Annotated in this window: 46 protein-coding genes and 3 pseudogenes; 26 read left to right on the top strand and 23 right to left on the bottom strand. The window is 67.8% G+C overall.

Features of this window, described 5'->3' with window-relative positions; translation table 11 throughout:
• Positions 1-213: 213 nt before the first annotated feature.
• Complete coding sequence (locus tag ACIBVN_RS55290; RefSeq protein WP_397150053.1) at positions 214-627, bottom strand: hypothetical protein; 414 nt, start codon at positions 625-627, stop codon at positions 214-216.
• Positions 624-1,826, bottom strand: a complete 1,203-nt coding sequence (locus ACIBVN_RS55285; protein WP_397150051.1) for a recombinase family protein — start codon at positions 1,824-1,826, stop codon at positions 624-626. The genes ACIBVN_RS55290 and ACIBVN_RS55285 overlap by 4 nt, the downstream gene beginning before the upstream one ends.
• Positions 1,827-2,175: 349 nt before the next feature.
• Here ACIBVN_RS55285 and ACIBVN_RS55280 point away from each other — a divergent pair.
• The 3 genes and pseudogenes from ACIBVN_RS55280 to ACIBVN_RS55270 all read left to right on the top strand — a co-directional run bounded on the left by ACIBVN_RS55280 (position 2,176) and on the right by ACIBVN_RS55270 (position 4,861).
• Positions 2,176-3,008: pseudogene (locus ACIBVN_RS55280) on the top strand (IS5 family transposase).
• Positions 3,005-3,451 carry a hypothetical protein gene (locus tag ACIBVN_RS55275; RefSeq protein WP_397150049.1) on the top strand — a complete coding sequence of 149 codons (447 nt, stop codon included), beginning with the start codon at positions 3,005-3,007 and terminating at the stop codon, positions 3,449-3,451. The pseudogene ACIBVN_RS55280 and the gene ACIBVN_RS55275 overlap by 4 nt, the downstream one beginning before the upstream one ends.
• A gap of 1,107 nt (positions 3,452-4,558) precedes the next feature.
• Positions 4,559-4,861 carry a hypothetical protein gene (locus tag ACIBVN_RS55270; protein WP_397150048.1) on the top strand — a complete coding sequence of 101 codons (303 nt, stop codon included), beginning with the start codon at positions 4,559-4,561 and terminating at the stop codon, positions 4,859-4,861.
• A 1,168-nt stretch (positions 4,862-6,029) separates the two neighbouring features.
• Here the strand turns inward: ACIBVN_RS55270 and ACIBVN_RS55265 are convergent.
• A complete protein-coding gene (locus ACIBVN_RS55265; RefSeq protein ID WP_397150046.1) occupies positions 6,030-6,863 on the bottom strand; it encodes a hypothetical protein in 834 nt (277 codons plus the stop codon).
• A 471-nt stretch (positions 6,864-7,334) separates the two neighbouring features.
• On the opposite strand from ACIBVN_RS55265, the gene ACIBVN_RS55260 reads away from it, so the two are divergent.
• Together ACIBVN_RS55260 and ACIBVN_RS55255 are read left to right on the top strand one after the other, a co-directional pair.
• Positions 7,335-7,595, top strand: coding sequence for a hypothetical protein (locus tag ACIBVN_RS55260; RefSeq protein WP_397150044.1), 261 nt, complete (start codon positions 7,335-7,337; stop codon positions 7,593-7,595).
• A gap of 118 nt (positions 7,596-7,713) precedes the next feature.
• A complete protein-coding gene (locus tag ACIBVN_RS55255) occupies positions 7,714-8,016 on the top strand; it encodes a hypothetical protein (RefSeq protein WP_397150043.1) in 303 nt (100 codons plus the stop codon).
• An 84-nt stretch (positions 8,017-8,100) separates the two neighbouring features.
• Here the strand turns inward: ACIBVN_RS55255 and ACIBVN_RS55250 are convergent, their stop codons facing one another.
• The gene (locus ACIBVN_RS55250; protein WP_397150041.1) at positions 8,101-8,250 is read right to left on the bottom strand and encodes a hypothetical protein; all 150 of its coding nucleotides are present in this window, start codon (positions 8,248-8,250) and stop codon (positions 8,101-8,103) included.
• A gap of 659 nt (positions 8,251-8,909) precedes the next feature.
• On the opposite strand from ACIBVN_RS55250, the gene ACIBVN_RS55245 reads away from it, so the two are divergent.
• From ACIBVN_RS55245 to ACIBVN_RS55190, 12 genes and pseudogenes are all read left to right on the top strand, one after another.
• Positions 8,910-9,221, top strand: a complete 312-nt coding sequence (locus ACIBVN_RS55245) for a transposase (RefSeq protein WP_397150039.1) — start codon at positions 8,910-8,912, stop codon at positions 9,219-9,221.
• Positions 9,218-9,910, top strand: coding sequence for an IS3 family transposase (locus ACIBVN_RS55240; protein WP_397150037.1), 693 nt, complete (start codon positions 9,218-9,220; stop codon positions 9,908-9,910). The genes ACIBVN_RS55245 and ACIBVN_RS55240 overlap by 4 nt, the downstream gene beginning before the upstream one ends.
• Positions 9,911-9,993: 83 nt before the next feature.
• Positions 9,994-11,079, top strand: coding sequence for a tyrosine-type recombinase/integrase (locus tag ACIBVN_RS55235; protein ID WP_397150035.1), 1,086 nt, complete (start codon positions 9,994-9,996; stop codon positions 11,077-11,079).
• Positions 11,045-12,949 carry a tyrosine-type recombinase/integrase gene (locus ACIBVN_RS55230; protein ID WP_397150033.1) on the top strand — a complete coding sequence of 635 codons (1,905 nt, stop codon included), beginning with the start codon at positions 11,045-11,047 and terminating at the stop codon, positions 12,947-12,949. The genes ACIBVN_RS55235 and ACIBVN_RS55230 overlap by 35 nt, the downstream gene beginning before the upstream one ends.
• Positions 12,946-13,245, top strand: coding sequence for a hypothetical protein (locus ACIBVN_RS55225; protein ID WP_397150032.1), 300 nt, complete (start codon positions 12,946-12,948; stop codon positions 13,243-13,245). Before ACIBVN_RS55230 ends, ACIBVN_RS55225 begins: the two co-directional genes overlap by 4 nt.
• A gap of 47 nt (positions 13,246-13,292) precedes the next feature.
• Positions 13,293-13,409, top strand: a pseudogene (locus ACIBVN_RS55220) (integrase core domain-containing protein); the annotation flags it as partial.
• Positions 13,410-13,522: 113 nt separating this feature from the next.
• Entirely contained in the window at positions 13,523-15,202 is a 1,680-nt protein-coding gene (locus tag ACIBVN_RS55215) for an IS1182 family transposase (RefSeq protein ID WP_397150030.1), read from the top strand.
• A 157-nt stretch (positions 15,203-15,359) separates the two neighbouring features.
• Entirely contained in the window at positions 15,360-17,015 is a 1,656-nt protein-coding gene (locus tag ACIBVN_RS55210; protein WP_397150028.1) for a hypothetical protein, read from the top strand.
• 117 nt (positions 17,016-17,132) lie between these two features.
• Positions 17,133-17,399: a hypothetical protein gene (locus ACIBVN_RS55205; protein ID WP_397150026.1), complete on the top strand. Its 267-nt coding sequence runs from the start codon at positions 17,133-17,135 to the stop codon at positions 17,397-17,399.
• A 440-nt stretch (positions 17,400-17,839) separates the two neighbouring features.
• On the top strand, positions 17,840-18,556 hold the full coding sequence (locus tag ACIBVN_RS55200; RefSeq protein WP_397150024.1) for a hypothetical protein: 717 nt from the start codon (positions 17,840-17,842) through the stop codon (positions 18,554-18,556).
• A gap of 329 nt (positions 18,557-18,885) precedes the next feature.
• Complete coding sequence (locus ACIBVN_RS55195; RefSeq protein WP_397150023.1) at positions 18,886-19,728, top strand: 3'-5' exonuclease; 843 nt, start codon at positions 18,886-18,888, stop codon at positions 19,726-19,728.
• Positions 19,729-19,824: 96 nt separating this feature from the next.
• Positions 19,825-19,995 (top strand): hypothetical protein, encoded by a 171-nt coding sequence (locus tag ACIBVN_RS55190; RefSeq protein ID WP_397150021.1) that lies wholly within the window; start codon positions 19,825-19,827, stop codon positions 19,993-19,995.
• 40 nt (positions 19,996-20,035) lie between these two features.
• On the opposite strand, the gene chrA is transcribed toward ACIBVN_RS55190, so the two are convergent.
• From chrA to ACIBVN_RS55160, 6 genes are all read right to left on the bottom strand, one after another.
• A complete protein-coding gene (gene chrA / locus ACIBVN_RS55185) occupies positions 20,036-21,391 on the bottom strand; it encodes a chromate efflux transporter (protein ID WP_397150019.1) in 1,356 nt (451 codons plus the stop codon).
• On the bottom strand, positions 21,369-22,598 hold the full coding sequence (locus ACIBVN_RS55180) for an MFS transporter (protein ID WP_397150017.1): 1,230 nt from the start codon (positions 22,596-22,598) through the stop codon (positions 21,369-21,371). Before ACIBVN_RS55180 ends, chrA begins: the two co-directional genes overlap by 23 nt.
• The gene (locus tag ACIBVN_RS55175) at positions 22,595-23,026 is read right to left on the bottom strand and encodes a chromate resistance protein ChrB domain-containing protein (protein WP_397150015.1); all 432 of its coding nucleotides are present in this window, start codon (positions 23,024-23,026) and stop codon (positions 22,595-22,597) included. The genes ACIBVN_RS55180 and ACIBVN_RS55175 overlap by 4 nt, the downstream gene beginning before the upstream one ends.
• Complete coding sequence (locus ACIBVN_RS55170; RefSeq protein ID WP_397150013.1) at positions 23,023-23,505, bottom strand: Chromate resistance protein ChrB; 483 nt, start codon at positions 23,503-23,505, stop codon at positions 23,023-23,025. Before ACIBVN_RS55170 ends, ACIBVN_RS55175 begins: the two co-directional genes overlap by 4 nt.
• A gap of 82 nt (positions 23,506-23,587) precedes the next feature.
• A complete protein-coding gene (locus tag ACIBVN_RS55165; protein WP_397150011.1) occupies positions 23,588-24,262 on the bottom strand; it encodes a family 16 glycoside hydrolase in 675 nt (224 codons plus the stop codon).
• Entirely contained in the window at positions 24,259-25,254 is a 996-nt protein-coding gene (locus ACIBVN_RS55160) for a DUF1259 domain-containing protein (RefSeq protein WP_397150009.1), read from the bottom strand. The genes ACIBVN_RS55165 and ACIBVN_RS55160 overlap by 4 nt, the downstream gene beginning before the upstream one ends.
• Positions 25,255-25,366: 112 nt before the next feature.
• Here ACIBVN_RS55160 and ACIBVN_RS55155 point away from each other — a divergent pair, with 112 nt between their 5' ends.
• Together ACIBVN_RS55155 and ACIBVN_RS55150 are read left to right on the top strand one after the other, a co-directional pair.
• On the top strand, positions 25,367-26,092 hold the full coding sequence (locus ACIBVN_RS55155; RefSeq protein ID WP_397150007.1) for a response regulator transcription factor: 726 nt from the start codon (positions 25,367-25,369) through the stop codon (positions 26,090-26,092).
• Positions 26,089-27,132 carry a sensor histidine kinase gene (locus ACIBVN_RS55150; RefSeq protein ID WP_397150005.1) on the top strand — a complete coding sequence of 348 codons (1,044 nt, stop codon included), beginning with the start codon at positions 26,089-26,091 and terminating at the stop codon, positions 27,130-27,132. The genes ACIBVN_RS55155 and ACIBVN_RS55150 overlap by 4 nt, the downstream gene beginning before the upstream one ends.
• Here the strand turns inward: ACIBVN_RS55150 and ACIBVN_RS55145 are convergent.
• Positions 27,045-27,593 (bottom strand): helix-turn-helix transcriptional regulator, encoded by a 549-nt coding sequence (locus ACIBVN_RS55145; protein WP_397150055.1) that lies wholly within the window; start codon positions 27,591-27,593, stop codon positions 27,045-27,047. The two genes, ACIBVN_RS55150 and ACIBVN_RS55145, sit on opposite strands and share 88 nt — an antisense overlap.
• Here ACIBVN_RS55145 and ACIBVN_RS55140 point away from each other — a divergent pair.
• Positions 27,520-27,876: a hypothetical protein gene (locus ACIBVN_RS55140; protein WP_397150057.1), complete on the top strand. Its 357-nt coding sequence runs from the start codon at positions 27,520-27,522 to the stop codon at positions 27,874-27,876. The genes ACIBVN_RS55145 and ACIBVN_RS55140 overlap by 74 nt on opposite strands.
• Here the strand turns inward: ACIBVN_RS55140 and ACIBVN_RS55135 are convergent.
• The 3 genes from ACIBVN_RS55135 to ACIBVN_RS55125 all read right to left on the bottom strand — a co-directional run bounded on the left by ACIBVN_RS55135 (position 27,873) and on the right by ACIBVN_RS55125 (position 29,470).
• Positions 27,873-28,253, bottom strand: coding sequence for a nuclear transport factor 2 family protein (locus tag ACIBVN_RS55135; RefSeq protein ID WP_397150003.1), 381 nt, complete (start codon positions 28,251-28,253; stop codon positions 27,873-27,875). The two genes, ACIBVN_RS55140 and ACIBVN_RS55135, sit on opposite strands and share 4 nt — an antisense overlap.
• Positions 28,254-28,497: 244 nt before the next feature.
• Positions 28,498-29,076 (bottom strand): hemerythrin domain-containing protein, encoded by a 579-nt coding sequence (locus tag ACIBVN_RS55130; RefSeq protein WP_397150001.1) that lies wholly within the window; start codon positions 29,074-29,076, stop codon positions 28,498-28,500.
• Positions 29,077-29,089: 13 nt separating this feature from the next.
• On the bottom strand, positions 29,090-29,470 hold the full coding sequence (locus tag ACIBVN_RS55125) for an isoamylase early set domain-containing protein (protein WP_397149999.1): 381 nt from the start codon (positions 29,468-29,470) through the stop codon (positions 29,090-29,092).
• Between the two features lie 272 nt (positions 29,471-29,742).
• Here ACIBVN_RS55125 and ACIBVN_RS55120 point away from each other — a divergent pair, with 272 nt between their 5' ends.
• Positions 29,743-30,078 (top strand): STAS domain-containing protein, encoded by a 336-nt coding sequence (locus ACIBVN_RS55120; RefSeq protein WP_397149997.1) that lies wholly within the window; start codon positions 29,743-29,745, stop codon positions 30,076-30,078.
• 46 nt (positions 30,079-30,124) lie between these two features.
• Here the strand turns inward: ACIBVN_RS55120 and ACIBVN_RS55115 are convergent, their stop codons facing one another.
• Together ACIBVN_RS55115 and ACIBVN_RS55110 are read right to left on the bottom strand one after the other, a co-directional pair.
• On the bottom strand, positions 30,125-30,607 hold the full coding sequence (locus ACIBVN_RS55115) for a DUF2231 domain-containing protein (RefSeq protein WP_397149995.1): 483 nt from the start codon (positions 30,605-30,607) through the stop codon (positions 30,125-30,127).
• A gap of 317 nt (positions 30,608-30,924) precedes the next feature.
• On the bottom strand, positions 30,925-31,440 hold the full coding sequence (locus ACIBVN_RS55110) for a DUF4142 domain-containing protein (RefSeq protein ID WP_397149993.1): 516 nt from the start codon (positions 31,438-31,440) through the stop codon (positions 30,925-30,927).
• Positions 31,441-32,315: 875 nt separating this feature from the next.
• Between ACIBVN_RS55110 and ACIBVN_RS55105 the strand changes: the two genes are divergently transcribed.
• Together ACIBVN_RS55105 and ACIBVN_RS55100 are read left to right on the top strand one after the other, a co-directional pair.
• Positions 32,316-32,903 carry a hemerythrin domain-containing protein gene (locus ACIBVN_RS55105; RefSeq protein ID WP_397149991.1) on the top strand — a complete coding sequence of 196 codons (588 nt, stop codon included), beginning with the start codon at positions 32,316-32,318 and terminating at the stop codon, positions 32,901-32,903.
• A 160-nt stretch (positions 32,904-33,063) separates the two neighbouring features.
• Positions 33,064-33,207 (top strand): hypothetical protein, encoded by a 144-nt coding sequence (locus ACIBVN_RS55100; protein WP_397149989.1) that lies wholly within the window; start codon positions 33,064-33,066, stop codon positions 33,205-33,207.
• A gap of 452 nt (positions 33,208-33,659) precedes the next feature.
• Here ACIBVN_RS55100 and ACIBVN_RS55095 read toward each other — a convergent pair whose 3' ends face one another.
• Positions 33,660-34,100 carry a DUF6196 family protein gene (locus tag ACIBVN_RS55095; RefSeq protein ID WP_397149987.1) on the bottom strand — a complete coding sequence of 147 codons (441 nt, stop codon included), beginning with the start codon at positions 34,098-34,100 and terminating at the stop codon, positions 33,660-33,662.
• Positions 34,101-34,325: 225 nt separating this feature from the next.
• On the opposite strand from ACIBVN_RS55095, the gene ACIBVN_RS55090 reads away from it, so the two are divergent.
• A complete protein-coding gene (locus tag ACIBVN_RS55090; protein ID WP_397149985.1) occupies positions 34,326-35,456 on the top strand; it encodes an IS5 family transposase in 1,131 nt (376 codons plus the stop codon).
• Positions 35,457-35,800: 344 nt separating this feature from the next.
• Here the strand turns inward: ACIBVN_RS55090 and ACIBVN_RS55085 are convergent, their stop codons facing one another.
• From ACIBVN_RS55085 to ACIBVN_RS55075, 3 genes are all read right to left on the bottom strand, one after another.
• Positions 35,801-36,169 carry a hypothetical protein gene (locus ACIBVN_RS55085; RefSeq protein ID WP_397149983.1) on the bottom strand — a complete coding sequence of 123 codons (369 nt, stop codon included), beginning with the start codon at positions 36,167-36,169 and terminating at the stop codon, positions 35,801-35,803.
• Between the two features lie 737 nt (positions 36,170-36,906).
• On the bottom strand, positions 36,907-37,071 hold the full coding sequence (locus ACIBVN_RS55080) for a hypothetical protein (RefSeq protein ID WP_397149982.1): 165 nt from the start codon (positions 37,069-37,071) through the stop codon (positions 36,907-36,909).
• Positions 37,072-37,150: 79 nt separating this feature from the next.
• Complete coding sequence (locus ACIBVN_RS55075; protein ID WP_397149980.1) at positions 37,151-37,342, bottom strand: hypothetical protein; 192 nt, start codon at positions 37,340-37,342, stop codon at positions 37,151-37,153.
• Between the two features lie 165 nt (positions 37,343-37,507).
• Here ACIBVN_RS55075 and ACIBVN_RS55070 point away from each other — a divergent pair, with 165 nt between their 5' ends.
• The gene (locus ACIBVN_RS55070) at positions 37,508-38,620 is read left to right on the top strand and encodes a tyrosine-type recombinase/integrase (RefSeq protein WP_397149978.1); all 1,113 of its coding nucleotides are present in this window, start codon (positions 37,508-37,510) and stop codon (positions 38,618-38,620) included.
• A 267-nt stretch (positions 38,621-38,887) separates the two neighbouring features.
• On the opposite strand, the gene ACIBVN_RS55065 is transcribed toward ACIBVN_RS55070, so the two are convergent.
• The 3 genes from ACIBVN_RS55065 to ACIBVN_RS55055 all read right to left on the bottom strand — a co-directional run bounded on the left by ACIBVN_RS55065 (position 38,888) and on the right by ACIBVN_RS55055 (position 42,805).
• Positions 38,888-40,996 (bottom strand): hypothetical protein, encoded by a 2,109-nt coding sequence (locus ACIBVN_RS55065; protein ID WP_397149976.1) that lies wholly within the window; start codon positions 40,994-40,996, stop codon positions 38,888-38,890.
• A gap of 255 nt (positions 40,997-41,251) precedes the next feature.
• A complete protein-coding gene (locus ACIBVN_RS55060; protein ID WP_397149974.1) occupies positions 41,252-42,208 on the bottom strand; it encodes a CU044_5270 family protein in 957 nt (318 codons plus the stop codon).
• Positions 42,209-42,211: 3 nt separating this feature from the next.
• Positions 42,212-42,805, bottom strand: a complete 594-nt coding sequence (locus ACIBVN_RS55055; protein WP_397149972.1) for an RNA polymerase sigma factor — start codon at positions 42,803-42,805, stop codon at positions 42,212-42,214.
• Positions 42,806-43,317: 512 nt separating this feature from the next.
• Between ACIBVN_RS55055 and ACIBVN_RS55050 the strand changes: the two are divergent.
• A pseudogene (locus ACIBVN_RS55050) lies at positions 43,318-43,830 on the top strand (transposase); the annotation flags it as partial.
• Between the last annotated feature and the right edge of the window lie 93 nt (positions 43,831-43,923).

The following is a 43,923-nucleotide window of genomic DNA, read 5'->3' as shown; positions in this document are numbered from 1 at the left end:
TCATCGAACTCGATATCGCCTACCCAGGACGGATCAGATAAAGAGGGTTCTCCATCACCCGGAAAGGATCTTTACACACTTGAAGTGACAAGCTCGACAAGAACTCCGGGCTGGTCTGACCCGGCTGGTGCCGATCGCGTTAGACCCGACTGTCCGCTGGACGGTCAGGCAGCGTGGAGCCAGGAATCCCCTCGGCTTGAGACAGGGGAGCAGTCAATGTCGAGGCCATGATGAAGGGAGTGCGTCGCCATCATGGTGATCCAGTACGGCTTGCGCCTCGGCGATGCGGACGTGGCAGGCTTGCGCGATGTCGGTCCACGACGTTTTGTCGTCGCGCAGGGCCTGTACCGCCTCGCGCAAGGCCGTGTGATAGAGCAAGCGCGCCTCGGCGAGCGCGTCGAGTTCAGGCGAGTGGGGGTGTATCTGCAGGGGCGGTGGCGTTGCGGTGCCGAAACGTAGCGCCAGCGCCTGTTGCGCGCCGGTGTGCAGGTGAGCCAGCGTGCGGCCGTGGACGACGATGCCATGCTGGTCGGCCGGGGTGATCCACTGCCGGTGCAGGCGGATGGCCGGCAGGACGATGGTGCCTTCGTCTGGGGTGGGTTCGGCCGTGGGTTCGGTGTCGGTCACGTGTCTGCCTCCAAAAGTGCGATGACCTGGTCGGCTACCGCCGCTGGCAGGTCGCCGCGTGGCAGGACAAATTGGCGGCCGCCGGCCTCGTACAGAACGTGGGTGTCGCTCTGCCGTACCGTCGCCACCTGGAGCCCGCGTTGGGCGGCGGCCTCATGCACGCGATCCCAGCCCGGTGCTTGCCGCTCTCGCATCTGCGCGGTCACCAACTGGGTCTCGTACCACTCCTGCAGGGTCACGATCGCCGGATGGGCCTGCTCACGCGACCACACCCAGTCGGCGATGGGATTAGCACGGCCACGGTTCGTGCGTGCCGCCCGCCGGTTGAACACCTGATAGCCGCTGTACTTGGGCTGGGCGAGCATTCTGCGGACGCGTCGCGCGGCCCACAGTAGCTGTCCGTCGGCCAGCGGATGCCGGTCAAGGTCGCCGGCCAGTACACGGGCGATTTCGCCGTCTCCCATGCGCTGGTCTCGGCGGAGCCGGAACACTTCCACGACGGTGTCGGCGCGGCGGCGGTCGGGGTGTAGCGTGAGCCGCATTTTGGGGCGCCCGCCGCCGAACCGGTTTGCGGTCGCAGGAGCATCAGGGTCGACGACGGCGATGTAGCCGTAGCAGGGTTGTCCGTGCCGGTAGCCGTTGGCGGCGTGCTGGCGCTGACCACGCATGGATTGCTCCACGAGCTCGTGCCGGTAGATCTCGGTGCGGACCTGGGAGGTACGGCGCAGCTCCAGCCGCCCGCTGGTCATGCCGCCGCGGGGTTCGTTGGCGCATTCCAACGAGACACCGCGGGACAACAGGTGATACTCGACCTGGAGGCTGGCCAGCATGTCCCGGGCGACGCGGCCGATGCGTTCACACGCCACCCGGTTGATGTCGCCGCGCTCGACGCACTCCAGCAGCTCGCGCAGCCCGCCGTCGCGCGGCACGGGCACGCCAAGCCGTGCGTAATCCTCAGCGGAGGCCTGGCTGCGCTCGTCCAGGCCGAGCATGCCCGACTCCACATCCCAGAAGTAGGCGGTGAACTCCTCGCCGGGGGCCAGGAGCGCGGAAGCCTCGGCGACCTGGCCCGCGATCGAGGAGCGGGGATCCTGGTTGTCCTTGGTGGAGCAACGGCCGACGAACGCCGTCCTGGGCGGCCGGGTGGTGGCGGTCTGGTAGCCGGGCAGGCTGCTGAGATCGATCGGGGGGTCGAACATGGGCCCGTCCTTGCGCGGTAGAGGAGACACCGAAGAGAGCCCATTCGAGGAAAGGGCTCCACCCCCACATGCGTGGGGAGCATCCCCGCTAGCGCGGGGCCGACGGACGGCCGACACAGCCATCACCGTCCGCGATTTCCGTGGACCACCCCCGAGCCTGCGGGGCGTGTGGCCATGATCGGAAGGAGTCCTACCGTGGCATGCACCACCCGCACATGGCAAGCCCCGTCGGGGCTGGCGAGTTTTAAGAGTGCGGTCTGTGAGTTCATGTCGGTGATGTCGCAGTGTGATCGGATGGATTTGTAGCGTTACTACCGGCCAGCGGGCTCGGATGTGCTGGGATGGCCGCGTGACCGAGCGCAAGCCCTACCCCAGTGACTTAACCGACGCCCAGTGGGCCTTGATTGAACCGGTGCTCACCGCATGGAAAGCCGCGCACCCGTCAGTCAGCGGCCACGACGGCAACTACGAACTGCGCGAGATCGTGAACGCCATCCGCTATCAGGGACGAACCGGCGTCCAATGGGACTATCTCCCGCACGACCTGCCTCCCAAGAGCGCGACGTATTACTACTTCGGCAAGTGGCGCGACGACGGCACCGACAAGACGATCCACGACCTGCTGCGCTGGCATCTGCGGGAGAAGAAAAACGATTAGCCGACCCGAGCCTGGTCGTGCTGGACACCCAGAGCGTCCATGTCGCGGCCGGGGTCCCCGCCTCTACCACCGGAAAAGACGCCGCGAAGCGAGTACCGGGGAGAAAGCGCGGTCTGGCGGTGGACGTGCTGGGCCTGGTCATCGCCGTCGTCATGATGGCCGCCTCGGTCCACGAGAATGTCGCCGGGATCGCCCTGCTGGACCAGGTCGCCGCCACCACCGAGGGCACCGTGACCAAGGCGCTGGCCGACCAGGGGTTCAAGCACGCCGTCGTCGCGCATGGCGCCGGTCTTGGGATCGACGTGGAGATCGTCCAACGCAACCCCGCCGACAAGGGGTTCGTCCCCCAGCCCAAGAGATGGGTCGTCGAGCAAACGTACGGAATCTTGATGTTCCACCGGCGTCTGATCCGCGACCACGAGCACCTTCCGGCCAGTTCCGAATCACGGGTGTATTGGGCAATGACGGATGTGATGTCCCGCCGCCTGACCCGTGGTACGGCATCCGCGTGGCGGTGGACATGACCGGGCCCGACGTGCGCCAGTCCGACCCCGGCAGCTGGCTCCTGGACCGGATCGACGCCCGCGAGCGCTCCCTGACCTGCCAGGTCGAGCAGACCCAGGCGGAGATCGACACTCTGACCGCGCGCCTGGGCGAACTCAGCGAGGCGATCGAACACCTGCGGATCAGCCGCAAGACCCTCATCTCCCTCGCCGAGGAGGATCTCGCCCCGGTCCAACCGGTCGCGCCGCCGCCGGCTGTCCCCGATCACCCGGCCTACCAGCAGATTCTCGCCGTTTTCGGCGAGACCGGCGGCTCCCTGCGCGCCCGAGACCTGGCCATGGCCATGGACCTGCCGCTGACGCAGAACGACATCCAGAATGTCCGCGCCAAGCTCAAACGCCTGGCCAGCCGCGGCATCCTCGTCGAGACCGAGCCGGGATTGTTCACCCAGCCGCGCCCATAGCCGGACCGGTGAACCTCCGACCAGCCGACCTATCCCAACCCCAACGACGAAAGGGACATCAGCTCGCGGAACGCACTCTAAGTGAAGAGTGGACTGGCTGTTGACCCAGATACGGATCGCCTGAGACAGGTAGTTGCTGCTCAGGTGGCGGTTGCTGCTGGTGCCGGTGATCGGAGGATCAGGTTTCGGGGCTGGCCGCGGGAACCGTCATGTGGACCCGGTGCCGCTGCCAGGCCCTGATCACTTGGGCGGCGAGGTGACACGTACCGAAGGCGCAGGTGCCAGCGTAAGCCAGACTATTGGAAGGGCGCCATGCGAGCGAAGGATCGGAAGCATGAACCGCCTCGGTGTAAAGGGTTCAATGCCATAGCGAATCGGCACAAGCGCCGCTTGTGGCCAGTGTGCCTCGTAAGATGCTCCGCAACGGAAAATTCAGCCGCATGTATCAGCAAGTCGGATCGTCGCCCTCTGGACTATAGGACATGTCGGGTGCGGAGCAGTCGTGGATGTCACTCAAGTCCCAGCCCGAGAATAAAAGCTGGCGCATTATGTCATCTATGCGACGGCTTTCTTGCCATCTGCGCCAAAGTCGTAGCAGGTCAAGCATGCGGGCGGTCTGATTTATGCTGGGCCGCCTTCATTGGGGCCGCCTTTGTTGACTTTCTTCTGTAACCACGCGCTTTTGACAGTACTGACCGGCAGAAGCGTCGACAAGCTCATCGGAACGCTTCTCGTTATCCGGATATCCCAACTCGGCCGACCCCTGATTTGTGCAGGCAATCCGCCGCTGGATGTGGAATTTCTACTACATCACTTTCTCCCGAGATGTTTCTGCCGGGCGCCGATATAGACTACTGGATATAACGGGATTGAGGATTATCAGGAAGGCTGACCTGCAGGGAGCAAAAGCGGCAGGCGAAAAGACTCCTCGACGCTGAATTGCATGAATCCCGCGCGCATGAAAGAAAGGCGGAGCTGGAAAGCGGCCCGAAGTCTCTGAGCCGGTCGACCGACGAGAAAACCGCAGAGGAAGATCAGTAGCCGAACTGGCGCGCCATGAGCGCGGATGAGTGCGGCGCGGTCCGAGCGTGCCCCATGGGGGAGGAGATGACTGAACAGTACGACGAGATCCATGGGCTCAGTAGCCCTGGAGAATTCAGCAGCTTCCAAGAATGGCTGAACTCCATGATCAGCAACGGCGGCCTACGAGAGGTCCCTGTCCAGTCGCGCTACGGCGACATGGAGAACTTCGAAGAAAGATGGTTCCTCGACTCCCTTGGCGTAGTCTGGCGGCTCGTCTCACCGCAGCCGCCGTTCATGGGCGTCTTCCTCCCGGTCCCCTTGCCACAGCATAAGATGGGCTGGTGGGCAAAACCCGCCCCTGAAGGCGGGCCCCAGTTTCACCCGTGAAACCAGGTGTCCGCATTTCTGGACCGGCATGTCCGTTTACCTGCACTTCTCGGTGGCCGTTCACGCGGCTGCGCACGGCATCGGCGTGCTCGTTGGTGCGCACGATGGTGCCGCAGCCGAGAACACAGTGATCCAGCCTCGGATTGTCCTGGCCTCCGGCGCGTCAGCATAGCTACGCACGAAGACCTCCCTGCGTTCGAGAGCGCCTTCGGGGTGTGCCGGTCCTGCTGGGCCGAGGCAATCGCGTGCAGTGGTGCCATCTCGGCCAGGCAGCGTCGCGACCGAGGTATTGGGGGTTCCGCCCAAGGTTAGGCGTGATCTACCCGAGAGGAGGATTCTTCCTCTGAAAGATATTCGCGTTGCGTGTGGTCGGCGCGTGTGTGTGGGACCGTCTGCACATGGCAGAAAACGATGATGAGGACGACAGCTCCTCAGCTAGGGAATCGTCCGATGCTCTCCCTGTCGCAGCGCTGGGAGAAATTGGGCGGACGGTCCGGGACGCCCTAGGAAGCCGCACCCGGACCTTCCGCTTGTGCGCGATCCTCGCGACCGTTGGTGCGAGTATCACTCCACCGTTGATTATCGCACTGGCGATAGTCCAGACGATCATCAACGCGCGGTAGCAGCAGCTTTCCAGGAGGAGCAAGGTTGTTCCACTGACCGGTGGAAAGAGTTTGATCCTCCTGGGGGCTTTCTTTATCAAGGGAGGGTTCCCCTCGGCCGGGGTGTACATTTCTCTACCAAGAAATTCGAACATGGCATCGCATTCTGGGGTTTTCCGTTTTGTCGGCGTCTGGGTGCTGGACGAGTCGCTGCATCTTCCCTGAACCGGGAAGTTGATCAGGAGTTGGCTGGTGAGCCCTGTTCAGGCAGGGAGTTCTGGCCGCCAAATCGACATGCTGCTCCCAAGAGACCCGGCACCACGGTTGAAAATGGCCCTCGATTGCTGTGTCGTGGGGGACGTGTAGAAGCAACCTTCCCGCGGCCGCGTCGATGATGGCGAGCTCACCGCTGGTGGTCAAGTCGTACAGGAGACGGCGCCTCCGGTCGAGGCCTGGGACTCAAGCGCGGCACGCCCTGACCGCTTCGTCGGCCAGTGCAGCCGAGTGTGCGATCCCTCACAAGGATGATGAGATACCGCGACCGGGGCGCCGCGCCCACCGTCTGTCTACACGCTGGATGGGCGTGGCCGTTCATAGGTGAGCTGCCACAGTCTGGCGTCCTTCACCAGCGGGTCGGCGTCGACCAGCTTCCCCGGCCCGATCAGGTGTGCGGATTCGTCGAGCAGCGCGCCCAGCAGCGGCCACACCAGCCAGGCGATCCGCCGGTGCTGGGCGAGGAAGCGGTCATCGTCCGGGCCGGCGAGGTGGGGCGGGATGGAGGCGCGGATGTCCTGCTCGGACCAGGCCACGGTGGGCTGGTCGGCATGCACGATCACCGGGACGAGCTGATCCCACCCGCGCCCGAGGTCGACCAGGAACCGCAGCTCCGTGCGATCCGTCGCGGTGTCGTGCTCCAAGTGGATGTAAGTGCCGTACACCCAGTTGGGTGCGCCCTCGTCGTTGGGGACGGGCGTCACCAGGTAGTAGCACGCGCCGCCCAGCATTTCCAGGAGCCGCGGGCGGGAGATGGGCAGGTGAACGTCCTCCGGTCGGGCGGACGGGGGAGCGGGCACGGCGGCGTCGGCGACGTCGGCCGAGGGGGTGACGATGTGGCGGCCGACGAGCTCCCATTGGGCTACGGCCGCTACGCGGGCGATGTCGCCTGCGACGCTCGGGCCGCGGCCGTGGCGTTGCACGAGCGCGGCAGCGGCGCCCATCGGCAGCCAGCACCATTCGGGCCAGGTCGGCATGGAGGGGCGGCCGCGGTCACCGGCCATGATCTTGAGAGTGCGCAGGGCGGTGGGGTAGCGGCATTGCAGTTCGCCGACGTGCCCGGCGATGCGGGCGGCGGCCTGCGTGGTCAGTGTGTCGCGGGGATCGGACATGGCGGTCTGAGGCATCGAACAGTGTTCCTTGAACATGACGGAGGTGCCGCACGTCAAAAGGGCGTGCAGCGTCCTATGTGTTTCCATCCTCAGCCCCGAGGGACTGCCGCTTCTTGCCCGCCGTGGCGGGTCGGCAGACAGAGTCTGCCGACGATTCAACTTTGCGAGACGACCATAGCCGAGGGCGCCGACAGAACGAGGAGATCCCAGTGCTCTTGTCGGGAGGGCCGGGTCGACGCAGGCACTGGGGGCGCCTGTCGGGCGTCGACGTGCTGCCCGTGTGGCAGACCTCCGATAGCGGTGTCCTGTCCATCAGAGGCGATCGGCTTGTGCACGTATTCAGCGAAGGCGCCGGGGCCTCCCCCGGGCCGGCCGAAGCCGCGGAGTGCGCGTGCCCATTCGCCGCAGCCGGCGGTGTGCTGCCATCTCACCAACCGATACCAGACACGATGGCGCGCGATACCGCCGCGCGAGTATGGTGAAGGCATGGCCATGACCATTCGCTTCACCGATGAAGAAACCGAGCAGCTTCGCCAGCAGGCCGCTGAAGAAGGCGTGGCCATGGCAGAGGTTGTGCGCCGGGCCGTCACCGAACGCATCAAACGACAGTCTGTGCTCAACAGGCTCCGGGAAGCCTGGGGCACCCCCCCAGATGAACACATAGAACGCGCTGCAGCCTCACTGAACATCGACCCGGACCGCGCCGCCGAACTCCTCGGCGTCACCCGGCACCGAGCCGCCTCCTAACAGGTCGTCGCCCGTGCCCGCCCCCCACACGTTCGGAGCGTCCGGACGCATCCTTGACACGTCCGCACTCGCGCAAGCCGCCACCGGCAAAAGCATCTACGCTCGCACCCTCATCGAGTTGGCGCTCGCTTCCGGGACCAACACGCTCCTCATCCCCGTCACCGCCTACATACCGGCCCTCGCCGACATCCCGCAGGATCTGCGCTGGACGCTGATGATTCTTACCACCAGCCCCGGAGTGCACCTGGACTTGATTGACGACCGCGAAAAAGCACACGAGATCGCCGACCTCGGCGCCCCCGACCCAGCTCTTGCGCACGTCGCTTGGTGCGGCCTTCAGTACGGCTGGCCGCTCGTCACCGACCGCGGACCTGATCTCCTGCGGGTCTCCCCTGATCTGCACATCGAGTCGCTGCCCTGAACCAGGCTCGCGTAGTGCGGCGGCTTTGACGTTATGGTGCCTATTGTCCGAATCCATGCCGGCGGGGCCGCAGCGCTGTTGTTCCTACGCGCCGCGCACGGCCGGCCCGCCGCCGTCGCCGTGCAGGACCTGCTCTGCACCGATCACGACTCGGTGGTCGGCGCTGATCAATTCGAGGCGCAGCGAGCCGCCGGCGCCCCTGCAGCGCGGGGTGCGGTTCTGCATGGCGTTCACTGCCCTCCTGACGACGGCTGTGGGCATCACCTGGTACGGGCCTGCCAAGGAAGAGCTGAAAATTGAGGTGGTCCTTCCGGGCGGCGTCCGTTGCGGCGAAGTGGTCCGGATACAGGCGGGAAGACTGACCTTCGAAGACCGACAGGGGTGAGACGACCGTGAGCCTCCAGCAAGCCGACGGGATCAAGCCCGTGGATTCCTGCACAAGAGCCCTCGAGAAGAACTCGTAACACGCATCAAGATATGCACGCCACGTCCCTTCGTGTCGCGTGTTGAACTGCGCGGCTCGGAGGGCTTCGTCGTCCAGTTCGTAAGTCTGCAAAGGGTTTGAGCCTTGAGGAGGCCCGTAACATCGAACCTCGTCGATGGAACTTTCAGGGACGGCCTCGCCCCTCGAGGTGGGGGCCGCCAAGCTGCTGCAGCGATCGAAGCCGAGTTGCAGACTGGGTCGGAAGCGGCTCCCGCACTGCTGAACGGCATGGTCGTCGTGACGGCTTCCTGAGATGGGCGACAATCGAGGCCAGGCGCGACCGCACATCCGGCACTCCATCAGGAAGGCGTTGCCTCGTGTCCCTCCCCTCGCCGTACGGCATTACCTCTGGGCTTGATCCGGTTTGACGGACATCCGAGATCAGGGGCTTGTCCCCGGAAGGATGTCCATGATGGAGAGCATGGGGAAGAAGAAGCCGCGTCCTCGCCGCTCGTTCACGCCGGAGTTCAAAGCCGAGATCGTCGAGCTGTGCCAGCGCGGTGACCGCTCGGTCGGGCAGGTAGCCAAGGACTTCGACCTGACCGAGACCGCGGTGCGCCAATGGATCCGCCAGGCCGAGGTCGACGCCGGTCAACGGGACGGGCTGACCAGCAGCGAACGCCAGGAACTGGAGGCGTTGCGGCGGGAGAACCGGCGGCTGCGTGAGGACGTCGACGTCCTCAAGCGAGCGACGGCTTTCTTCGCCAAGGAGACCCGGTGAACGTGCACCCGTTCATCGAGGCGGAAAAGCAGGACGGCCACAGCGTCAAACGGGCCTGTGAGCTGCTGAGAGTCTCCCGTGCCGCCTTCTACGCCCGCCGCAGTGGCGTGCCCGGGCCCCGCGCGATGCGCGACCGGGAGCTGGCCAACCGCATCACCGAGGTGCACGCGCGCTCACGAGGCAGCTACGGCGCGCCGCGCGTGCATGCGCAGCTGCAGCGAGACGGGCAGCAGTGTGGCCGGCGGCGGGTGGCCCGGCTCATGCGCGCGCTCGGCCTGACCGGCCGGCACCGGCGCCGCCGGCAGCAGACCACCATCCCCGACCCGAACGCCGAGGCCCGACCGGACCTGATCGGCCGTGACTTCACGCCCGATGCAGCCGCCGTCGATACCCGCTGGTGCGGCGACATCACGTATATTCCGACCGAGGAGGGCTGGCTGTATCTGGCCACCGTCATCGACATCGCCTCACGCCGGGTGGTCGGCTGGGCGACGGCCGACCACCTGCGCACCGACCTGGTCGCCAAGGCCCTGCGCCAGGCCTGTGCACGCCGCCGCCCCACCGGGCCGGTGATCTTTCACTCGGACAGGGGCTGTCAGTACACCAGCGCCGCCTACGCCGCCCTGGCTGAACGGCTCGGGGTGCGGCTGTCGGTCGGACGCACCGGCCAATCCCTCTTAACCGGCTAATACGAATGTTTCCCCAGGTCAGCGACACACCGTGATCTGCTACCTGCTGGCCGGATGGGGTCATCGCAGGTACATCTGTTCTCATGATCGAACAAGGACTCCGGCTCGAAGCGCGTGAGGGTAGCTGGATGCTGGCCGGACCGTCCGCCGAGCAGTTCGTCGTGGTCGATGAGTATCTGGCGTATCTGGCAGACCGGAACTACTCGCCCAAGACCGTCCGCGCTTACGGCTATGACCTGCTGGCATTCTGCCGCTGGCTGGCGACCGAGGACGTGTCGCTGGGCGAGGTGACGACCGAGACGCTGCTGAAGTTCTTGCACGCCTGTCGGGAGGCCAAGGTTCCCGGGCGTCGCGGCGGCCCGAACGTCGTCACCTTGTCGGGCCGTCGGATGGATCAGTACGCCGCCACGACGATCAACCGGCGGCTGGCGGCCATCTCGGGGCTGTTCACGTTCGTCACGATGCGCGACCCGGAGTCCATCAACCCGGTCCCGAAAGGACGCGAGGCGCGCTGGCGGGTGGCCGGCGAGCGGTCCGGGATGCTCGCGCACACGATCCGCCGTCCGAAGAATCGCTCCTCGCTACGACTGCGCGAGCCCCGGCGCCTGCCCAAAGCGCTGTCCCAGACCCAGGCGGCCGACCTGCTGGCCAGCTTCCACACCTGGCGAGACCGAGCGATCGCGGGCCTGATGCTGTATTGCGGGCTGCGCTCTGCCGAGGTGCTCGGCTTGAACGTCGCCGACGCCGACATCGGTGGCCGCTGGGCGAGCGTGATCGGCAAAGGCGATCGGCAGCGGCGCGTCCCATTGGACGCCGACGTCGCCTCGGTCATCCAGGTATATCTGCTGGCTGAGCGTCCCGAGTCGACCGAGCAGCGGCTGTTCCTGGTGGCCAAGGGCCCCAACCGGGGACGACCGCTCACGGCGGCCGGGCTGCGCACGATCTTCCGCTATCACCGCGCCGTCAGCGGGATCACCGCTGGTCATCCCCACGCGCTGCGGCACACCTTCGGCACCGCACTGGCCGAAGCCGGAGTCGACCTGGCGGTGATGCAGGCGTTGCTCGGTCACGCGCACGTCGACACCACCGCCCGCTATATCCATCTGGCACCCGCCCACGTGAAAGCCGAGTTCGATGCCGCACGCAGCCGCATCCGCGCCCAGCACTAGCCTGCACGCCGATTACCTGGACTATCTGCAGCGGACCGGGCGAGGCAACCGTCCCTATCAGCAGGCCGCGCGAGTGTTCTTCGAGCGTTGGCCCGACCCCGGGTGCTGGGCCGCCGAGCCGTTGGAGATCCGCTTGTCGGCTGATGCGCACACTCGGCCGATCATCACCTTCCTCATGCTGCACCGCGGACTACGACCCGGCTACGACTACCTGCTGGAACGCAAACTGTCCACGTTCTGGCGAGAGATCGAGGACTCGCCCATCGCTGCGGGAGTGCAGCGCTTCATGACCACCGCCGAGGACCTCGGCTTCTCCTTGCGCGTGCGTCTGGCCACCGGCTCTCAGGTGCCGGCCCGGCTACTCATCCAGGCCGGACGCCCTCTGGAGCAGCTCACCTTGGACGATCTGGAAGAGTTCGCCGCCGCCTGCGTCGCCCGCAGCGCCCGCACCGGCAAGGACCACCGCCACTACCTGTCCGCGCTCAGCAACGCCCAGCGGGTCCTGTTCCACCTGGGCATTATCGACACGCTGCCGAGGATGGGCGGGCCGGTCCCCTTCGAGCAGCGGCTGGCCGAGGTGGCAGAACCGATCCGCACCACGATGATCGCCTACCTGGAACGCAAGCGCGCCACCTGTCAGCCCAAGACCGTCTCCGCGATCGCCACCCGGCTCAAACACTTCGGCCTCTTCCTCACCCACATCGATCCCGGACTCACCTCGATCGCCAAGCTGGACCGCCAGCGTCACATCGAGCCCTACCTCACCGCCCTGGTCGACGCCGTCAACCCCAAGAACGGCGAAGTCATCACCGTCGCCGACCGCTCCCGCCGGGTGATCGCGCTGACCGGCTTCCTCACCGACATCACCGAGTGGGGCTGGGCCGAGGCGCCCGCCCGCAAGCTGGTGTTCCGTGATGACAACCCCAAGCTCCCGCAGGTGCTGCCCCGCTACCTGCCCGTCGATGCCGATCGCCGCCTGACCGAAGAGCTCCGCGACCGTCCCGGCAACCAACTGGCCGCCTGCGCCCTAAGGTTGCAACGCGCCTGCGGGCTACGCATCGGAGAACTTCTGGACCTGGAACTCGACTGCGTCCATGAGGTTCCCGGCCACGGCAGCTGGCTGAAGATCGGCCTCGGGAAGCTGGAGACCGAACGCATGGTCCCCCTCGATGAAGAGATCCTCGACCTGATCGACCGCACCATCGAGCTCCGAACGCATGGCAGACCCATGCCGCATCCCCGCTACCGACGTCCGGCTCAGTTCCTGTTCACCCACCACGGACGCCGCCTCGGCCAAGGCGCCATCCGCGCCGAACTCGATCGCGCCGCTCAGCAAGCCGGGCTCGGTCGCATCACCTCCCACCAGCTTCGCCACACCTACGCCACGGCCCTGGTGAACGCCGGGGTCTCGTTGCAGGCGTTGATGGCGTTGCTCGGACACGCCTCCGCTGAAATGAGCTTGCGCTATGGACGACTGTTCGACACCACCGTCCGCTCCGAATACGAACGAGCCCTCGACCTGGCCAAACAACAAGCCCGCACCCCGGCCCCCGGCCGTGTCCACCTGCCCCTGGCCGACATCACCGGCGGCAAGGACTGGAAGGACACCCCACTGATCAAATCCAGAATGGCCGGCGGCTTCTGCCTACGCGCACCCGCCCAAGGCGCCTGCATCTACGCCAACATCTGGGAACACTGCCCCAGCTTCCACACCGAACCTAGCTCGTTGCCCATCCTCGCCGCCCAGCGTGTCGACGCAGACGCGCTTGCCCAAGACGCCGAGAATCGAGGCTGGATCGCCGAAGCCGAACGACACCGCCGGCTCATCACCCGACTCGACCATCTGATCAGCGAGGCCCACGCCGGATGACCAGCAGCGACACCCTCCACCGCGTCGAGAAGGCATGCGCCCAGCTCCGCCGCGACGGCCAACCCGTCACCTTCATCGCCGTCGCCCACCTCACCGGGCTAGGCCGCACCAGCCTCTACCGCAGCCCCAGCCTCCGCGCCGTCATCGAGGAAAACCGCCGCCGCGCCGCCACCAACGGCACCCTCACCGGCCTCCTCGAGGAAATACGAAACCTCCAAACCGCCCTGGAAGCCGTCGCTGCACGCGTCCGGCGCCACGAAGAGCAACTCCGCCGACTTACTACTCGGGTGAGCTGAAAGCGTTAACCGGCCAACGCCCAGAACCGGCTTCATTAGCCGGATAATGCTGGGACAACGCACTGGCCGAGTCGTTCTTCGCCACCCTCAAGGGCGAACTCCTCGACACCCAGCCCTGGCCCACCCGCGCCGCCGCCCGCAGCGCGATCTTCGAGTTCATCGAGGGACCCTGTTGCTCAATTGGGTGGCATCGTTCGGCGTCGGGTGCTGATCATCTGTTGGATGATCTTCGCTGCGGCGTTCCCCCCTCTGTCATCGCCGCAGGATGAGGTGAGCGGTGTCGATGCAGGCGCGTCCGTGGCCGCAGGTGCCCGAACTGACGGCGGCCGTGGCGCAGGCAGCATTTCCCAAGGGTTGTCTGGCGATGCGGGTGCGCGACGAACTGGGGATGCTGTTCGCGGATGAGGAGTTCGCCTCCGCGTTCGGACGGCGGGGACGTCCCGGGATATCGCCTGGTCAGCTGGCTTTGGTGTCGGTGATGCAGTTTGCCGAGAACCTCACCGACCGCCAGGCGGCGCACGCGGTGCGATCTCGGATCGACTGGAAATATCTGCTGGGGCTGGAACTGTCGGATGCGGGATTCGACTTCACCGTGCTCAGCGGTTTCCGAGATCGTCTGCTCCATCATGGGCTGGAGATGAAGGTCTTGGATGTGATGTTGGCGAAGTTGGCCGAACGAGGCTTGGTCGCCTCCGGTGGTCGGCAACGCAGCGATTCCACCCATGTGCTGGGTGCGGTGCGCATTCTCAACAGGCTGGAATTTGTCGGTGAGACGCTGCGGGCCGGGCTGGAAGCACTGGCCGCGGCCGCGCCGCAATGGCTCATCGCCCATGTCGAGCCGCGCTGGATCGAGGAGTATGGATCCAGGACAGAGGCCTATCGGCTCCCGCGCGAGGAGGATGAACGCGCTGCGTTGGCTCGGCGGATCGGGGCCGACGGGTACCGGCTGCTGGAGGCAGTTCACAGCGTCGATGCGCCGCGATGGCTGCGCCAGATCAGCGCAGTGGACACGTTACGGACGGTGTGGATCCAGCAGTTCCAGCGCACCACGGGGACCGACGGCGGCCGGGAGGTGATCTGGCGCAAGGGCGACGACCTTCCACCGGGACGAGATCTGGTGAGCTCGCCTTATGACGTCCAGGCCCGTTACGCGATCAAACGCGGATCCAGTTGGACGGGCTATAAGGTCCATCTCACTGAGACGTGTGACGGTCCTGCTCTCGGCCGGCCGCATCTGATCACGAACGTGGTCACTACCGACGCCACGGTTCCCGACGTGCAGGTGACCGAGCAAATCCATGCCGATCTGCACGCCAGGCGCATGTTGCCCGGCGAGCACGTCGTGGATGCCGGCTACACCTCCGCTGGCCTGCTGGTGGCCTCAGCGCGTGATCATGGGGTGACCTTGCTGGGACCGGTACGGCCCGACACCACCCGGCAAGCCGGACTCGCTGCCGGCTATGGCGTGAGCGCTTTCACCATCGACTGGGACGCCCGCCAGGCCACATGCCCGCAAGGACAGGCCAGCCGGTACTGGACCGAGGGCCGCGACAAGGGCGGGTTGCCAGCGATCCGGATCCGCTTCGCCGCCGCCACCTGCCACCCATGCCCGAGCCGTGAGCAGTGCACCAGTTCGTTGCGCTACGGTCGCCAACTGACCATCCGTCCACGCCAGGAGCATCAAGTGCTCCAACAGATCCGTGTCGATCAGGCCACTGACGAGTGGCAGATGCGGTATGCGGTCCGCTCTGGCGTCGAAGGCACCATCCACCAGGCCGTTGCCACCACGGGGGCCCGCCGAACCCGCTACATCGGCCTGGCCAAGACCCGCCTTGCGCATGTGTTTACCGCCGCCGCTATCAACATGATTCGGCTCGACGCCTGGTGGACGGCAGCCCCGCTCGCCCGCACCAGAATCTCCCACCTCGCTGCTCTTGACCTGGCACTGACTGCCTGAACGGAATTGGGCAACAGGGTCATCGAGGGCTGGTACAACCTGCACCGCTTGCACAGCAGCCTGGACTACCGTAGCCCCGCTGACTTCGAGGCCACCGCGGCCTGAACACCACAAAGAGGGTGTCCGTCAAAGCGGAACAAGCTCAATACTGGATGTCGTGGGCAATGTGGAGACCAATGTGAGGGTTTTGCCCTGCGCATATGCTGCCCTGCAGACGATCGTGGCCAGGAGAGGGCTCTCGCGCGATGAGACGGTCCGCCGACTGCTGAGCGAGTATGTCGAGCGGCAGGAGCACCTGGATCCCGAAGAGCGGCTCACTCACGTCTCAACGGTGCTGCGCTATCCGCTCCCTGCCTTCTGGCCCAAGGCGCCGAGGCCGGATCGACCGCTGCGGCTGCGGTTGCCTTCCGACCTTGGGCCGCGAGCCCGTGCGGTCTCCCTTCGTCTTGCGGGCCAGTCGCCTCGAGCCCACCGCGACTATCAGAGCCGGTCGCTGACCGATGCGGTGATGACTGCGATCGCTGTCGAGGAGCCGTTCGTCGATGAGGTCCTCGACGGTCTGCTGCCGCTGCTGCGGCACGGCTCAGCCCGCGGGTTGTGGTATCTGGCCGTCGCGGCCACGAGCACCGCGCCGGAGCTGGCCGTGCTCACCAAAGCCGAGATCCTGAGGGCGACCGGACCCGGAAGCCCTCCCAGAACCTCTCAGGAGGAGCGGCTGCTGCTGGTTGCGGAGGCGCTGGAACAGGAGGTGGCCTGGCATGGGTCGGTGCGCTTCCAGGTGGCCGCGAACATCGCCCGTGACCTTCTGACCGGCCCAAACGCCGCCCAGAACGAGAAGATGCTGCACCAGCAGGGACAGCAGTGGGAAAGACTCCTGGTGGACCTGCGTGATGGCGGCACGGCCCGGGCCCGATACCGCGCCGGAGTGATCGAGGCGAGTGGGGTCGGACGCGGCGCCACCGCGGTATGGCGGGCCGAGCGCCTCGTGGAAAGCCAGAATTTCGCGGACTGGTTGATCAACGCATCGGTGGATCATCCGGTTAAGCGGAAAATCCGGCCACCGGGCTGGATCACGCGGCTGCCAGCGCACTGGCACGGCCGGAGGGTCGCAGCCGCCGCGCCGGCGCCCGAACCGTACGCGGGCTGGTTGGCCAACGGGCGGGTCCTTGCCTTCCGGCATCAGGAGCGGCACGTGGTCTGGCCTCTGATCCCTACTCCAGGCCGTCCGGGATTGGCGCCGGTCCCCGGGATCGAGCCGGTCCTCCGCGCCGCCTCCAAGGTCCGCGCGGACCAGCTCGTGGCGTTCATCGAAGCCATCTTGATCGACTGGAGCGGTGAGGACGACCCCTTCGGGATCGGAGACGAACATCCCGAGTTCGATATGAGGCTCCGCCTCCCGGTCGACAAGGCCCACGAGTTCGGGTTCCTCGACGCCCTGGAGAAGCGGCGCGCGATGACCGACGCCCGCGCAGCGACCCTGCGCTCGATGACCGACATCATCAAGTCGATTCCCAGCTCCGAACCCGGGTTGCGGCGCAGACTGGAAGAGGCGTATGGCAACACGCGCCAGTTTGGGCGCATCGCCCGGGATGCTAGAAAGATCTGGGGTGTTAGGTTCAACTTCACCGTCACCCAGGCGTGGTGGTACTGGCCGGGCGGCTCGGTAGCCGACGCGCTGACCGCGGGAAACCGCCCTGACCTTGTGGAGTGCCTCGCCGGCTGGGCGTTCAGGCAAAGCTCTCTGATCTTGGAGCTGGTCATGCGGAGAGCATGGGACGACGCGTTCAACGACTACAGAGACGTCAGCGTGTGACATCCACCGTTACCCAGCCTCCCGGTCACTTCCGCTGAACTGGATCCAGGCCCGCGCAGGAGAGCCCGGGCACCCGAGATCCGCGTACGAGCTCGTACGCCCGGTAGAGGAGTTCGCATGCAGCCCGGAACCCGAATGGTCGCGTCCTCGGCCATGGCCGGCATCGGCGGTGTGGCCACTGCGTTGGCCGGGGCACCGTGGTGGATCACCGTGGGGGCCTACGGCTGCTTCGCCCTCGTCCTCATAGTCATGGTGGTCCAGACGATCTTCCCGCAGGAGTCGGCTGATCGTCTGGAGTGGTGGCGTGACCACCGCCGCCACCAGCGCCTGGCCGCCCACAAGAACGCGGTCGGCACGAAGCCACCGCACCGCACTGCGTCGTGAACTCCGCCCGACTTCCAGAACACGGTTCTGGTGATGATGAAGATCCGCCAGCTCAAGGCTCCTCCGCCAGCTGAGCTGCTGGTCCGCCGGCTGAAGCACTCAGTCGCAGCGGTCCAATGTGCGCGCGGCCGCAGCCCGTACCTCATGTCAACAACTCGTTGACATGAGGTACGTAAGAGGGTGGCGCGTCCCTTGGGAAACGGCTACCGTGATGGCACGGCCACGCGGAGATGGCCGAAGCCCGCCTTGGGTGCCCATGACCCCTGGCATTGGGGCGAAGGTGCCCGTCCTTCTCGGTGAGAAGGTACAGCCTGGCATCAGCCGCGAGTGATTCACCGAACGCTGCCCCTATGGCAGCGTCGAACGCCGTGCCGTCGCCTGTACTTCTTCGTGGTGATCGCGCACCGGTCATGGGCTGGTCGCGCGAGGAAGGCTCGGTCATGACCACCCACCACACCCACGAGGACGCTGCCGCCCAGACCTGCCTGACCGGCGCCGCTGACACCCCATCCGGTAGGGCGACCCGACCCGGACGGCGGCGGCGGACCCTCGCGCACAGCGCCACCCAGTTGCGCCGCGCCTTGGACTTCACTGAAGATCAGTTCAGCCGTTGCCGCGCGGCTGGCTTGATCCCCGACCCTGACCTCAAGACGCCCAGGTGGAGCGGCCCGAAAGTCGACGAGCTCGTCGCTGACCGCGAGCGGCTGCTGGAGGCCATTCCCGACGACTTCGCCGACAACGAGCTGCGCGCCGCGCTCGGCCTGGACTACGGGGCCTGGCGGCGCGGCCGCGACGCCGCGGTGATCCCGGACCCGGACCGGCCGCCGTACTGGACCCGTGTCTTGGCCCGGCAGCTCCTTGCCGACCGCGACCTGGTGGCGCGGATCCCGCCACAGCCGCTCGGAGCGCGTCGCTGCGCCGAGCGCCTGGCCGCCGCGACCGGACTGCAGGTGCAGGCGGACGACATCACCGAGCTTGCCGAGCGGGGCATGCTCGCGCCGGTGGGCGAGTACGAGGGCTGGCCGTTGTACGACCCGGACGCAGCGGCCGGCCTGGCCGAAGGGCCCGACAGCCCGCTCGCCGCGGTGGTCGCCGCACGCCAGGCGTGGCTGGCCGATTCGATCAACCCAGGCGATGCTGCCGCGTGGCTTGGCTAGACAGAAGCCGAGCTCGCCAGCCAGGCAGCCCACCACGGTATGCGGCTCTGTCGCTTCGACCGTTACGCCCGCGCCGACATCGCTACGCTCGCCGGCGACGAGTCTCTGGTGGATGAGGTGCGCCGCGCCCGGCTGCTGGGCCCCACCCTCGCGGCCGAGCACTTGGACATTCGCCGCATCGACCTCGATCACCTGGTAGCGGCTGGCTGGCTCGCCCCCGCCCGGCACGAGCTGCGCGAACTGCGCGGCCACAGCGGCCGCCGCTTCAAGGACATCACGGTGCCGGTGTTCACCCTCGGCGCCCTGGAAGATGTGCTGACGTGCCCGGGGTGGACTGGGAAGCTGTCCGCGCGGTGCGGCTGGGCCGCCCCTCGGCATTGCGCGAGTACACCCCGCTACCGATCAGCCGCGCCACCGCGATCCGGGGGTTCGCCGCCGACCTGGCCACCGAGCACCAGATCGAGGTGTGGCCGCGCTGGCAGCCCCTCGAGGACGTGTGGGTCCTGGACTGGGAACCCGGCAGCGACGGCACCCCCACCGCCGAGCAGGTCCAGCAAGCACTGCTCGCCCACCCGGCTGCCGCCCGGCACGCCGAGCACGTGCGGCTGTCCAGCGAGATCGGCGACGTGATCAGCTGGGCCCGGCGCATGCGCCAGCCCGGCCAGGCGGTCATCGTCGACTGCGAGACCACGGACCTGGACGGTGTGATCATCGAAATCGCCGTTCTGGCCGCCGACGGCTCGGGCCGGCTCCTGCTGGACACGCTCGTCAACCCGGGCGACGCGTCGATTAGCGCCGAAGCCCAGGCCGTGCACGGGATCAGCGCGGCCGACCTGCGCGGCGCCCCCACCTGGGAACAGGTCCTGCCTCGCTTCCTGGACGCGGCCGGCCAGGCAACGATCTTGGCCTACAACGCCGACTTGGACCGCGGCCGCGTGGCCGCCACCCAGCGGGCCAGCGGACTTGATCCCGCACAGCTACCCACGCGGAGCCGGTGGGCCTGCCTGATGCAGGCGCTGACGGTGTGGCGGCGCAGTCACTGGTGGCTACCACTGGGCGGCGCCCACCGTGCTGCGGGCGATGCCCGTGAAGCCGACCGCGTGCTGGCCACCCTCTGCGTTCCCCGAGAGTTCGCGAATTCTGAAGGACGGTCTGGCCGGAACTTGCGGTGAGAGACGGACCTTGGCGGGTGCCAGGGCCTTGGGTTCGTGAACCTGGGGTGGTTGGAGCGCGCCGCAACCGTCGCCCGAGCCGGTCAACCTCCAGCAGTGCTGGCTGAGCGGGCCGGCGCCCGCAAGCGCGGCCGCCATGGCGGGCGGCCGCGGGTTTTCGACAACGACATGATCGGTTATGCGCTGTCGTTGCCCGAGCGCGGCGTCGCCGACATCGCCTGCAAGCTGGTTGTCCCCACGGCCAAGAACAAGGGCAAGCATCCCTAGGAGGCCAGCGCCCGGTGAAGCGTCACCGGGCCCACACATTTCAAGGCAGCAGGATGGTGCCCATGCCCAGCAGGGCGCAGATGCCCAGGATGCGCAGCATCGGCCACTTGAGGACGAACGTCATGATCAATGCGGCCACGGTGATCGCCGCGGCGATCGGGCTGATGGTGCCGAGCTCCGGGAGTTGGATCGCGAACGGCCCCCACGCCCACGCGAACGTGCGTGCGAACAGGGTGTGCTCGGCGAAGTACAGCGCCAGGTTGGCAATGACGCCGACGACCGCGGCGGTGATTCCGGTCAGCGCGGCGCTGATGGCGGTGTTGTGGCGCAGCCGCTCCACGTAGGGGGCGCCGAGGAAGATGAACAGGAAGCACGGCACGAAGGTGACCCAGGTGGTCAGCAAAGCACCGAGCAGCGCGCCGGCCCACGGGGTCAACGCGCCGGGGTCGCGGTAGGCGCCGAGGAAGGCGACGAACTGCACCACCATGATGAGCGGCCCTGGCGTGGTCTCGGCCAGGGCCAGGCCCCGTACCATCTCCCCGGGCGTGAGCCAGGCATAAGTCTCGACGGCGCGCTGGGCGACGAAGGCGAGCACGGCGTACGCACCGCCGAAGGTGACCAGGGCGGTGCCGGAGAAGAACAGCCCCTGGGTGGTGAAGACGCTGTCGGTGCCCAGGAACAATGCGACTGCGGCCACCGGCAGCCACCACGCGGCCAGCCCGACCGCGAGGATCTTCCCCGCGCTGCGCCAGCTCGGCTGAGCGTGGTGCAGGGCGTCATCAGAGATCAGCGGCGCGGGCCCGCCGTCGCCGCCGTGCCCGTTGCCCTTGGTGAAGATGCGGGGGGCCACCCGGTGCACGGTCCATCCGACGAGCGCGGCGACGGCGATGACGACGGGGAACGGCACGCCGAACAGCGCGAGCGCGGCGAAGGCGGCCACCGCGACGGCGACAAACAGCGGGTGGGTGAGGGAGCGTTTCGCGACCCGGATGACGGCCTGGGCGACGATGGCCAGCACCGCCGGGGCGATCCCGGCGAACAGCGCGGTCACCACGGTGGTGTCCCGCCAGATGACGTAGACGGCCGACAGCGCCAGCAGCGCGAGCATGCCGGGCAGCACGAACAGGGTGCCCGCCACCAGGCCGCCGCGGGTGCCGTTCAGCAGCCAGCCGACATAGATGGCCAACTGCTGAGCCTCTGGGCCGGGCAGCAGCATGCAGTAGTTGAGCGCGTGGTTGAAGCGCTGCTGGCCAATCCAGCGCTTCTCCTCCACCAAGGTGCGCTGCATCACGGCGATCTGCCCGGCCGGGCCGCCGAACGTCTGCAGCGAGATCACAAACCAGGCCCGCACGGCCTGCCGGAACGGGATCACATCACGGGTTACGTCGGTTGTCATGACGGGCCTCATCAGGGGAATGCTGGTCGGTGGGCAGACGGACGGACCGGAAGATCCGCCACAGGGTCAGGTCGTAGCCGGTCTTGGCGGCTCCGGCGATCATGAAGGGCAGCGCCGCCCCGAGCGGGAACAGCAGCCCGGCCAGGGCTGGTCCGGCCGGGCGGGTCAGGTAGCGGGCGGTGTTGGTGACGGCGGCCGCCGCGGTTCGTTCCTCGGGCGGCACGAGGGCCATCACGTAGGCCTGCCGGGTGGGCACGTCCATCTGCGACAGGCACGCCCGGCCCAGCAGCAGCGCGATCGCGGCGGGCAGGCCGGGTGCCAGCGGCACGGCGGCCAGTAGCAGGTTGGACGGGATGTGGGTGAACACCATCGTGCGCAGCAGCCCGACGCGGGCCGCCACCAGCGGCGCGGCCAGCAGGGAGGCCGTTTGCAGCACGCCCAGCACGGCGAAGGTGAGGCCGATCGTGCGGGTCGTGGCCGCGTGCTGGAGGCTCAGCCAGTAGCCGAGATAGGCCTGGACCACGAATCCGCCGGCAAGGCTGTCAACGGCGAACAGTGCGGCCAGCCGGGCCACCGGGCCGCGGGAGCGGGCCAGCAGCCGCGGGCGAGGAACACCGGGCAGCCTCGCCGGCGCTTCGACGGAGCCGGGCAGGCGCGCGGCCAGCAGGGCGCCGGTAAAGCCGGCTGCCGCGAGCACGCCGCCGAGCAGCCGCCGATCGGCCGGCAGCGCACCCAGCAGCGCACCGGCCGTCCCGGCGACCGCCGCGACCGCGTTGTACAGGCCGAACCCGCGGACCACCTCGCGCTGCGGGCGGCCGGTGCCGGCCAGCATGACCTGCTCCAGGGTGGTGAACGGCCCTGACTCGATCACCTCCACCGACAGCGCCCCACTCATCGCCACCACGGCCAGCAGCCACCACGGGGCACCGGCGGCGATCACGAGCCCGCCGCAGGCCAGCGCCGCGTACAGGGCCGCGTACGTCCGCCGGCGGCCGAGGTCGTCGCCCCAGCGCGCCAGGACAAGGCTGCACAGCAGGCTGCCGGCCAGGATCGCCGCCAGCATCAGCCCCACCTCGGCGGGAGACAGGCCCTCCGCGCGCAAGATCGCTCCGAGCTGGACGGCCGCGACGCCGTAGCCGAGCCCGCGCACCGCCTGGGCGGCCAGCAGGACGCGCACCACGACGACGCCGTCGGTGCTGGTGCTCATGCCGGTTCGCGCCCCAGCAGCAGCGCCCGCCGGTAGAACTCATACAGCCCGTCGAAGATCGGCGCGGTGATCTGAAGGACCCGCTCGTCGTCGCAGGTCATCGACAGCCCGCGCAGGACCACGTCCAGGCCTGGGGCTTCGGGGGCGTCGAAACGCTCGTCGTCGATGTCGGCCTCGTGCACGATCTCGGCCAGCTTCCACAACACCGGATCGGCCAGGTCGTAGCGGCGCAGGATGGTCTCGAAGGAGCAGTCGCCGCCGTGGTGGGACAGCTCCGCGCCGCGCATGTCGAACGCGGTGGCGTCGGCCGGAACCTCGGCGGGATCGCCGACGAAGATAAAGGTGGCGTCGGTGTCGATGTGGCGGCGGATCAGCCAGGCGCACGCCGCCCGGTCGATGTGCACCCCGGCTCTGGTTGCCCACTTCATCCCACGGCCTCCGCTGCGATCTGCTGCGCGAGCGCGCGCACCACCCGCTGCGCGGCCTCGCGCTCGGCGGGCGGGAAGTAATCGCGCCGGCCGATCCTGCGCAGCTCGGCCTGCAGCCGCTTGACCGCCCGGCTGCGCTCCCCGGGCCGCGCCTGCGCCGCGGCCTGCGCCTGCTCGATGACCGCCCGGTACTCGGCCGCCCGCGCCCGCTGCATGCCCGCGGCGATGGCTTTCTCCTGCGTCAGGTTGCCGGGGACGGCCAGCCACACCGTGGCGGTGCCGCCCGTCTCGACGATCTCCTCGGCGATCCAGTCCAGCTGCTCGCGGGTGCGGGCGTCGGCCGGCAAGGCGACCAGCCCGTCCCCCAGCCGGGCCACGCCGAGCCGGTCCAGCTTGCGCCAGATGGTGATCCGCAGCGTGGACGGCTGGCGTGGGATGCGGTAGGCCAGCAGCACCCACTGCCCCGCTGGACCGGTCACGTCCCACCTCCACGCGCCGCACAGGCCCACCTTCCACCTACAACCAGTGTTACTGTAACCGTGGTTGCAGGATGTTGGGAAGTCAGCGGAGCGGTTCGACCGTCACGTCGTCGAAGCACGTCTGGGAGTCGGCCTTGGTCCACAAGCCGACCCGGCCGGCGGGGAAGGTGGCATCGGTGGCCCGGGAGACCAGCCGGCCATCCAGGAAGGTCTGCAGGCGCTCGCCCCGCACCTCCATGCGCAGCTCGTGCCACGTGCCCTGCCTGACCGGGGCGGTGCCATCGGCCAGGGTGCGGCGAACGCTCCCGCTGTAGCGGTAGAGGTTGACATTGCCCTCCAGGGCGTTGGCGCGGCCGATGAGGTAGTTGCCCGCGTTCTGAACGCGCACCAGCAGCCCGGCGGCCTGGTCGGTGCTGCCGGAGATCGCCTTGACCCTGGCGGAGACGGCCACGTCGCGGTAGACCTGCGGGCCGAGCGAGAGCGCCGGATAATCGGCGGTGCCGCTCTGGCACAGCGCGTGCTCTCCGCTCGGGGCGTCAGGTTCGGCGCGTACCTGCCAGCTGCCGCCGTAGACCTCGGCCCCGGCCGGCAGCCCACCGGGCGGGACGTCCTCGAAGTCGAAGCGCTGTGCCGTGCCGGTGGCCTCGCTCGCAGGGTAGACCACAGTGGGGCGGCCCCACAGGGTGAAGAACACCACTGCAGCCGCCCCGAGCACGGCCAGGACGGCCAGCAGCCACCACCAGCGCCGCCGTCTCATGCCGGTTTCACCGCACTGGCGTCGACGGCCGCGCGGAGCGCCACCGCGAGGCGGACGGCGTCGGTGTTGGCCCAAAAGTGCATGTAGAACAGACGCGGCTCGTCATCCAGGGCGTGCTGGTGCACCTCCACGATGTCGATGCCGCCGCGGCGCAGGGCTTGGATGACCTTCTGCACTTCGCCCGCGGTCATGACGAAGTCGCCGTTGATGGCGGCCTTGCCTCCGCCGGTGGGCTGGAAGTTCAGCGCGGTGTTCACCCCCATCGCCGCGTTGATCACCCGGCCGTGGGAAGTGATGGTCTCCTTGCGGGCGAAGGAGAACTTGTAGATTCCGCCGTCGTTGCTGCCCTTGGCGCCCAGCGCGGCGTCGATGCGCTGGGTGTCCAGATCGAGGGGCGGTGGCGAGGACGGCGCGGCCGGGGCCGGGGTGGCGGTCTGATCGAGCGCGGCGCGGATGGCGCGGGCGATGGCGACCGGGTCGCGGCCGGTCGCGTGCAGGTGGCTCCACCACACGTCCGGGTCATGGGCCAGCAGGTGCTTGTGCACTGCGGTCTGCGCGATGCCGCGGCGTTGCAGGGCGTCGGTCACCTTGGGCAGTTCCGGTTCGCTGACCACCAGGTCGCCCATCACCATGGTGGAGCCGTCGGCGTAGCGGGCGAAGGCGGCATAGGAGCCGAGCGCGAAGGGCGGCTTGATGCGCACGCCGTACGAGGTGACCTGCAGATCCGTGCGGGGGAAGCCGACCCTGTAGACGGTGCCGTCGGCCGACAGCTTGCCGGGGCGGCCCAGCGCGCGAGCCACCTGCTGCCAGTCGGCCTCGGTGGTCTTGACCATGTCGATCGGCTGACCCTGCGTGCCCTGACCCTGGTGCTGGTCGTGGACCTTGGTCGGCTGCGCCGCCGGGCCTGTCGTCGTCGTGCCGCAGCCGGCCACCAGGCCGCAGGCCGCCACAGCCGCCACAGCCGCCCGTCGAACGTCTGTAGTCGCTGTCATCACACCTCCCGGAACAAAGATTGGCCTCTCCTTTCGTGGTAGCGGCCGGGGATGAAGCTCAGATGAAGCCGTGCGGGGCAGGATGAATCGTTGGGTCCTTCATGGGCGCTTCATGAACGCGGGGCAGGCTGGTGGGGTGATGCGGATCCTGGTGGTGGAGGACGAGCCGAAGATGCGCTCCCTGCTGAGGCGGGCACTGGCCGAGGAGGGGCACGCCGTCGACGTGGCCGCCGACGGCGAGCAGGCGCTCGCTCTGACCGAGGTGGCCGCCTTCGACGCGGTGGTGCTGGATGTGATGCTGCCCGGCACCGATGGGTTCGAGGTCTGCGCCCGCCTGCGGCGCCGCGGCCTGTGGACGCCGGTCCTCATGCTGACCGCCCGCGATGCCGTGGCCGACCGGGTCCGCGGCCTGGACGGCGGCGCCGACGACTACCTCACCAAGCCGTTCGAGCTGGATGAGCTGTTGGCCCGGCTGCGCGTGCTGGCCCGGCGCGGGCCGGCCCCCCGCCCCACCGTGCTCCAGGCCGGCGACCTGCGCCTGGATCCGGCCACCCGCCAGGTGTGGCGCGGCACCGTCGAGATCGCCCTCACCAGCAAGGAGTACGCGCTGCTGGAAGCCCTGCTGCGCCACCCGGGGACCGTCCTGACCCGCGACATGCTGATCGAACACTGCTGGGATCTGGCCAGCCGTAGCCACTCCAACGTCATCGAGGTGCACATCCGAGCTCTGCGCGACAAGATCGACCGCCCCTTCGGCACCGCCGCCATCCAGACCGTGCGCGGGGCCGGCTACCGGCTGCGCCGCGACGGAGGCACACCCCTCCAGGAGGCGCGATGAAGCATCTGCCGCTGAGGATCCGGCTGACCGCGGTCTTCACCCTGGCCATGACGGTGGTGCTGATCGGCGCTGGCTACGCCACCTTGACCCACTTCCGCGAGGCGCAAGACGAGTCGATCCACCTCACCGCCCAGGCCGCCTACGAGGACCTGCGGGGCGAGTTGCTCACCGTGCTCCCGGCCATCCTGCTGGCCAGCACGGCCGGCGCCTACCTGCTGGCCGCCGCGGCCCTGCGCCCCGTTGAGCGGCTGCGCGCCCAAGCCGCCGCGGTCACCGAGGACACCTCTGATCCCCGGTTGGAGGTTCCGCCCAGCCGGGATGAGATCGCCCGGCTGGCCCACACCCTCAACACCATGCTCGTGCGGCTGCGCGCCGCACTGGAGCGGGAACGCCGCTTCGTCGCCGACGCCAGCCACGAACTGCGCACCCCGCTCAGCCTGCTCAAGACCGAACTCGACCTGGCCACCCGCCGCCCCCGCGACGTCGGCGAACTCACCGCGGCCCTGATCTCCGCCCGTCAGGAAACCGACCGGCTCGTGGGCATCGCCGAAGACCTCCTGCTGCTCGCCCGAGCCGACCAGGCTGCGGCCCACACCAGCGCGGTCACGCCGCTCTCCCCGCTGCTTGCCAGACTCGCCGCCCGCCATCACGGAGTATCGCTGCGCTACCCGCCGGGGCTGCAGGTCCAGATGGATCCCGTGCGGCTGGAGCGAGCCGTGACCAACCTCGTGCACAACGCGTTCCACCACGGCAAACCCCCCATCGAGATCCTCACCGAGACCACCGGCGGCCAGATCACCATCCACGTACGCGACCGCGGGCCCGGCTTCCCCGAGACCTTCCTGCCCCACGCCTTCGAACGGTTCACCCGCGCCGACCCCGCCCGCACCACCGGCGGCACCGGCCTGGGTCTGGCCCTGGTGGCCGCGATCGCCCGCAGCGCGGGCGGCCACTACGGCGCCACCAACCGCACCGACGGTGGCGCCGACGTGTGGCTCGCCTTGCCACAGCACCATGTCTCACCAGCGGAAAGCACCTGAGCCGACGCCGACGCCGTCTTTGGCCTCCGAGAGCCGGGCTCCAGCACCTCCGCCTCGAAGCCAGCCGGGCCACGTGCATGGCGAGCCGGTCCAGATCCTCCCCGCCGACGACGAGCACGCACCATCCGCCGCGATCCTCCTCCACGCGCCCCACCTGAGGCGGCACCAGCTCCCGCAGCCGGTCGGGGCGGGCCTGCACCCGCACCCGGGCGAGATACCGGTACGGCGCCTCGGTTACCGACCGCCGCACGTAGGCGACCGGATCCCGGATGCTCCCTCGCCCGGAAGCGCCAAGTCGTCGCCACCACCTCGCACATCCGGTCCAGCCGGAAGGTGCGCCAGTCGTCGCGGTCGACGCCCCCAGGCCTCAGATACCAGCGGCGGCCGGTGGCGACCATCCGCACCGGCTCGACCGTGCGCTCGCGCTCCCCGCCGTCGCGGCCGGCGTACCGGAACCGCACCCGCACGGAGTCGCGGCAGGCCCCGCGCGAGCGTCACCAGCAGCTCCGCGTCGATCTCGACCCGGGGGGCGACAAAGGGCTCGGTGGCGCCGCGCACCGCCCGCACCTCGGCACGCAGCCGGGGCGGCATCACCTCGTCGAGCTTCGCGAGCGCCCGCAGTGCCGCCTCGCCCGCCCCGGCGACCGTGCCCCCGATGCCAGCCGCAGGGGCACCGCCGTCGCGATCGCCTCCTCGTCGTCGAGGAGCAGTGACACCTGGGACGCCAACCGTGCCGCGGGTTAGGAGTCCTGGCCGGGACGGCTTCGGGTGGAGTAGTGGATGGTCTGGGCGATGATACGTCCGTTGCTGATGACGTAGCTGTCGGCACCGTTGTGGATCTCGGTCTGACTGCCTCGGGCAGTCCATTCCACCATTGCGTATGGTCCTTCGACCACGATCTGGTGATAGCGGTAGTCGGCCTCGGGCACATAGGAGCGCAGCACGTGGGTCAACGCGCGAACCCCATCGTGGCCGTAGCTGACGCCTTCGGCCGAAAGGAGAACCACCTGGGGGTGGTAATTGCGGCGCAGGTCCTCCTCCAGCGCCTTCTGCTGGCGCAGCCACAGATGATCGGCGATCACGTCGTACGCGCTGCGCTGGTGAAGCGCTTGCTCGGTCATGAGTCTGCCTTCTTGCCCTCGATGCGTAGAAGAACGGCAGCGTCGGGCCTGCGGCACGCCGCAGCCCCCCGGGGCAAGCTATATCGCTGGCTTACCACGCAGGCGGGGTAAGTAGAGAGGCGGCCGCACCCGACGCGGTGAGCGTGCCGCCTCCCGGGAAGAGGTACATGCAAGTGGGTCGGCGTTGAGGCCAGGGCCCCTGATGTGGCCATCCCGGGAGGCAGGCAGGAGCGGCGAGTAAGGGTCAGGATCGTCCCCGGCCGGTGAGGGCGTCGCGCATGCGATCCACCAGCCCGGTCCCGGGCGCGAGCAGCTTGTTGGCGGGTGGAGTGTCCGGTGCGGCGGGGTGCGGGCGGGTCGGTGCCATCTTCTTGGCCTGTTCCACTTTGCCGCCCAACTCGATGAGCTGGTCGGGCGGGCACGCTTGACGCAGCCGCGGGAACAGGTCGTTCTCCTCTTCGGCGACGTGCTGGCGGATCTGGCTCATGAGCCGCTGCAGGGTAGGCCAGAACTCGGCGTCGGCCGGCTCCAGGCCTTCCAGGTGTTTCATCGTCTGTTCGGCCTCGGCGTGCTCGGCGATCTCTTGATCGGCCAGCTTGCCACCGCCAGGCACGTGCTCGCGCACGGTCGGATACAGGTACTCCTCTTCGGCCACTGAGTGGCGGACCAGCTCGATAACGGCGCGTTCGGCCAGGGTCTTGACCTGCTCGTGAGTCTGCCCGTCGGCTTGGGCGGGGCCGCGCAGCTGCTCTAGCTCGGTGAACATCTGCTCGACCTCGCGGTGGTCGGTGACCAGTACGGCGATCACATCCTGTTCGTCCACGCTTGTGGCCTTCCTATCCGGCGAAATGTGCAGGCGGGAGGGACACATCGGCACCGCGCAGGTGGCTGTGTCCGCGGCGCCGTGTACGACCTTCCTCATTCCCACCGATAGCGGGCCAAACATGCACGATGCAGCCACGCTCGTCACGGGCGTCGGCGTCCAAATCGTCCAGCCACCGCCCGCCCTCGGCCAGGTACCGGAAGCAGATGCTGCTACCTTGCGGCAGAGTGACCACCGCGGTGTGGACACCGTGCTGGCTGCGCCGCATCGGGTGGGCGTAGGGATCCCAGTGGTTGAAGTCGCCCACGACTGAGACATGCCCCGGAATGTCGGCGGGCAGCGTGAAAGTGACATTGACCAGCCCGTCCGCGGTCGGCTCATCCTGTCGGATCACGGCGTTCTCCTACTCTCGCTTGCCGCCTCCCGCGGTCGCATCATGTCCGCGAAGCATCGCAGCGCAGGCAGCGGCACAGCGACAGCGGGCGCCGGCACGGCTTTTGTCCAGTGCACGCCGCCGCCTGTGCCGGGGCAACGCACCACAACGCCGGGCAAGCACCTCTTGATCCCCGGTTTCCGCTCACCTTGCCACTCTCCTGTTGCCTACGCCACGGCGAAGGGGGAATGGTGCTGTCTCGATCAGCTCCTGCGCGGGTAGAGGAGAGTGCCATGACGCGACTGTTTCTGCACATCGATGCGCATCCGAAGTGCTGGGTCGTCCGTCTGGACGGCGAATTGGACACCGGCACGCAAGCCACCGTCATCGACGCCTGCACCGGACTGCTCCAGCGCGGCCAGGTCAAGCTCGTCGTCGAGGTGAGCAAGCTGACGTTTTGCGACTGCAGCGGCGTGGATGCGCTCATCGCCATACAACGCCAGGCCGAACAGCGCGGCGGCTATCTACGGCTGGTCGGCGTGCATGGCCCGCTGGCCCGGCTGCTGAGCGTCGGCGAGCTCGTCGACACCTTCCCGCCCTATCGGGACCTGGAGCAGGCGTGCGGCTGAGCATGCCTGCCGATCTGCAGCGTATCGCCGCTTTGCCCTCGGTTGGTCAGCGGGCGGGCCCACCGGATAGCGAGCTAGGGGCATTGACGTGCGCCCCCTCGTCCACGCCGACGCCCAGGCGATCCACCAGTTCGCCGCCCAGCCATCCGGTCACTGCGCCTAGGAGGACCCCGGCGAAGCTCAACGCTAGAGCGGGGACGCTGGGGAGCCAGTCAGTGGTCGTCCGCAGCAGCCAGCTGGCGGCGAAGAGCAGAAGTACGACCACATTGCCGATCCCGTGCAGCAAACCGACTCGTCTCGCCCTGCTCCCTGCAGGGATGGCGGTCCAGTCGATGAGACCGAACACTCCTGCGACGAGGCCGCCGATGATACCGGCGGCGATGGTGTAGGCAGCGGCTATCGGGAAGCCGGATCCGTTCGTGATCAGGTAGAGGATGTCGAAGATCACGGAAGTGATCAGCAGTCCCAGCGGAAAGACGATGAGCATGGGGTGGACCGGGTGTCCCAATGCCTTGGCTCTGCTGTCCATGGCGCTCCTCGGTAGTCCGATACACAGGCAGGCGGCTACCCGAGCATGACGCGATCATGCCGACAGCGGCCTAGGTAACCATCCCGCAGGTCATCGGTATCACCTGCCTGGAATCCGTCCTTGGCGTCACAACGGTCCTCACCGGTCAAGGTCTGTCGGAATGCGTGACGCGTGGGTATGCGCGCGCCGCGAGGCCATCGACGGCTTGCCGGCGGTGTACGGCTCGCGGCCATCGGCCTTCCCCAGGCGGGTGACGGGGAAGGCCGATCAGACAAGCGTGCGACGCCGGGAAGACGCCGGGGAAGGAGAGCGTGAGCTCAGCCGCCGCTGGCCTGCAGAAGCCTGTCCAGGTGCATCTGGATGATGGGCTTCGCGTCGCTGGCCAGCTTCTTCACCTCCGATGAGGAGCCGTCCCACAGTTCCTCGGCCCCGTTGGCGAGAGATTGGCGGTGGCCGGCGATCTGCGCGGCCAGCCATGCCCGGTCGAATGCCTTGCCGCTTCGGGCAGTCACCTGTTCGAGCTCTCGGCGCTGCTCAGCGCTCGGCCGCTTGGGCAGCTCCAGTTCTGCCTGCTCGGCCACACGCTGAACGTCGCGATCCAGCTTGGTGTGATCGCTGACCAATTTAGCGCCCAGATCCCGGACCGTTTCACTGGCGCCACGATCCTGAGCCGCCTGCCCGGCTTGGATCTCGGCCAGGTTGGATTGATGTGCTTTCCGAAGGAAGGTCCGGTCCTGGTCGTTGAGCTCTGGCTGCACGGTCGCGCCGGCACTCACGGGAGCCAGCAAGGCAACCGCAACGGCGGACAGGACGAGAGCGATCCCTTTGAACACGAAATTTCCCCCCTTGGTCGAATTGTCGCTTTTGTTCGCTACCGCTGGACAGCGCCGTCAAACACACACAGTGATCACCATCAATGCCTCGGCTGACCGGGGAACGGCACCGGATTCCGCTCCACGTCTGGCCATCGGCGCCCGGGATGGGCGCGGCCTCCGCACCCCGGGATGCGCCAAGCCACGTGTCAGCTTGGACGAGATGGGCAGCCGCATGGTGAGGGGCACAGTCATGACAGTCCGTTACAGCGCTCTGCTCTCACCTGCCGCATGACCGGACTAGACTCGCCATCCGCTCGGGCGGCCGCGGAAACGCGCTCACCGGGCTGGCGAGAACTCTGGACCAACCCGCGCGAGACCGCTTGCTGGAGGCCCTCCAGGAGAGCTCAAAGACGATTTCCCGATGGTCGACAAACCTCGGGACCGCAGCCCCGCCGACTTCATCGGCGAGGTGGCACGTTTGGGACGCCGCCCATCCGAGCACGCCCGCTTTCGCGCGCAGGCCGTCCTGACCGCTCTGGCGGAACAGGATCCCGAGCTGGTCGCCGAGCCGGAAACTCCCGGAGCAACTCGCGCGCTCTGCGTCCCCTCCCCGCCGCGCTTGCGAACAAGCACGACTTATCCGTCCTCTTACGCACAGTGCCACCAGCAAAGATGAGCAGGGCGACGAGGCTCTGTGGCACATGGCGTCTCCGGGGGCATGGTCGCGGATGAGCCGGGTGCCGACGCCTGAGGCGAGCGCGGCTGCCTCGTACGTGTTTGGCGGCTGACACCGGGAATGGGCAGGTCAAGCGCGTCGGCGCCGCGAAAAATGACCACCTGGCGGCGTCGACGTGCGTCTGGGTTGGACTCGTGGTTGCTAGAAGGGCCGTACCGTGAACGAGCGACGGGACATCATCGCGGTGCTGGTCACCGACCACCGCGAGGTCGAGCAGTTGTTCACCCGGCTGGAACAGCTGAGCGGCCCCGCGCACGATCAGGCTGGCGGGCAGGCCCATGAACAGGCCAGGACGCTGGCCGAACAGGTCGTCTTCGAACTCGTACGGCACTCGGTGGCCGAGGAGGAGCACCTGTATCCGGCGGTGCGCGAGTACGTACCTGGCGGCGCGTCCCTGGCCGCTACCGAACTGGCCGAGCATGCCGAGGCCGAGCAGACGATGAAGAGGCTGGAGCGGATGCAGCCTGCCGACTACCGGTTCTGGCCCACGCTGGACCGGTTGCTGGGGCAGATCCGTCAGCACGTACAGGGGGAGGAGAACGATCTGTTCCCGCGCCTGCGCCAGTCCTGCCCACCCGAGCGGCTGATCGAGCTGGGCGGCGAGGTGGAGAAGGCCAAGAAGCTGCCGCCCACCTGGCCGCACCCAGCCGTCCCTGGCAACCGGGTCGGCAATAAGCTGCCTGTCCCAGGGACCGGGCTGGTAGATCGCATACGGGATGCGCTCACCCGATGGGGTCGCTCCTGATCCGGCGGCCCGCCCACGGGATGCACCAAGCAACGATCCACCGTGGGCCGAAGACCTTCTCGAAACTCCGCATGTGCAGGAGCAACCATGCTCCGCACAGCATGCTGAACATCCTGTGCGCCCGTGCCACCGGCGTGTTCGCCTTCCATGCCTCGCGCCGATGATCGCCCTCTTGCAGAACCTCCCCGAGCAGGACCGGCGAGCTCTCGCCGAGCTGATCAACCAGTTCGCGCGGGAGGAAACCGACCCTGACCGGCATCTGACGGCCTGGGAGACGCCCGAAACCCTGGGCCTCCTGGCCTGAGAGCATCATTAACTTCACGTGCTCGCGCTTGCGTTCATAGTCTCGAACGTCCCCGCCTCACACGCCACACCGTCCGAGACAGAACGGAGTTGGGAACGCGATGGGAATGACCAAGCGCTAGTCCACACGCCTGAGCGTCCACGTGCGAACCTTGTCGTCTCCGATGACGCCGTCAAAGGAGACCGACATCCTGCCCTCGCCGACAAGCTCGATCTTCCAGATGCCACTCAGAGCCTGCTGACAAAGAGTTTGGTCGCGAGGGAGCGGTCCGGGGATCATCTGTTGCGCGACACTCCTCGTGAGCATAGGGCGTCGCTGCGGATGACTACGGACTCGGAGATTGGTCCGAACCGAATCTCCCGGGTCTGCCCGTGGCGAGATGTCCTACTGCAGATCACCCCCACCCGGCCCAGTAGCCCAGCGCACGATCCAGGCCCGCAGGGATCACGCCGTCAGATCGGTGCGGTACGTAGTGCGTCGACTACCGCGATGGCCTCATCCAGCAAGTCGATGGGGCAGCCCCAGTAGTCGTAGATGCCGCCGCGGGCCTGGTTGCTGCCGCAGATGACGAACACACCGGTGCCTAGTTTGACTTTGAGTTGGCTGGCCAGCCAGCCAACGAAACCGCTGTTGTCCAGGTCAGCGGGGAAGTGGAAGGAGAAGATTCCGAACCGTTCGGCGCCATCATGCTCTTGGCCGAGCGGGACCAGGCGGCACCAGCTCTCGTTGTCTCGAACCACCGCCAGGGTCGTCGTCGTGATCTCAGGCGCCTGGTCGGTGGGGAACTCCTCAAAGCACCAGACGCCGTCGTGCACGACGACCTGGGCTTGGGCGATTACACCGCATAGACGCGCCTCCGTCTGCTCCGGAGTCTCTACACTGACGCTGACCATGGGCGCTCCTGAATCTTCCTGGCGATGGGATCACTCTCAACGTTGTGGTCGGCTCGCCTATTTCGGTCTCGACCGCACTCATCGCGAGTGACGGCCCCATGCTCACGGGTGGCGCCCAACATCTCGCCCGGTCGGCGTCGACCTCGGATGATGTTCCAGTGAACAGGAGCGGGCTCCTGATAGCTGAGTTGTTGTCTACGCACCTCAGCGGCCAGGAGCCCGTGGTTGTCTGTCTACACCTTCGCGTCCTCGGACGCCAGCGGTTGCGCTTCTCCGGGGTGCCGATGTCATGACCGGAAGCCGACATATCCGTCGGATCTGACCGACGCCGAGTGGGCGGTGCTGGAGGGCGAGGCGCGGGCGGTGATGGCCGAACTGGTCAGGGCCACGGGCAGGCCGATGGTGCATGACCTGCGCTCGGTGCTGGACGCGATCAACTATGTGACCCGGTACGGGATCGAGTGGCGGGCCCTGCCGGTCGATTTCCCGCCGCATGACGCGGTGTATGCGTTCTTTCTGCGCTGGTCTCGGCGCGGTCTGCCCGAACGGCTCGCCGGGCGGCTCCGCGGCCGCCTGCGAGTCCTGGCCGGACGCGGAGAGCTGCCGACGGCCGGGTGCATCGATTCCCAGACGGTCAAGGCGGCCGAGACCGTCGGGGCCGCGGCCTGCGGTTATGACGGAGGTAAGAAGATCAAGGGGCAGAAGCGGCATATCGCGGTCGACACGCTCGGGCTGCTGTTGTGCGTGATCGTCACCGCCGCGTCGATCCAGGACCGGGACGGCGCCCACCCGTTGCTGGCTCGGCTGCGGGAGAAGTTCTCCACCATCGTGCTGGTGTGGGCGGATGGCGGCTACGCCGGGCGCCTGATCACCTGGGCACGAGATGTGCTGCGCCTGACCGTCGCTATCGTCAAGCGCTGCGACGACATGCGCGGCTTCGTTATCCTGCCCCGCCGGTGGGTGGCCGAGAGAACCTTCGCCTGGCTGGCGCGCTACCGCCGACTCGTCCGGATCTATGAACGCAAACCCGAACATCACGAAGCGATGATCTGGTGGGCCACCGTGCATCAGATGACCCGCCGTCTGACCCGCGAACTGGCAGGCCAGCCACCCGAACGCCGCTGGGGCGACCCACCGCCGATTCCCGAGCTGACCAGCCCCGACCGACGCGGCAAGGTCCTGGAACTCCTGGCCGCCCGACCCTGGCAGTCATGGAAAGGCGCCGATCTAGCCGCCACCCTCGACATCGATAACATCAACAGCTTCCGCGTCCAGTTGTCCCAATGGTCCCACCAGGGCTACATCAACAAGATCGGGCCAGCCCTCTACGCAGCCCGCATCTCCGCCAGCCCTTAAGCCTTTGTCATCAGGCTCTCAGCCATGTGGCTCCACACCTGTTGCCACCGGTTACGAACTCCACAGTCTTCCCGTCCATCGACGCAGGCAAGATGCGGCAGCTGCCGACGAAGGGCCAATCCACCTTTCCGCGCCCAACTGGGTCTGGCGCACTTGGCGGGGAGTGATCACGCAGTGCGATCTCCGGAGCCGTAGAGCCCGATGGCCGTGTTGGAAGTAGATCGCGATCTTGCAACTCGCCGTGGATGAACATGGCCGCCCTGTCACGATCTGGATCGCCAAGATCAGGATCATGAAGAGCGGCCGTGGAGGTATTGTGCTGCACGAGCTAACCGGCAGGGAAGTCATTCTCCTGCAGGTGCTGTTCCCGCACCTGGCGGGACTTGCGCGAGCCGGGAGAAGAACGGCGGCGCCTGATGGTCGATGGTGACCACCGGGACGTGCCCGCGCATCTCCTCGGCCCGCTCGGGCGAGACCGGCACGCGCATGAGCACCAGCCCGTCCACCTGCCGCTCCAGGAACCCCCTGATATAGCCCTCCGCCCGCTCCGGGTCCTCGGCGGAGTTGCCGAACAGCACGGAGTAGCCCCGCTGCCAGGCGACCTCCTCACAGGCCCGGGTAAACTGGCCGAAGAACGGGCTGGTCCCCCCGGCGCTGTCGGAGGCGATCACGCCGATGGTCCACGTGCGCCGCGAGCGAAGCGACTTGGCCACCGCGTTGGGCCGGTATCCGAGCTGACCGGGCGCGGCCCAGCCGCGCCACGTCGTTGCGCGTCACCACTCGCGTCTCACCCCGGCAGTCACGGAAACAGCTTACGAGAGGTATCGCCGCGGTTGGAGCGGGCCTGACCGCGCCTGGGGGATGGGCGCCACAGAACGGCGGTTGCCATGCGGCTCGTCAGGAGAGCGGCAAACAGGCTCTCCTCGTCATGCCGACAGACCGCCGGCAGGGGAGTCCGACGAGTGTGCACGTCACTCACACGCCAAGGGCCTCGTGGCACTTGGAGCCAGGTGCGTGCTCTCGGGCGGGGCCATGGTGGTGGGCTCCCAGACCTGCGCGCCCCTACCCGGAATCGTAAGTCTGGCCGCCAGCACCCTCGGCAGGGGGTGGGCGTAAGCGTGCAGGCGCGGGCTGGCGCCTCGGTGGCGGCGGCCCTTGAGCTCGTGGAAGGTCTCGATCCGGTCGACGACGTTCTTGACGGTGCGCACCTGGGCGGCGGCCAACGCGCGCGGCGGGACGGTTTGAAGCCGTGGTTGCGGACGATGGGCCACACGCCGTCGCCCTTGCGGCTGCCCTTGATCAGGGTGCCTTCGCCCCGGGTGTGCACGATGCGGATCTTCTTACGGGAGGTCGGCGCACGGGTGTCGTCGCTGATATGTCGATCATGTTCAGGTCTTCCCTGAGTGAAGAGTCCCCGAGGGCAGGCGCCCCGCGGAGAGAAGGGGGCAGATCAGGTGGCGGGCGATCGCGTGCCAGCGGCCGACGTCTTGCCGAACTCGTTGTGCTGGCCGTTGTCGGCGATTTCGACCCGGGTGAGGTGGCTGTCGTCGGCGCGAACCGTGATCGCTAGCAGGAGGTGAGGCGGCAGCGCATCTTTGCCTTCGCGAAGGACCATCTCTATCCGGCGTGGTAGCCCTTGGCGGCGCCGGTGACGTGGGCGTGGATGAAGAGGGCGCGTTTGCGGCCGGTCGAGGTCATGACGCCCGCCGCTCGATCACCAGGTCGCTGATGCGAGTGTCGTCGCTGACGTTCACACAGGCGATCGGGTCGAATTGGTCGTACCAGGCGTCACTGTTCGATGTGAGGAAGTCCTCCACGGCGGCGGTGTCGCCGGCGATGTCCTCCGGGACTATGGGCCCTGGATGTCGCGTGGGAGCGGGCGACACCGTCGGAGGCCGATGTCATGGTCGGCTGGATGAAGAGCGCCCCAACCCCAGCGTCGGCGGCGCCGAACCGGCGGCACTCCACCCGGCGCGACGAACATCCGCACAGGCAAGCCCGCGCTGGCCACGGGCTACGCGCCCAGGACGATCAACCACGCGCTGAGCGTCGTGTCCGGGTTCTACACCTTCCATGCCCATTACGGCCGCGGCCCAGTGATCAACCCCGTCCCGGCCTCTCGTGAGCGACGTGGCGCCCTGGAGCACCGCAGCCCGATCGAGGCCAAGTCCGTCTTCCGCCGGGCGCGGCTGCGCCAGCGGGTCGTCGACGGTCCGCCGCGTGCCATCCCCGACGCGCTCTGGGACGAGTTGTTCGAGGCGATGACCTGCGACCGGGACCGGGCGCTGCTGCTGTTCTATGTGACCAGTGGCGCTCGGGCGAGCGAGCTGCTCGGAGTGCGCACCGGCGACCTCGACTGGGCGGGCATGCGCTTCTATGTCGTCACCAAGGGCACTCGGCTGCGCCAGGCGGTGCCCGCCTCGCCGCAGGCCTTCCGCTATCTGGCCCGCTATCTCGATGACGAGGGCGTGCCGGCTGCCGACGAACCACTCTGGCGCACCCGCCGCGGCGAGCCTCGGGCGATGTCGTACTGGGCGATGCGTCGCGTGTTGCAGCGGGCCAACGAGGTGCTCGGCACGAACTGGACCTTGCACGACGCCCGGCACACCGCAGCCCACTTCCGTGACCTCCTCAAGCAGGCCAGCAACGCAGCCGACGGAGACATCATCATGGTCAACGGCAGCTCCTACCAGCGCCTTTGGAGCCGGGTCGACGAACGACGCATCCGCTTGGGCGGACCGGCCAACATCCGCGTCCAGGACCTGGAGACCGGCAAGCACATCAACCTGATCCACGTCGAAGACGCCGCCTTCGGGGAATGGGCGATCGTGGAGGTTCTGCGACACTCAGGCGTTCGCATCGAGGAAGCCCTTGAGCTCACCCACCTCAGCATCCGCCAATACCAACGCCCCAATGGGGAAGTAATCGCTCTGCTGGTGGTCGCTCCCTCGAAGAGCGACCGAGAGCGCGTCATCCCCATGTCCGCTGAGCTTTTCGCCGTCGTCGCGGCCATCATCCGGCGCCACACCACAGGCGGCCAGATCATTCCGCTACTGTCCCGGCTACGGCGGGGTGCGCGGCCTCCTTCCGGACGTCGTCGAGCGCTTCCACTCCTGGGCCGACCACGAGGTGTACGTCTGCGGCCCGCACACCATGGTCGATGAGACGGTGCGGCGTCTGCAGGACGCCGGGGTTCCCCCGGCGCGTCCGCCGCGACACCATCCAGGTTTAGCTCACCGGCCTCGGCAGCCGGCGTCCTCGCCCTAGCATGACCATCCGGTCGAAGTCCGCCTTACCGGCCGTGGTCGGTAAGGCGGATACCACGAGAATGCGCTTGCTGGAGCGGGAGTCGTCGTGCGGCGTGGCCGGCGTCACGGAAGTCGTGGCCTCGCGGGTGCACGGGAGGGCACGACTTCCCCTGTGTTGGGCGGTTAGCGGAGTTGGTACGCGCGGATGATTGTGAGCTCGACCTGGTTGTCGCCGGCGTCGGCGGCTTTGGCGCGCAGCGAGACGTAGCGTGCCGCCGGGTGCTGGACCCGCACCGTCCGGCCGATCACCGGCGCGGGCTGCCAGGTTGCGCCGTCGTCGTAGGAGGCCTCGACCGTCAGCGATGTGACTCTCGCCGGTGCCGAGCCGGTTTGCCGTTCCACCTCGACCGGGATCGTGAACGCCCGGTTGGCCGGTGCGGCGTTGTTGAGGTCGACGTCCGGGGCGAACCGGACGGTCAGCAGCGGCAGCGGTTTGCCGTTGTCGGCGGCCGACGAGCGGAACGTCCAGGCCGCGTTGACCTTTGTGGACAGTGGCCACCAGTCCGCGGTTCGGGCGATGTCGCAGACGAGTTGGTACCTCGCGGTGTCCGCCGGGACGTCGAACGTCCCCGTGTCTGCAACCTCGGACGAGCTGACCAGCTGGCCGTCGCGGTACAGCGTTTGGCTCCCCTTGTCCACGTCGCCCGACCGCGACGACGGCCACCGCGGGTGTCCGGCGCCGTCCGCGTAGAGCGGAAGGCTGGTCTGGATCGTGTTGCCGTCGCGGACCGCCCACGGCCCGTCGCCGAGCAGACCGGGGCCGGTGACGGCCTTGTTCCAGCTCACGTTCGTCGTCTTACCGGCCCGCAGGGTGATGTCCGGCGCGAACAGGTAGTCGAGCGCGCCATGGTCCCCGTGCGTGGACTGGCTCCAGGTGCCGGGCGTGAAGTGTTCGGTCCCCGATACGCCGGCACGCATCCGGAAGGTCCAGCGGTGGTCGAGTGCGCCGCCGAAGAACCGCAGCGCGGCCTGGACGTAGCGCGAGCCGCTGCCATGGTACGCGTTTTGCACGGTCGCCAGTTCCTTGGTCCGCGCCCGCTGCTGCAGTCGCGCGGGAACCCTGGCCTCCGCGGTGAACGCCAGCTCGTAGCGGTGGTCGGCGACCGGATGCGTGGTCAGGCTGACCGACACCGCACCGCGCCGGACGGCGTCGGCGAGCTTGACCGCGCTCGCTTTCCGGCTGAACAGCGTGGGCACCGTGAACGGCGCCGTGGACGACGCTTTGGACGATGCTTTGGACGACGCCGTGGACAGCGTCTGCGGCCGGTCGGTGACCACCATCCCGACCTTCGCGCCGGCGGCCTGGACGTTGCGGATGCGTTCGTACGCCTCCTCGTTCGTGAGTGTGCCGGGCAGTTCGATGAGCACGAGCTTGCCGGTCGCGTCGATGCCGGCCAGGTCCTCCGGTCGGCCCTGGCCACCGTGGACAGCCGTGAGTTTCGTGCGCAGTTCGGGTTCCGGTGACGTGTCGAACCAGGTGGCGTTGACCTCGAAGCCGTTCGCGCCGGTGGTGAACAGCTCGACCTCGGGCTCGCGTCGGGACTCGCGCTGGGCGAACGCGAACCGGTCCGACGTTGCCCCGGCCACCGACGCCGCGTACACCTCGTGGAATCTGGGGTCGAATCCGGACGCCCACAGGAGCGGCTCGGACTGTCCGTCCATTTTGGTCAGTCCGTAGATCAGCGACAGGCCACCGCGTGCGGCAGGGTCGTCGATCGTGACCGAGGCGCGCCGCCCGATCCGCGCGTCGAGCGTCGTCGTCGTGTCGGCGGTGACTCGCAGGTCCGGATGCATGATCGTGGCGTAGGTCGGCTCCTGGCTGGCACGCGGAGTCACGATGTAGCTGTACAACGCGTACCGGCCCGGCGGGACGCTGATCCGGCCCTCGGCCCCGACCGGAGCGATCGTCTGGTTGTCGATGCCGACCAGGAGCGTCCCCGAACCCTCGCCGGCGGCGGCGCCGTTCCGGTCGAGCAGGCGAACCGTCAACTCGTAGCGCTCCGACTCCTGGTCGGCGTTCTTGACCGGCAGCGGATTCGCGCCGCCGGAGCGCCGGCGGACCAGACCGCTGACGTTGAACGCCTCCAGGTCGAAGGTACCTGCTGCGCCGAGCCGCGCCGCGCTGTCCGGAATCACATACCAGTCACCGTTGCGTTGGAATTTGGCGTACCAGAACGGTTCCGCCCGAGCTGCCGGCTCGGGTGCCTCCATGCTGACGTCGCCATCGGTCACGACAACCCGGTCTCCCGTGATCAACGTGACCGTCGTGCTCTGAGCCGGTGGCTCGGTTTCTCCGGTCAAGGGCGGATTGACCTGCGCCTCGCCGTTTCTCGTGAACACCACCAACAGCGACAAACACGTCAGTGCAACGACTGTGGCCAACGCCACTCGAATCGAATGTAGCCTCATATCTGGGTTCCATCCTTGGATGAGATGCCACCGCTACTCCGTGCCAGTGGAAAACCCGCACGGAGCCTTGCGGTCAGGTCAGGGCAGTTGGCCGGGCTCGTCGACGATCGCGACGGTGCGCCGCGCGGTGCCGCCGATCAAGTCGCCCTTCTTGACGTAGCTGAGGTCCTTGACGGCGACTTCACGTTCACCGAAATACTCGTACGTCTTCGAGTCGAAGATGAGCTCGCGCCGCGTGCCGCCGGTGGTGTACGCGACCGCGACGCCCTTGCGACCGGCCGGGTCGACGACGTCCCCTACGACGGTCGTACCGGGGATTTTCGCGGCGGCCCGGAACATCGCGGCCAGCGCCTTCGGCGGCACGGCGTTCTCCCGGATCAGGTCGCCGATGGTGATGAACGCCTGCTCGCCGGCCGGGTTGCCGCCCTGGCTGTTGCGGTACAGGTAGTCGTACATCCGCTTCGGGTCGGTCGGCAGGTTTCCCAGGTATCCGGGTTGCGTCTGGCAGCTGTTCCGCGACTGGGCGCCGCTGGTGAACTTGCCGTTGACGCAGCCCGGCAGCGTGCTCTCCGTCCAGCCGTCCGGGTTGGACTCCGGCCGCTCGCGCAGCAGCCCGTTGTGTGTACCGTCGACGGACCGCCAGGTCCGGCGCAGTTTCGGCGCGATCATCCAGTCCTTCGCCGCCGCGGAGCTGCTACTGCCGTACGCGGTCGTCGACTCGATGTACACGAACTGGCCGGGGCGCGGAGCTCCGGCGGCATCGCGCTCCGCGACGAGTGCCGCGTGCTCGAGGATCTCGGCGGCCTCGGCCCTCACCGGCGCCTGGCCGCCGATGCCGACCACCTGCACGCCGATCAGCCCGGCGGCGAGCGCCATGGCCAGGCTCAGTCCCCACACCGGCCGGATGCGGCGGGCCCGCGGACGCCTGCTCCCACGCATGTGACCCGCCAGGCGGGACCGGGCCGCGCCGATGGACTCCGAACCGGCCCCCGGCAGTGCGTCGTGATAGCGGCGCAGCTCCTGCAGTTCTTCCATGATTCAGACCCCCTTCGCCGCGTGACTCAGTGTCTTGCGTAATTTGGTTCTGGCCCGGTTCACCCGGGAGCTGACGGTGCCGATCGGGATGCCCAGGGCGAAGGCCACCTCCGAGTAGCTGAGGTCGGCGCAGGCCACGAGCATCAGCGCGTCGCGGTCACCCCGGGACAGGCTCTCCAGGCCGCGTGCCAGCCGGGGGCTGAGCTGCTCGGCGGTCACGCGGTCGGTGACCCGGTCGGCGTGGCCCTCCACGTCGTCGCGGGGAGCTGAGCGGCTGAGGGCCCGGTAGAGGCGGAGCTCGCCGCGGCGATGACGGCCAATGAGATTGGTGGCGATGCCGTACAGCCAGGCCTTGGCCTCCGGGCGGGTCAGGTCGTAGCGGTCGCGCTGGTCGAACGCCGCCAGGAACGTCTCCGCGGCCACGTCGTCGGCGGCGCCGGGCCCGAGCCGGGCGACGACGTAGCGGTGGATCGTGGTGAAGTACCGGTCGAAGATCATCGAGAACCACTCCGGATCGTGCCGCGAGTTCTCTATAACCGACGCATCGTCCGGCTCCGCGGCCAGCCGTGTGGCGGGATATGAAGAAGGGTCATGCATCCGGCGCCTTTCTCGAGAGAGGGTCGGCGCTGATTGCCCGATGCGGGCGTCCTTGTTCGCGGTTATTTCGCGGAGCCCGCCGGAGAGCGATGACGATCAGCGTCCCGCCATGGCCCGTAGCGCCCCCACGCCGATCAGCCACGGCAGGTCACTGTACCCGGCGTACCGCTACGCGAGCGGACAAGAGATCGGCGGCCGCTGTTGATGGTGTGCTGAAGATCACAGCTAACCAGGAGCAGGCGGTGTTCGCTCATCTGTCAACTACGGCCGGGGGGCTCTCATGACCGGCGCTTGCGAACTCCCGCCATGGGACTTCACCACCCAGGCGCCGAACCAGCGCTACGTCGGTGACGGTGAGTTCCTGAGGAGGCATTCCCGCCTGAACCACCTCAGCGCGGATGGAGAGCAATGCTTGAGATCTGTGGATCATCGGGAAGGGGTGTACCTTCCCGATGATCATGTGAATCCACAAGCATGACCGACGCGCCAACGTCGGTCGGGAAGGCACACCCGTGCTCACCGTAGTCCCTGACCCCGCCGACGGCGACCGCGCCGCGGCCTCTGCTTCCCCGTCGCCAGCGCTGATCGACGAGCTCGTGCGTGAGGGTGCCCGCCGAATGCTCGCCGAAGCGCTCAAGGCCGAGGTCGACGCCTATATCGCCGCCTTCGCCGACGAACGCGACGAACACGGCCGCCGCCTGGTCGTCCGCAACGGCCATCACCAACCCCGCACCGTGCTGACCAGCGCAGGCGCGATCGAGGTGCACGCCCCGCGCGTCAACGACAAGCGCATCGACGAGACCACCGGCGAACGCCGTCGCTTCTCCTCAGCGATCTTGCCGCCCTGGTGCCGCAAAAGCCCGGCCATCACCGAGGTATTGCCGCTGCTCTACCTGCACGGCCTGTCTTCCGGCGACTTCGTCCCGGCGCTGGGCCAGTTCCTCGGCTCCAGCAACGGGCTGTCGGCGCCGGTCATCACCAAGCTCACCGAGCAGTGGAAAGCCGAGCAGCGCGCCTTCGCCGAGGGGATATCACTCTAAGTGTGGAAACGATCACTACGGGTAGATTAGTCAAGGTAGATCATCTTAACGCTTCGGGGGGAGCGTCCATCATGACGA

Source organism: Nonomuraea sp. NPDC049400 (assembly GCF_044466425.1).
Taxonomy (GTDB): Bacteria; Actinomycetota; Actinomycetes; order Streptosporangiales; family Streptosporangiaceae; genus Nonomuraea.
The sequence above is the reverse complement of the archived record's forward strand: the minus strand, read 5'-3'. Positions and strand labels throughout refer to the sequence as shown.

Coding starts and splice junctions, on each gene's coding strand:
- ACIBVN_RS55245 (WP_397150039.1), top strand. CDS start 8,910: ATGATGGAGAGCATGGGGAAGAAGAAGCCGCGTCCTCGCCGCTCGTTC.
- ACIBVN_RS55055 (WP_397149972.1), bottom strand. CDS start 42,805: ATGCATGACCCTTCTTCATATCCCGCCACACGGCTGGCCGCGGAGCCG.
- ACIBVN_RS55095 (WP_397149987.1), bottom strand. CDS start 34,100: ATGGTCAGCGTCAGTGTAGAGACTCCGGAGCAGACGGAGGCGCGTCTA.
- ACIBVN_RS55100 (WP_397149989.1), top strand. CDS start 33,064: ATGATCGCCCTCTTGCAGAACCTCCCCGAGCAGGACCGGCGAGCTCTC.
- ACIBVN_RS55225 (WP_397150032.1), top strand. CDS start 12,946: ATGACCAGCAGCGACACCCTCCACCGCGTCGAGAAGGCATGCGCCCAG.
- ACIBVN_RS55165 (WP_397150011.1), bottom strand. CDS start 24,262: ATGAGACGGCGGCGCTGGTGGTGGCTGCTGGCCGTCCTGGCCGTGCTC.
- ACIBVN_RS55180 (WP_397150017.1), bottom strand. CDS start 22,598: ATGAGCACCAGCACCGACGGCGTCGTCGTGGTGCGCGTCCTGCTGGCC.
- ACIBVN_RS55200 (WP_397150024.1), top strand. CDS start 17,840: ATGACCACCCACCACACCCACGAGGACGCTGCCGCCCAGACCTGCCTG.
- ACIBVN_RS55155 (WP_397150007.1), top strand. CDS start 25,367: ATGAACGCGGGGCAGGCTGGTGGGGTGATGCGGATCCTGGTGGTGGAG.
- ACIBVN_RS55205 (WP_397150026.1), top strand. CDS start 17,133: ATGCAGCCCGGAACCCGAATGGTCGCGTCCTCGGCCATGGCCGGCATC.
- ACIBVN_RS55115 (WP_397149995.1), bottom strand. CDS start 30,607: ATGGACAGCAGAGCCAAGGCATTGGGACACCCGGTCCACCCCATGCTC.
- ACIBVN_RS55150 (WP_397150005.1), top strand. CDS start 26,089: ATGAAGCATCTGCCGCTGAGGATCCGGCTGACCGCGGTCTTCACCCTG.
- ACIBVN_RS55135 (WP_397150003.1), bottom strand. CDS start 28,253: ATGACCGAGCAAGCGCTTCACCAGCGCAGCGCGTACGACGTGATCGCC.
- ACIBVN_RS55275 (WP_397150049.1), top strand. CDS start 3,005: ATGACCGGGCCCGACGTGCGCCAGTCCGACCCCGGCAGCTGGCTCCTG.
- ACIBVN_RS55235 (WP_397150035.1), top strand. CDS start 9,994: ATGATCGAACAAGGACTCCGGCTCGAAGCGCGTGAGGGTAGCTGGATG.
- ACIBVN_RS55120 (WP_397149997.1), top strand. CDS start 29,743: ATGACGCGACTGTTTCTGCACATCGATGCGCATCCGAAGTGCTGGGTC.
- chrA (WP_397150019.1), bottom strand. CDS start 21,391: ATGACAACCGACGTAACCCGTGATGTGATCCCGTTCCGGCAGGCCGTG.
- ACIBVN_RS55175 (WP_397150015.1), bottom strand. CDS start 23,026: ATGAAGTGGGCAACCAGAGCCGGGGTGCACATCGACCGGGCGGCGTGC.
- ACIBVN_RS55080 (WP_397149982.1), bottom strand. CDS start 37,071: ATGGTCCTTCGCGAAGGCAAAGATGCGCTGCCGCCTCACCTCCTGCTA.
- ACIBVN_RS55270 (WP_397150048.1), top strand. CDS start 4,559: ATGACTGAACAGTACGACGAGATCCATGGGCTCAGTAGCCCTGGAGAA.
- ACIBVN_RS55260 (WP_397150044.1), top strand. CDS start 7,335: ATGGCCATGACCATTCGCTTCACCGATGAAGAAACCGAGCAGCTTCGC.
- ACIBVN_RS55060 (WP_397149974.1), bottom strand. CDS start 42,208: ATGGAAGAACTGCAGGAGCTGCGCCGCTATCACGACGCACTGCCGGGG.
- ACIBVN_RS55230 (WP_397150033.1), top strand. CDS start 11,045: ATGCCGCACGCAGCCGCATCCGCGCCCAGCACTAGCCTGCACGCCGAT.
- ACIBVN_RS55265 (WP_397150046.1), bottom strand. CDS start 6,863: ATGCCTCAGACCGCCATGTCCGATCCCCGCGACACACTGACCACGCAG.
- ACIBVN_RS55285 (WP_397150051.1), bottom strand. CDS start 1,826: ATGTTCGACCCCCCGATCGATCTCAGCAGCCTGCCCGGCTACCAGACC.
- ACIBVN_RS55160 (WP_397150009.1), bottom strand. CDS start 25,254: ATGACAGCGACTACAGACGTTCGACGGGCGGCTGTGGCGGCTGTGGCG.